Source organism: Salinivibrio sharmensis, assembly GCF_001995985.1.
GTDB classification, from domain to species: Bacteria; Pseudomonadota; Gammaproteobacteria; order Enterobacterales; family Vibrionaceae; genus Salinivibrio; species Salinivibrio sharmensis.
Genome location: NZ_MUFC01000003.1, coordinates 230,685 through 288,355 on the forward strand (window position 1 = coordinate 230,685; position 57,671 = coordinate 288,355).

The window sequence follows — 57,671 nt, forward strand, 5'->3', positions numbered from 1 at the left end:
CCGCGCGTTTAATTGGCTCTAAAGTCAAACGAACCGTGGGAATAGGTGAACCGATCAGCAGTAACGATGTCTGCGCCGTGTGTCGAAATGATGACGTTTTGATCACTGCGCAAGGAAACGGACTGAACATTGTTGCAAAAGGTACGGCATTAAGTGATGGCGCTCTAGGTGAGCAAATAAAAGTAAAGAACGATAAATCTAACCGGATTGTCGATGCTACAATCTCAGCGGTCGGCGAAGTAACGGTTAATTTCTAACTTTTTACGCCACAATGCTAAAGTAACAGCAAGGTGTGCCGATATGCTGAGCGACGGACTCAAAAAGCGACTGACAGTAAGGCGATGTTATGGCGAGTATTGACCAACTACGTGGTAATCAGCAAACCCTGACCACAACTCGTAATACGAGTAACCAGACCAAAACACAAGAAACGCAAAGCGGCTCAGTTCGTGAACAGCAAGGGGTAAAACCCCAAGACGACGCTGTTTCGCTCAGCCAACAAAGCCAAGTGATCGATAAAATGAATCAGAAAATGGCATCTGAGCCCTACTTTGATAGCGCCAAAGTTGATCAAATCAAGCAAGCGATATCAAACGGCTCATACAAAGTGGATCCTGATAAGCTCGCCGCAAACATGATGCGTTTCGAGAACGATCTCAACGATAGCTAAGCTGATTGGAGTGGTTATGACCCCTACTGCGCCTTTAACAACCTTGGTTGAACAGCAACTCGAGCGAGTCCAAGCGCTACAAAGCGTGCTCGAGCAAGAAGCCGGTGTCATTGCCAGCCGCTCCTCCGAAGATATCGAAGCAATAGCCAAGCAAAAACAGTCGCTTATCAACGAAATTCAACGTAATGATGCGCAAATTAGCCGTCACCCAGAGCGCGATTTACTCAACCATGATGAGACGTTAAGTGAGCACGTTAGTGCCATTCAATCCACCCTCTCTGCCTGCAAACAGCAAAATGAAACCAATGGCATCGCGCTACAGCGCGCCAGTTTGAGTATTCATCGCCTGCGCAACCTTTTCCAAGAAAGCGGTGGTAAGTCAGAACTGACCTACAACCAAGACGGTAATGCGTCGGGGAGAAAAACTCTAGGCACTAACGTTAAAGCATAACGTCCTCCTTCTTCCTCACGCCCAACGACCAGCACACAGCCAGCCACACTACACCGTCCACCTATTTGCCTCGCTTTCCTTGTTTGTCTCATCGCTGCACGACCGTCTACCTGTCTTTTGCCAACTCTGGTTTGTTCCCTACGAGAGCGTGATACGCTATCCCGCCACTCTGGTGCCAAGCACAAAAAAAGCGAGCATAACGCTCGCTCTCCGCCTAAAAGCATAGGCCGTTTTTATACTCTACCCACGCGTGCCAACATGTTGGCGTCATCCATCGCCTTTAACCAAAGAGACACGCTATCGTGGCTAGAAAATAATATTATTGTTATTCGGCACAGGCTGCGATTCGCCATAGCGTTTCATTTTCTGCATGGTATCAAGATCCAGCTCGAGCTCAGTGACGTAGCTGTCACCTACTTTATAACTGGCCACCACTTCTGCACCGCGGATAATACCATCCACCGCACCTTGAGTGGTGTCACGGCCTAAGCTTTGATCGTCCACACGCGAGCGACTACTTACCCGTAATCCATATACCTGCTCACTCAACTCTTTATACGCGTCGACCTTTGAGGCACGCATAGCACGGGTTTCTTTTTCTTCTTGGGTTGCGCCTTGTTGCGCACTGATCGATGCCATTCCCACCGCAGAAATGATATTTTCTTCTTTCATCTTGGTTAATGGCTGACAGGCTGACAGCATCAGCAAGATTGCGATGACAAATCCGTGTTTCGTAAACATTTATCTACCTTACTCTTTCCTATACTAAGGTTTTAGCACCACTGTCTCACGCTTCACGCGGTTTTGATCATCTCGAATAATCACGCCATCGCGTTTGCGAACCTTGTATAAACTATCAATATCACGCCCAATACGATCGGCCGGCAAGAAGCCTTGCGCCGAGGCAACCACCACGCGAGATTCCATACCGATTACCCGGGCATTGACCAATACCCCGCCGCCTTGACGCAACATAGTTCCCGTCAATACATAATCGATTTGTTGTTCAGGGTTCAGCTCTTTCCAGTCTCGGCTAATGGTAAAATCTCCGTCTTCCGTGACCCGAATCGCGCCCGTCGATTTAAAGTCAATCACCGTAAAGCCGCGGCGCTGCATTTGGTAAATCAGCCCCTCGGTCACGGTATTACCTAACCAGTTGGTCTCATCCATTTTTTGCAAATCAACAAACGAGGTAACCGCCAAGGGCGTTCGCGCTGTCAAATACGCATTGGTGGCTAACAGCTCATCGGCCATGCTATTTAGAAAATAATCAAGGGTGTGACGTGGCCGCTGCTTAAGGAAAAACTCACTGCCCGAATACGGCTCTTTGCCGTTATAAATTGGCGTGTAAGCACAGCCTGTTACCCATAGCGCTACTATCGCCACTATCCACTTTTTCATCGTATCATGCTCCGCGCTCAGTCATCGATGTGAGACAAGTGTGTCATTAAGGGTATCGGTTGATTTCATTAAACCTTTACCTTTGATTGCTGGCTCTATTTAGGTACACAACTTGCATCAGCGTCTTTGCGTCATCTTTTTGGTAGGACTTAACCCTACGCACTAATAGATTGAAAGCAATTTCCATACCCACTAAGTGAGATTTTGACTATGAAAACCCTTTTGGCGCGGTTAACGCTCATTGTCAGCCTGAGTGTCGCTCCTTGGACACACGCGGCGTGGTATGAAGTATCGGCCAGTTCCCCCATACTCGAAAGCCAGCAAGCCGCCCGTGTTCGGGCACTTGAAGCCGCGACCTTTGATGCCATGCGCTTCGCCGGTGCCGATGTAGGCAGCTTGCAGCAACTCAAGCGTTTTTACTCGCAAGTCAAACCTGGTTATCAGTTTAGCGGCAATGCGGTGCGCGAGGTACAAGTGTTAGAAGAAGGCACGCAAGGCGGCAATTATGTTGTCAATCTGCGCTTAGATATCTATCCATCGGCAAACGCTTGCCACAAAACCCAGTATAAAAAAGGCATGGTGTTAACACGTTTTCCCATCGTGTCACCACAGCAAGCCGCGTTGGGCGGGATTTATCAGTTTGGTGATGACTTTTCAGTGCTGTTAAACCGCGAAATAAAACAGCACGCACAGAGCTTTGTTGGGCGTGGAATTGCCAATGTTGACGTCTCACCCAATGCGCCCCGCTCGGTGGCCATGTTAGCGGAAGACAAAGACGCGCAATTTGTGATTACAGGCGCAATCACTGACTTGTCTGCCACAACCGACGCCAGTGGCTTTGGTGAGGCAAAAAATAACCGCCAATTGGCCGTCAATGTTCAGGCAATGGACAGTGAGAGTGGTGAAGTCATATTTCAACGCCGCTATCGCGATGTCGCCCAATGGCCGTTTGAACGCCACAGCCAAGTTGACACGCAAACAGCGCGTTTTTGGCAATCTCCTTATGGGCAAATGGCACGCCGCATGAGCCGAAATATTCTGTTGGACTTGGAGTCATCGCTGTCTTGTCGCGCCAGCAAGCCAGAAATCGTCGCCCTCAAAGACAATATTGCACAAATCAATGTCGGACGTATCAATGGGGTTAAACAAGGCGATCAATTAAACCTTTGGCACATTGCCTCGTTCACCGATGATTTAGGTATCGTCCGTACTCAACGTCGAAAAAGCGGGATAACACTGACCGTTGCACGCGTTTATGAAAGCAGCGCTGAAGCCGTGGTTCAACCCAATAACCTCAGCGGTAGCATACAAATCGGCGACATAGTGACCAAAGGGGTAAATTAAATGAAAACAGGCGCTTAAATCGCGCCTGTTTTTACGTATAATGGCGACACGCTCTCATAGCTCAACAGGATAGAGCAGTCGCCTCCTAAGCGATCGATCGGGGTTCGAGTCCCTGTGGGAGCGCCATTATCTTTCTATATGGCTATAACCAGGTTAAGGCCTGTGTATAGGTTGCCAGCAGCCACAAGCTCAGCATTGCCATCACGCCAGCTAAAATGTCGTCCAACATGATCCCTAAGCCACCATGGATATGCTTATCCAACCAGCTGATCGGCCAGGGTTTCGCCATATCAAAGATGCGGAATAACACAAAACCGGCTAAAACGATTTGCCAATCGGTGCTGGGTACCAAGGCCATGGTTAGCCAGAATCCTACGAACTCGTCCCAAACGATCGCGCCATGATCATGCACTTGCATATCTTTAGACGCCCGCCCGCAAATAGCAATGCCGGCAAGGCCACCGACAATAATGGCCACCCACAGCCCAAGGGGGCCGCCATAATTGATAAACGCAAGATAAAACGGCACCGCAAATAAGGTACCGACCGTCCCGGGTACAATCGGTGACAAACCACTACCAAAGCCAAGCGCAAGCAGATGGTAAGGGTTGGTTAAAGACAAACGATGTTTAGGATCCGTCACAACTTGGCTCCTTAAAGTGATCCCACCCGGACAGCGTCCAGTCTAGAGGCTGATTGTCTGCGACAAGTTCAAGGCGATGGCTGCCGGTTATTTGTCCGATACATTGCACACTCACGCCACTGTGCTTGAGTGCTGTATCTAATGTGCCACGGTGTAGCTCAGGGACAGTAAAACATAGTTCATACTCCTCACCACTGGTCAGGGCAAGTTTTTGTGCCTGTTCGACACTGGTTTGATCGGCTAACAAGGCTTCAGAAAGTGGTAATTGCGCCACATCGACTTTTGCACCAACACCGCTGGCGGTGAGGATGTGGGTTAAGTCTGCATGTAGACCATCAGAAATATCAATCGCCGCTGACGCGATACCACGCAACGCCTGTCCAGCGGTTACTCGGGGCTGAGCGCGATAATGACGATTGATTAATGTGGTTGCGCGCGCCTTATCAACCACTGTTTTTCCGAGAATATAATCAAGCCCGGCTTGGCTCTCACCCAATGTGCCGGTCACAAAAATCCAGTCGCCCGGTTTCGCCCCCGCACGAGTCAGCGCCTGCCCTTTAGGCACATGGCCATGTAAGGTAATAGTGATGCTTTTGGGCCCACGTGTGGTATCACCGCCAATCAGCTGGACTTGAAAGTGCTCGGCAAGGGCCGCAAAGCCTTGGCAAAACCCTGCCACCCAAGCTTCATCGGGGTCAGGCAAGGTAAGCGCCAGTGAACACCACGCTGGTATTGCGCCCATTGCAGCTAGATCGCTTAAGTTAGAGGCTAACGCTTTATGCGCCACATCAGAGGCACTCGCAGTCGGAAGAAAATGTGTCCCCTCCACCAGCGTATCTGTGGTCACCACTAACTGACAGCCTTCAGGGATCTCGACCAATGCACAGTCATCACCAATGCCAAGAGCGACATCACGACGCTTGACCGGCTGACGAGCGAAGTAGTCGCGAATCAAATCAAATTCGTTGCGTGTCATAACACTATTTTTGTTGGATAGAACAATAAAAAGGCCAGCAGTGCTGGCCTAGTCGGGAAGGGATTAACGTAACCGAGGGTACGCTTTATCCAAGACGCCATTAACAAACTTATGGCTGTCTTCTGCGCCAAAGCGTTTGGCCAGTTCAACGGCCTCATTGATAACCACTTTGTAGGGGACATCGTCGCACTTAATCAGCTCATACATCGCAAGACGCAGTAAGGCATGCTCCATATCATCTAAGTCCTGCAAAGGACGTGACAAGTATGGGCGCATCTTACTATCAAGCTCTTGATGGCTAAGCGCAACACCGCTAAACAGATTACGAAAGTAAGCAACATCTGTTTCTGGTTCACGTAGAAGCGGCTCGGTTTTCTGATGCTCGTCTTCTTCTTCGTATTTATCTGCGGCGAGGAATGCTGCTTCAATATCAGCGACATTGCCTTGCGCCAGTTGCCATGAATAGATGGCTTGCAATGCAAATTGGCGTGCATTACGTCGTGCGGCTGGTTTCACTTTAACCCCCATTTAGGATTCAATTTGGGACAGAACATTCACCATCTCAAGCGCGCTCAGTGCAGCCTCTGCCCCTTTGTTACCAGCCTTGGTACCTGCGCGTTCGATCGCTTGCTCAATGGTGTCTACCGTCAGCACACCAAATGCAACTGGGGTTTCAAACTCCAGTGCAACTTGTGCCAACCCTTTATTACATTCTCCGGCGACATAGTCAAAATGCGGCGTACCACCACGGATCACCGATCCAAGTGCCACGATCGCGTCATAGCGACCACTCTTAGCGAGCTTTTGGGTCACCACAGGCAGCTCGTAGGCACCTGGGCAACGCACCACGGTGATATTATCGTCGTTGACTTGGCCTTGGCGCTTCAGTGCGTCAACCGCACCATCCAGCAAACTCTCGTTGATAAAGCTATTAAAGCGAGAGATAACAATAGCAACCTGCGCGTTGGGCGCGGCAAATGCCCCTTCGATTACGTTCATGAGCCTTCCTGTGACTTGCTTTCCGGAATGAGAAACCGCGCGATTCTACCACACTTTTATCCAATGGCACCATGTTCCGTACCAGTGGATAATGGGGCCTATCGCGCGTCGTTGTTATACGTTATTCGGTGACGTACTCCACCACGTTCAGGCCAAAGCCAGACAAAGCATGATAGCGCTTGGTGGATGAAGACAGTAGGCGCATTTGTTTAACGCCAAGATCCGCCAGAATCTGCGAGCCAATCCCCACTCGGCGAGAGGTCCCTTGCCACTTGGCTCCTGCCGGTTTCTCACCTTTATCTTGCGCTTCAAACGCTTTTACCTTGTTAATGATAGAGGCCGGTGACTCTTCTTTACCCAGGATCACCAACACCCCCCCTTCATCGCTAATCCTCTGCATCGCACGGCTCAGACTCCAACTGCGCTCAGCGGTGCGGTCAGACTGGAGTACATCGGTAAAGGTATCTTGCAGATGAACACGAACCAGGGTTGGATCAGCAGTGACTTCGCCTTTGCACATCGCATAATGGATTTGATCATCGATAGTGTCACGGTAGGTCACCAAATCAAATTCGCCAAACTCCGTCGGCAGTTTACAAGACGCCACCCGCTCGATGGTGGTCTCGTTGAGGTTACGGTATTCAATCAAATCGGCAATGGTGCCCAGCTTGATGCCGTGCTTGTCACAGAACACTTCCAAGTCAGGGCGACGTGCCATGGTGCCGTCTTCATTCAAGATCTCAACAATTACAGATGCCGGACTAAAGCCGCCTAAACGGGCCAAGTCACATCCCGCTTCGGTGTGCCCTGCGCGGGTGAGCACCCCTCCTTCTTGCGCCATCAAGGGGAACACGTGACCTGGCTGAACCAAATCAGCGGCCTTGGCATCTGCAGCAACCGCCGCTTGAACAGTCCGAGCACGGTCAGCCGCTGATATGCCAGTGGTCACCCCTTCAGCCGCTTCAATCGATACGGTGAAGGCGGTAGAGAACTGAGCGTTATTGTCGGACACCATCAAGGGTAGTCCAAGCTGCTGGCAGCGCTGTTGAGTCAGCGTCAAACAAATCAACCCTCGACCATGGGTGGCCATAAAATTGATCGCTTCTGGGGTTACTGCCTCTGCCGCGATGATCAAATCACCTTCATTCTCGCGATCTTCGTCATCCATCAACACCACCATTTTGCCTTGGCGGATATCGTCAATGATTTCTTGAGCGCTACTAATTGCCATCTTGGAGTCCTTATTTCAAAAAGCCGGAACGGGCCAATGTGTCTAGACTGACACCCGTTGATTGTGTCGGTTCAGCGGCCTTGTCACCGAGCATCAATCGCTCAAGGTAACGGGCAATGACATCGACTTCGATGTTTACCTTGCGCCCAGGCGCAAAGTGCTGAATAGTGGTTTGCTGAGCGGTGTGCGGCACGATGGTGAGTTTGATGTTGCTGCCATTCACCTCGTTCACCGTCAAACTGATACCATCCACCGTGATAGAGCCTTTCAATGCCACATACTTGGCGAGTTCAGACGGCAACGCAATCCAATACTCCCAGGCGCGACCCGTTTGACTGACTGATGTCACTTCCCCCAGACCATCAACATGGCCGGAAACCATATGGCCGCCAAAACGGGTGGTCGGTAGCATGGCCTTCTCAAGATTAACACGGTCACCGACAGACAGAGCGCCAAGCGATGAGCGGGCTAATGTTTCTGATGACACATCGGCGCTGTAGCCCGTCGCACTTAACGCCACCACAGTTAAACACACCCCATTAGTGGCGATACTGTCACCCAGTTTGACGTCGGCGAGATCAAGCTCGCCACTGTCGATGGTCAGCGTCACATCTTGCCCGCGGCGGGTAAGTGTTTGCACGCGTCCTATGGATTCGATTATTCCAGTAAACATCGTCTTTAATACTCTTGCGTGGTCACAGCATGCTCAGAGAGCATGGCGGTTAAGCGAACATCGTCACCGATCACCTTCACCTGATTAAACTGGAAACGCGGTGCATCGTCCATCCGTTGCATCCCATCCAAAGCAACCAAGGGACGACTATCGCCCCCTAACAACATTGGCGCTTGGTAAACGATCAGCTCATCGACTAACGATTCGGTGAGTAACTGAGCTGCCAGCCTCGCGCCCGCTTCTACCCATATTTTGTCAATATCATGCTCGGTCAGTGCTCGCAGAATGGCAGACAATGACGCACCTGGCATCACCCACTCTTGAACGTTATCCGGCCACACCTTATCACTCGGTGTATCAACAATACGGATGACATCACCCTTTAGCTGATAGACAGTCGCATCAGGAGAGGTTTTATTGTCTTTATCCAAAATCACTCGTGTGGGCTGACGCAAGTATGGCTGCGGGTAGGTATCGAGGATGTCATCAGGAAGCTGGCCACTGCGAATATTCAGGCTAGGGTCATCGGCAAGCACCGTGGCACTGGTTGATAAAATGGCGCTGGCTTGCGCGCGATATACCTGCACGTCCGCGCGCGCGGGCTCTCCGGTGATCCACTTGCTGTGCCCATTCGCCAATGCCGTGCGCCCATCAAGGCTTCCCGCCAATTTGAGCTGCACATACGGCATTTTAGTTTGCATGCGTTTGATAAAACCAGGGTTCAGCGCTTTTGCCTGTTCAGCCATCACGCCCACAACCACCTCAATGCCGGCTTTTTGTAACCGTGCGATACCACGTCCAGCTACTTGCGGGTTTGGGTCTTGCATCGCGCACACGACGCGGTTGACGTTGGCAGCTATCAGGGCATCACAACATGGCGGCGTGCGACCATAATGAGAACAAGGCTCTAAGGTGACATAAGCCGTTGCGCCTTGTGCGCGTTCCCCCGCGGCTTTTAAGGCATGTACTTCGGCATGTGGACCGCCGGGGGCAATATGAAATCCTTCACCAACTACTTCATCGCCCTGTGCAATCACACAACCGACATTGGGGTTCGGGGTTGTAGTAAAGCGCCCTTGAGCCGCCAGCGCGAGTGCTCGCGCCATCATTTGTTTATCGCGTTCGCTTTGACTCATTTTTGCAACCGTGCGATCTCTTCGCCAAACTCTCGAATGTCCTCAAAGCTGTGATACACAGAGGCAAAGCGGATATATGCCACCTTATCGAGCTCTTTAAGCGCCTCCATCACCAAGTTCCCCACCATGGCAGAGCCAATCTCGCGCTCTCCGGTGGCACGCAAACGTGACTTTATACTGTTGATCGCTTTTTCAATGTCATCCGCGCTCACTGGGCGCTTTTCTAACGCGCGTTGAATGCCGCCACGCAGTTTTTCTTCGTCAAACGGTTCTCGGTTGCCGTTGGTCTTAATCACCCGTGGCATCACTAATTCCGCCGTTTCGAACGTGGTATAACGCTCTGCGCACGCCAGGCACTGGCGGCGACGGCGAACTTGGTGACCATCAGCCACAAGACGAGAATCGATCACTTTGGTGTCGGTAGCACCACAGAATGGACAGTGCATGAGTGTCGCCTCCTCAATATCGTCTTGCTAGTGTAACCGATTTGTAGCGATGAAAAAGCCTATTGAAGAGGACTTTATGGTGGTTTTGTGTGCTAAATAAAGCCAGTGAGGCACATCGTGTCGATAAAAACAAAAAAGACGCCCGAAGGCGCCTTATAGCCTATTCATTTTCGTGCCAATAATTAGGCATACACCGGCAGGCGACGGCAAATCGCTTGGACTTTTTCTTTGGTCTCGGCAATCACTTGCTCATTGTCGATATTATCCAAGACATCACACATCCAATGCGCAAGCTGCTCGGCGTCTTGCTCGGTAAAGCCACGACGCGTAATCGCAGGGGTGCCCACACGAATACCTGAGGTGACAAACGGGCTACGTGGGTCATTCGGCACACTGTTTTTGTTCACAGTGATGTTAGCCGCGCCCAGTGCTGCGTCTGCTTCTTTTCCGGTAATGTCTTTATCGATAAGGTCAACCAGTAACAAATGATTATCGGTTGAGCCTGATACTATTTTGTAGCCGCGAGCTTGGAAGCCTTTGACCATCGCGCGAGCATTATCAATCACGCGCGCTTGGTAGGCCTTAAACTCAGGCTCCATCGCTTCTTTAAACGCCACGGCTTTACCTGCAATCACATGCATCAATGGGCCACCTTGACCACCTGGGAACACCGCGGAGTTGAGCTTTTTATAAAGGTCTTCACCGGCATTCGACAAGATCAAACCACCGCGAGGGCCCGCCAGGGTTTTGTGGGTGGTGGTGGTCACCACATGCGCGTGTGGCAGTGGGTCTGGATATACGCCTGCCGCAATCAGACCTGCGACGTGCGCCATATCCACCAACAGCCATGCACCGACTTTATCAGCGATTTCACGCATGCGCTTCCAATCCACCAATTGCGAATAGGCAGAGAAACCACCAATGATCATTTTCGGCTTGTGTTCCAGCGCGAGCTGTTCCATTTGCTCGTAATCAATCTTACCCGCTTCATCAATGCCGTACGCAACTACTTCATAGTGTTTGCCTGAAAAGTTGACCGGAGAGCCATGGGTTAAATGACCACCATGCGCCAAGCTCATGCCCAAAACCTTATCGCCTGGGTTTAGCAGCGCCATATACACAGCACTGTTAGCTTGTGAGCCAGAGTGAGGTTGCACGTTGGCATATTCACAACCAAACAATTCACACGCACGCTCAATCGCGAGAGCTTCCGCTTTGTCTACGTACTCACAGCCACCGTAATAACGCTTACCTGGATAGCCTTCCGCATACTTGTTGGTCAGTTGAGAGCCTTGCGCTTCCATCACGCGTGGGCTGGTGTAGTTTTCTGATGCGATCAGCTCAATGTGTTCTTCCTGACGAGCCGTTTCTTCTTCAATGGCGGCGAACAGGGCGGGATCGTAATCCGCGATATTCATGTCACGCTTTAGCATTTGTCTCTCCTGACTTAACATTGGCGGGCAATAACCCCAAAAGCGAACGCTAGGGCGCTTTCAACTCCCCTAGCAAAAAACGAGTGCTGGTGTGATGGCTGAGCTCACCCCTTGGCTTAGTCGCCTTAACATGACAAATCAAAGCGATTAAGCCAAGGAAAATTATTCATTTCAGCCGCCTTGCGCAAACGTTTTCGTTACCACCCTGACTGCGTTTGCCATTCTACAAAAAATCCAACCTATCAGGTAGCCTGCGTCACAATTTTTTATTGCGCACGTCGATGATGGTAGAGCATCAACGAACATGGTCGGTGTAAAGGTTTTACAGCTAAGTATCATAATACTGACATTCTGCATTCAAGTGATTTACCTCATCGGCTTTCTCTTGGTCCTAATTGGCGATAAAATCCGCGCCCGATTATCCCATTAACTTTTTTACCGCCAGCCCGCTGGGTTTTGGCGGACTTTTTGTTGTTATCACGTTTTAGTTGTTGTCACGCTAACAAGTAGGGAGAAGCCGTGTGAGTCAGTATCAACACAGCTTTAAAGAAGACATTATTGCTATCGCCTCAGGCGCGTTTTTAGTCGCCCAAGGGGTGTTTTTTTTGCAACAAGCCGGACTTTTAACCGGGGGGACCACAGGTCTTGCCTTGTTGGTCAGCCAGTTTACAGACCTATCGTTCGGTACTTTGTATTTTCTGTGTAATTGCCCGTTTTATTTAATGGCTTGGTTTCGTATGAGCCCACGCTTTGCTGTGCGCAGCTTACTCGCCGGTGGCGCGGTGTCCGTGATGGCCGACCATATTGCCTATTTCTTCGAAATTACCTGGCTGGCACCTGCATACTGTGCCGTCATTGGGGGTTTGCTGATGGGCGTCGGCATGTTGATGATCTTCCGTCACAACGCCAGCTTGGGTGGCTTTAACGTGCTGGTGCTCTATTGCCAGGACAAGTTTGGGATCTCGGCAGGAAAGCTACAAATGGGCATCGACTGCACCATCCTGGCGTTATCTTTCTTCCTCATCGATTTAAACCTGCTGATGTGGTCGGTGGTTGGCGCGATCGTACTCAACTTAGTTTTGGCGATGAACCACAAACCAGGGCGCTATCAGGCGCATCCTGCTAACCCCGGCGCTTAAGCGACCTCTCAACGCCAATCAATCCGACAACACGGCGCAAAACAACAAAGCCAAGCATGATGCTTGGCTTTTTGCTACTGCTCGTATTCGCTTATCGCGCGTGATTAAATCGCTTCTTCGTCTTCCTCACCGGTACGGATGCGCACCACGCGCTCAACATCGAAGACAAAGATTTTGCCATCACCGATTTTACCGGTTTGTGCGGTATCAATAATGGTGTCTACACACTGCTCGGCCACATCGTTACTGACGATCACTTCAAGCTTCACCTTCGGCAGAAAGTCCACCATGTATTCGGCGCCACGATACAGCTCAGTATGGCCCTTTTGACGACCAAAGCCCTTTACTTCTGAGACGGTCATCCCCGTGATGCCCACATCAGCTAGCGCTTCGCGCACGTCATCGAGTTTAAATGGCTTGATGATGGCTTCAATTTTTTTCATTGTGTTATCCCTCTCGTTGGCCGCAGCCGGTCCTGATGGATCAAGTGTTTAGCTGAAATTGTATCGCAGCATGATAAAAAATCATCTATCGATTCACACAGAATACAAAAAAGCCGCCAATCGATGGCGGCTGATATCTTATTTCGCGGTTAACCTAGGGCCACTCGCGCGTTGCGGAACATGCGCATCCACGCACTGTCTTCGCCCCAATCATCGGGGTGCCAAGAGTTGGCAACGGTACGGAATACCCGCTCAGGGTGCGGCATCATAATGGTGACGCGGCCCGACTCTGTGGTCAGCGCGGTAATGCCATTTGGTGAGCCATTTGGATTGGCCGGATACGCTTGTGTTGGCTGGCCGTGATTATCGGTGTAACGCAGCGCCACTGTGCCTGACGCCTCAATGGCCGCCAGATGTTCTGCATCACGCACCTCAACACGTCCCTCACCATGCGATACCGCAATGGGCATCCGTGACCCCGCCATCCCAGCAAAGAAGGCGGATGGGCTTGATTGCACTTCCACCATGCTAAAGCGCGCTTCAAAGCGCTCCGACTCATTACGAACAAATCGTGGCCAGTGTGCGGCGCCTGGGATCAGTTCATGCAGGTTCGATAGCATCTGGCAGCCATTACACACGCCAAGTGCCAAGGTGTCTTCACGCGTAAAGAAGGCACTGAATTGATCGTGCGCGCGGCTGTTAAACAGAATTGATTTCGCCCAACCTTCACCGGCGCCCAACACGTCACCGTAAGAGAAACCGCCACAGGCCACCAGCCCTTGGAAACCGTCCAAACTGACGCGTCCTGAGAGAATGTCACTCATATGAACATCCACAGCGTTAAAGCCAGCGCGATCGAAGGCGGCAGCCATTTCGACATGCGAGTTCACGCCTTGCTCACGCAAAATAGCCATCGTCGGTTGTTGACCGGTAGCGATATATGGCGCAGCAATATCTTGGTGCACATCAAAGCTCAGACTGGCGTGCAACCCAGGATCGATCGCCTGTTTGGCGTCAAATTCTTGGCGAGCACAGTCCGGATTATCGCGACGCGCTTGCATCTGATAGGTGGTTTCAGCCCAAATCTGACGTAGATGCTGGCGACTGGCTTGATAGATAGGCGCCTCACCATGACGCAAGATAATCTCATCGCTATCGCTTAAGCCGCCAATCAAGTGACTACATGCGGTTAATTGATGTTCATCCAACACCGCATTAACACGCTCGAGATCTGACGCTGCCACTTGGATCACCGCGCCCAGTTCTTCGTTAAACAGTACCGACAAGGCATCGTCGCCTAAACGGGCGATATCCACGTCAATACCGGTGTGACCGGCAAACGCCATTTCCGCCAAGGTGACGAACAGTCCGCCATCGGCTCGGTCGTGATACGCCAGTAGCTTTTGCTCTGCTACCAAGGTTTGCATCGCATTGAAAAAGCCTTTTAGGCGGGCACTGCTGGTGACATCGGCAGGCTTATCGCCCAATTGGTGGTAAACCTGAGCCAACGCGGTTGCGCCCAGACGCTGCGCGCCTTCACCAAGATCAATCGCAATCAGCTGGCTATCACCTTTATCGGTACGCAGTTGTGGGGTCACGGTACGACGCACATCTTCCACGCGGCCAAAGGCGGTGATAATCAGCGACATCGGCGCGGTGACGGTTTTGTTTTCACCGTCTTGCTGCCACTGGGTTTTCATCGACATCGAGTCTTTACCCACCGGAATGGTCAGTGACAGCTCAGGACACAACTCCTCGCCAACGGCTTTAACCGCTTCGTACAAGCCGGCGTCTTCGCCCGGATGACCTGCCGCGGACATCCAGTTCGCAGACAGTTTAATGTTAGTCAGGCTACCAATATCGGCACAGGCAATATTGGTGAGTGCTTCTCCCACCGCCATACGGGCAGAAGCAGCAAAGTCGAGCAAGGCCGCAGGCGTTCGCTCACCCATTGCCATCGCTTCGCCGTGATAACTGTCATAACTGGCCGCCGTCACCGCACAGTTAGCGACCGGTACCTGCCAAGGGCCGACCATTTGGTCACGCGCAACCAGTCCGGTCACCGAACGGTCACCGATGGTGATCAAGAAGGTTTTCTCCGCCACCGCCGGCAAGCGTAAAACACGCTCACAGGCTTGTGCCAGCTCAATGCCTTGGGTGTTAAGCGCAGCACTTGTTACTTGCTGACGCGTGACATCCCGGTGCATTTTGGGCGCTTTACCCAGCAGAATGTCCATCGGCATGTCGATAGGGGTATTGTCGAAGTGGCTGTCTTCAAGCGACAGATGACGCGCATCGGTGGCCTCACCAAGCACCGCGTACGGCGCCCGTTCACGCTCGCACAAGGCTTCAAAAAGCGCCATATTTTCCGGTTTAACCGCCAAGACATAACGCTCTTGCGACTCGTTACACCAAATGGCGAGCGGGCTCATTCCCGGCTCATCATTAGGAATATCACGCAAGTTAAAGCGTCCACCACGGCCGCCATCATCGACCAGCTCTGGCATCGCATTGGACAGGCCACCCGCGCCCACATCATGGATAAAGGCAATCGGATTGTCGTCGCCAAGTTGCCAGCAACGATCAATCACTTCTTGGCAGCGACGCTCCATTTCTGGGTTCTCACGCTGTACCGAGGCAAAGTCTAAGTCTTCCGCCGACTGGCCGGATGCCATCGACGATGCTGCCCCGCCACCAAGGCCGATGTTCATCGCCGGGCCACCTAACACAATCAGTTTGGCCCCCACATCAATCTCATCTTTTTGCACATGGCCGTCGCGGATGTTACCCATACCACCGGCGATCATGATGGGTTTGTGATAGCCACGCACTTCCTCACCGGCATACGAGGTCACCCATTGCTCATAGGTACGGAAGTAGCCCAACAAGTTAGGGCGACCAAATTCGTTGTTAAACGCCGCGCCGCCTAACGGGCCTTCCAACATAATATCGAGCGCAGTGGCAATGCGCTCAGGCTTGCCATAATCGCGCTCCCACGGCTGAATAAAGCCGGGAATTTTGAGGTTAGAGACGGAAAAACCGACCAATCCTGCTTTGGGCTTGCCCCCGACACCGGTTGCCCCCTCGTCACGAATTTCACCGCCTGAGCCGGTCGCTGCGCCTGGCCACGGTGAAATCGCAGTGGGATGGTTATGAGTTTCCACCTTCATCAAAATATGGGCTGGCTCATGATGATATTGATAAGTGTGGCTCTCTGGGCTGGGGAAAAAGCGTCCAACGTTTGAGCCCGTCATCACGGCTGCGTTGTCTTTATACGCCGACAGCACGTTATCTGGGGTTTGCTCATAGGTGTTTTTGATCATTTTAAACAGCGATTTAGGCTGTTTTTCACCATCAATGGTCCAGTCGGCGTTGAAGATTTTGTGTCGGCAATGCTCTGAGTTGGCTTGCGCAAACATCATCAGTTCGATGTCGTTAGGATTACGCCCCAGCTGGGTGAAGTTCTCGACCAGATAGTCAATTTCATCTTCTGCCAGTGCCAACCCTAAGGCTTGGTTGGCCTCTACCAAAGCGGCTCGGCCACCCGAGAGAATGTCTACGCTATGCATCGGCGCAGGTTCCGCTTGCTCAAACAGCACCGCGGCCGCTTCAAGCTCATTGAACACCGCTTCCATCATCCGATCGTGCAACAATCCGACTAAGGTCGCGTGTTGCTCACGGGTCAAAGGCGCGGATAACTGAATATAGTACGCCGTCCCGCGCTCTAAACGTTTCACCGCGTCCAAGCCGCAATTATGGGCAATATCGGTTGCCTTCGAGGACCACGGCGACAAGGTGCCCGGACGTGGGGTCACAAGAAACAGCGTCCCTTCCGGGGCATGCGGTGGTAAGGTTGGTCCGTAAGTCAGTAGCTTTTCGAGCTTCTCGCGACGGGCGCCATCCAAAGGCTGATGCAAATCGGCAAAATGAATAAACTCAGCATACAGTGCCGTGACAGGTAACTGGTGCGCTTGGCAGCTAGCCAGCAATTTGTTGACACGAAACTCAGACAGTGCGGGGGAACCACGCAAAATATCCATGTGCGTACGTCTCTCGTTGGCGGTAAATGAAAGGGGTATACCCAAGTTATCGCACCCCGGCACCATAACTTGGGTATCACCACTGACCTTGCCGCAATGGCAGTTGTCACGGTTATAATTCACGGTAAGCACGGATACCGTTCACGCGTTACACATAAAGCACACTCGCTGAGAACCCCGAGTGTGTGCGGTTCAACGCGCGTTTTAATGCTGGCATTTTGCCCAAGCGGACGCCATTATAGGGGAAAATTGTCACCGACAACACACCTGACGCAACCGTTTGCGCAAAAAATTTTCCCCCTATCGGTCTGACGTCTATTCACGTAGAATGACGCGTCTATCGATCATCGCTAGCGGTTTGATGCTGGCATGCAACAGTGAGCGACAGCCTTTGACACAGCGTGACTTTTCTTTGCGATCATGGATGATTAGCCTAACGGTGCTTGTGCTTAGCCTCGCCGTCACAGGCTGTGATTGGACCTTCGACGATCGTACCGTTCTAGAAAAAATCCGAGACCGTGGCGTTTTAAGAGTCGGGACACTCAACAACGAACTCTCATACTATATTGGTCCTGACGGCCCCACCGGGCTGGATTACGAGCTTGCTTCTCGATTTGCCGACAAGCTCGGGGTCAAGCTAGAAATGGTGCCGACCTACACCTTATCCGGACTCTTCCCTGCTCTCGAGCGCGGCGATGTGGATCTGATTGCGGCAGGCCTTACCATTACCGACCAACGTTTAGCCCAGTTTCGCCCCGGCCCCGCCTATTACTTTGTCAGCCAGCAAGTGGTGTACAAAAAGGGACATTGGCGCCCGCGCGATGTCGATGACTTTGACCGTGAAGATGCCATCATGGCGGTGGTGGAAGACTCTAGCCACGATCTCACCTTGCAAGCGCTGAAACAAGACCACCCTGATCTCAGCTGGAAAGTGGTACAAGACGCCGACGATGATGAGCTGCTTAAACAAGTCGCAGACGGTGAGATTGACTTTACCATTGCCGACTCCGTTGATATTGCCTTGATGCAACGCACCCATCCAGATATTGCCGTCGCCATGGCTCTCAGTGAAGACGAGCCCGTAGCCTGGTTTATGAAAAAACAAGGCGACAGCAGCGCCTATGCCTTAATGGTTAACTTTTTTGGTGAGCTTAACCAAACTGGCGAATTGGCTATTTTAGAAGAGAAGTATTTTGGTCACGTTGATCAATTTGATTACGTCGATACCCGCGCCTTTTTGCGGGCACTAGAGAGCAAATTACCCAAGTGGGAGCCGCTTTTCAAAAAGCACGCCAACGATTTTGACTGGCGCTTACTGGCGGCCTTGTCGTATCAAGAATCGCATTGGAACCCTCGGGCAATCTCGCCTACCGGGGTGCGTGGTATGATGATGCTTACCCTGCCGACCGCCAAATCAGTGGGCGTGCGCAATCGCCTCGACCCCGAGCAAAGCATTAAAGGCGGCTCGCTCTACCTGCAACGTGTACTTGATCGTGTGCCTGATAGTGTCAATCCACACGAGCGCATTTGGTTTGCCCTCGCCTCTTACAATATTGGTTTTGGCCATATGATGGACGCACGCCGACTTACAGAAGCACAAGGGGCCGATCCAAACTCTTGGAGCGATGTAAAACAGCGCCTACCTTTATTAGCCAAGCGTCAGTATTACACCCAAACACGCTATGGTTACGCACGTGGTTACGAGGCGCTTAGCTATGTCGAGAATATTCGCCGCTATTACCAAAGTATTCTAGGCTATGAGAAGGCACACATAGAGTCTCTCGACAGCCAACAAGTTGAAGATCTCGGTGGTCTACAAACGATCGTCGCGCCTGATGAGCCATCGGAAAATGCCTCCGAGAATGCAACCGAGCAAGCGCCAGACTCGGCGTCATCACAGTCAGAGGATAACTCGACACCGCAATCAGACACGCAATCACAATGAGGGCAGCATGGTTCCAAGAAAACGGCTGGTGAAACAGAGCTTTCGCAAAAACAATATTTCATCCGCTAACCGGCGTAAGCGTATGCGCCAAAATATGCATAAAAAGGTGCTTTGGCGACAACGTGCCTTCGCAATTCGTGAATTTGCCGCCTTTGATGACGCGTTCTAGGACACCTTGCCTGAGTCAGGTAAGCAAGATTGAGATTGACAGGCTGCTTTTTTAGCGGCCTTTTTTTCGGCGCGACGACGGCGGAAAAACGCTTGTAGTTGCGCACGGCATTCCGCTTCTAACACTCCCCCCTCACTGTGCACATGGTGATTCACACCCTCATAGCTGAGTAAGTTCATCACCGAGCCGGCAGCTCCCGTTTTGGGATCGGGCGCGCCAAAATAAACCTTTCTGACACGGCCATGCACGATCGCCGCCGCACACATCGGGCAAGGCTCTAATGTCACATAAAGATCCGCGTCTAATAAACGGTAATTACCCAGCACTTGGCCGGCTTGGCGTAATGCCATCACTTCGGCATGGGCAGTGGCATCATGCTGGGTAATGGTTCGGTTCCACCCCGTGCCCACCACCTCACCTTGATAAACCACCACGGCGCCGACAGGCACTTCACCCTCTTGCTCCGCTTTGTCTGCTAGCTGGATCGCGTGGCGCATATAAACGTCGTGCTCGCTATCCAACGCATGTGGATCTTTCATTCCAACCTCTGTGACTCACAACCTAATACGCCCTCAGTATACGATACAAATAAGCCGGCTCGAAGGCCGGCTTATCTTGCTCAACGCGCAACAGCGTATTACTGCACCAAGTATTGGTAACTGGCTTGAATGCCCAAAGGCAATCCTAGTGCCCAGTAGGCGAGCAAGAACAAGGTCCAACCTACCAGCATGGTAAGCGAGTAAGGGATCATCATTGAGGCCACGGTACCAATCCCCGTGGTTTTCACGTAGCGCTGGCAATACACCACCACCAGTGGGAAGAACACCATTAATGGCGAGATAATGTTCGACACGGAATCACCCACACGATAAGCCGCTTGCGACAATTCAGGGGAAATGCCGACAACCATTAACATCGGCACGAGAATCGGCCCAATCAGCCCCCATTTCGCCGACGCGGAACCAATCAATAAGTTCACCATTGCCGTCAGCAAAATCATTCCCACAATCGTCATCTCACCTGGCAGGTTCATTGACTGCAACAGCTCCGCGCCGTTGAGCGCCAACAAAGTACCAATGTTTGATTGGGTAAATGCGGCTAAGAATTGCGCGCAGAAAAACGCCATCACCATGTACGCGCCCATGGTCGCCATGGTGTCAGACATGGATTTGATCACGTCCTGGCTGGTTTTAAAGGTGCCCGCGGTTTTGCCATAAACAATGCCTGGAATGATAAACAGCAAAAAAATCAGCGGCACGATCGATTGCATAATCGGTGCATCAAACGCGGTCAGCTCACCCGCCGGAGAGCGGAGCGGTGACGTTTCCGGCCACGAGGCGGCCACCAGCGCAGCGATCCCTAGTAGCATCGCCAGCCCAGCACGGTTAAAGGCTTTACCTTCTATCGCCGTAAAAGAGCCCAAATCCGGTGCCTCTTCAGCATCCTCATCAATCGGCGTACGATTTAGGCGAGGTTCGACAATTTTCTCGGTCACAAACCAGCCCAATGCCACAATCAAAATCGATGACAAGCCAGTGAAATACAGGTTCGCAAGCGGGTTTACCTGATAGCTATCGTCCAACACATGCGCGGCAGATTCAGTAAAACCGGCCAGTAATGGATCAATCCCTGACGGAATAAAATTGGCCGAAAACCCACCCGATACGCCAGCAAAGGCGGCAGCGATACCGGCCAGAGGATGACGCCCCGCCGCGTGGAAGATAATCCCGCCGAGTGGGATCACCAGCACATAGCCAGCATCTGCGGCGGTGTGGGATACAATCGCCACCAAAATCAGCATGGGTGTGAGCGCTTGCTTCGGCGTCACACTCAGCATTTTCTTGAGGCCGGTGGTAATAAAGCCTGACTGATCAGCCACACCCACACCAAGCATCGCCACCAAAACAATCCCCAGCGGCGCAAATCCAGTAAAGGTGTCAACCATATTGGCTAAAAAGTGGGCTAGCGCATCGCCGGTGAGCAGGTTTTTGACTTGAACAGCCTCGCCGGTCAAAGGGTGGACTGAATCAAAAGAGACCTGAGAAAGAATGGCTGACAATACCCAGACGGTGATCAGCCCCCAAAAAAACAATAGCGCGGGATCCGGAATGCGGTTCCCTGCCCGCTCTATCATGTTCAAAAACCGATCCATGCCGCGCGGCTGGCTAGCTTCGGCTGAGTCGCTTATGTGTTGGCTCACTGTTTACTCCATTTTTCGATGTTGTGTCTTTGCTTGCCTGCTGAAGCAGGTTTTAGTGACATTAAAATGACAAACCATCGCCAGTAAAGCAAAAAACAGCATAGTTAGCCATAAGTAAGCCAGTCAACCAAATTTTAAATTGATTTATAATTAGAAAAGTAGCATAAAAAACGGATGCTCACAGGGCTCGCTGAAACATTTAGAAACAAAAAAGCCCACGCTAGGCATGGGCTTTGTGTCGTTAATCTGGCGTTTTACTCTCTCAAACGCTTATTCCCACTCAATCGTCGCAGGCGGTTTGCCGGAGACGTCGTAAACCACGCGGGAGATGCCGTCGACTTCGTTGATGATGCGGTTTGATACCTTACCCAGGAAATCGTATGGCAGGTGTGCCCAGTGCGCAGTCATAAAGTCGATGGTTTCGACGGCACGTAGGGCAATGATCCAGTCATATTTACGGCCATCGCCCATCACACCCACCGAGCGAACTGGCAGGAATACGGCGAAGGCTTGCGAGACCTTCTCGTAAAGATCGGCATTGCGCAGCTCTTCGATAAAAATCGCATCGGCGCGACGAAGCAGATCGCAGTATTCCTTTTGAATCTCGCCCAGCACGCGCACGCCGAGGCCGGGCCCTGGGAAAGGGTGGCGATAAAGCATGTGGTACGGTAAGCCTAGCTCAAGGCCAATTTTGCGCACTTCGTCTTTGAACAACTCTTTAAGCGGCTCAACCAGACCCATTTCCATTTCTTCCGGCAGGCCACCGACATTGTGGTGTGATTTGATCACATGGGCTTTACCGGTTTTCGAGGCCGCTGACTCAATCACATCCGGGTAGATGGTGCCTTGTGCCAGCCACTTGGCATTTTTCATTTTGCTCGCTTGCTCATCGAATACCTCGACAAACACGCGGCCAATGATTTTACGCTTGGCTTCCGGATCCGCTTCGCCTTTAAGGGCATCGAGGAAACGGTCTTCGGCGTTAACATGAATAATATTCAAACCAAAGTGGTCACCGAACATTTCCAGTACTTGCTCACCTTCGTTAAGGCGTAGCAGGCCATTATCGACGAACACACACGTGAGCTTATCGCCAATTGCACGGTGAACCAGCATGGCGACCACGGAAGAGTCGACGCCGCCAGACAAGCCAAGGATCACTTCATCATCCCCGACTTGCTCACGAATACGCTCAATTGCATCGTCAATAATGGTGGCTGGTGTCCATAAGCGCTCGCATTGGCAGATTTGCATCACAAACTGCTCCAACATGCGTTGGCCTTGGCGCGTGTGGGTCACTTCTGGGTGGAATTGCACACCATAAAAACGCTTGTCTTCATTGGCCATGGCCGCGAAGGGGCAAGTGTCCGTCTCGGCCACTTTGACAAAATCTTCCGGAATGGCGACCACTTTATCACCATGGCTCATCCATACATCGAGGAGCGCGTGACCGTCATCGGCGATGGCATCTTCAATGCCATCAAACAGCGCGCTTTGTCCAACGCGTTTTACTTGCGCATAGCCAAATTCACGGTGCTCAGAGCCGGCCACCTTACCACCAAGCTGCTCGGCCATAGTCTGCATGCCATAACAAACCCCCAACACTGGCACGCCGGCGTTAAAGACATACTGCGGCGCTCGTGGAGAGTTCTCCTCTGCCACGCTCTCTGGACCACCGGATAGGATGATACCGTTAGGGGCAAAATCACGAATGTCTTGCTCGTCGACATCCCAGCTCCAAAGCTCACAATACACACCGATTTCACGGACACGGCGCGCAATCAATTGGGTGTACTGGGAGCCAAAATCAAGGATCAAAATACGTTGAGCATGAATGTTCTGGGTCATTATCTGGCTTTCTCAATTAAGTGGAACAAAGGGGAGCTGTGCTCCCCTCTCAAATGCATCGCGGTAGTGATGTCTTTAGCCGAGGCGATAGTTCGGCGCTTCTTTAGTAATAGTGACATCATGCGCGTGTGATTCTTTCATGCCCGCGCCTGTCACGCGAACAAACTGCGCTTGAGTGCGCATCTCTTCAATGGTGGCAGAGCCGGTGAGCCCCATGCTTGAGCGCAGGCCACCCATTTGCTGATGAATGATCTCTTTCATCATGCCTTTGTAATCGACACGCCCTTCAATGCCTTCAGGTACCAGCTTGTCTGCGGCGTTGTCGCTTTGGAAGTAACGATCAGACGAGCCTTTCGACATCGCGCCCACCGAGCCCATACCTCGATATGATTTATATGCACGGCCTTGGTAAAGCTCCACTTCACCCGGCGACTCTTCGGTACCGGCGAGCATTGAACCCACCATCACACAGGATGCACCGGCAGCAATCGCTTTACACAAATCCCCTGAGAAGCGGATACCGCCATCGGCAATCACGGGAATACCATACTCTTGCGCCACAGCGGCTGCATCACTGATCGCCGTGATCTGCGGGACACCGACGCCGGTAACGATACGCGTGGTACAAATTGAGCCCGGACCAATCCCAACTTTGACGGCATCCACTCCGGCTTCAATCAGGGCGCGTGCCCCTTCAGCAGTGGCGACGTTGCCGCCCACAATCTGCAGGTTCGGGTACGCGGCACGTGCATCACGAATACGTTGCAGAACCCCTTCAGAGTGGCCGTGTGATGAGTCAATCAGCAACACATCTACACCCGCTTCAACCAAGGCAGCAATACGTTCTTCGTTACCCGCACCGGCACCAACTGCACCACCGACACGCAAGCGACCCTGCTCGTCTTTACAAGCATTAGGCTTGCTTTCCGCTTTTTGGAAGTCTTTGGCGGTGATCATGCCGGTGAGGTGATGGCTTGAGTTGACCACCAAAATCTTCTCGACACGGTGCTGTTGCATGAGCTGTTGTACCTGCTCACGCTCTGCGCCTTCTTGCACGGTGGCGAGGCGAGATTTTGGTGTCATCACGTCTTCGACGCGCTTACTTAAGTCAGACACAAAACGCACATCACGGCCTGTGATGATACCCACCAGCTCTTTGTGTGCGTTGACAACAGGGTAACCGGCAAAGCCGTTACGCTCAGTCAGCGCCTTGACATCAGCAATGGTCATTTCAGGGGTCACAGTCACTGGGTTGGTGACCATGCCTGCTTCATAGATTTTGACCAAGCGTACTTGTTCAGCCTGTTGCTCGATGGTCATGTTTTTATGGATAAAGCCAAGACCACCTTCTTGCGCCAAGGCTATTGCCAAACGGGCTTCGGTCACTGTGTCCATCGCGGCGGATAACACAGGAATGTTTAAGCTGATCGAGCGTGTCAGTTTTGTACGCAGATCGGCATGGTTAGGAAGAACATTTGAGTGGGCAGGGACGAGGAGTACATCGTCAAAGGTTAGCGCTTCTTTCGCGATTCTCAGCATTGCAATATCTCACACCAAAATTTGTGAAGGGGAACAAAATATTGCCGCAGCATTATACGTGCAGCGCAAACGTTTGGCTATCGATTTTTACTAAGAATGTCCGTTTGTTGGGCTACTCAGATTTAGTCGGTTGATTTATCAACAGATATCCGCGGGACTTTTTCGCAACCGATTGCTTAAGGTCTATTTGGCATACCGCAGTGCGGCAGGTAGTATGCTGACAAGCTTATTGAAATGGACCGAGATCGTGACCGCTAACAACCGAAACATTCTTTCCGTCTCTCGCTTAAATGCCGAAGTGCGTCTTTGCTTGGAGAAAAACATCGGTATCGTCTGGCTCACGGGGGAAATCTCTAATTTTACCGCTGCGACATCTGGTCACTGGTATTTATCGTTGAAAGATAACCAAAGCCAGGTCAAATGTGCGATGTTCCGTGGTAACAACCGCCGCGTGATGTTCAAACCTAAAAACGGCGATCAGGTGTTGGTGCGTGCGCGCGTGTCTATGTACGAGCCTCGCGGCGACTATCAACTGATCTTAGAAAGCATGCAGCCTGAAGGCGATGGACGACTGCAACAGGCGTTTGAGCAACGCAAACAAGCGTTGGCAGCCGAGGGATTATTCGCGCAAAGCGCTAAACAGGCCTTGCCCGACCAACCCAAGCGCGTTGGCATAATCACCTCCAAAACGGGCGCTGCCTTGCATGATATTCTAAATGTGTTGAAACGGCGCGATCCGAGCCTGCCAGTGGTTATCTATCCCACGCTGGTACAAGGACAAGAAGCTGCGGTTTCTATTGCCCAAGCCCTAGGGCGCGCGAATACGCGCAACGAGTGTGATGTGCTGATTGTTGGCCGTGGCGGTGGTTCACTCGAGGACTTATGGTGCTTTAATGAAGAAATCGTCGCCCGTACTATCGCCGCCAGTCAGATCCCCATCGTCAGTGCCGTGGGCCATGAAGTGGATGTCACCATTGCCGACTTTGTTGCCGACGTGCGCGCGCCAACGCCATCAGCCGCTGCAGAATTAGTGAGCCGTGACCTCAGCTATCGTTTACAACAATATCAGCAGCGCGAGCAAGCGCTCAAAAACGCGATCGGCACCCTTCTTTATCGCCAACAACGGGCACTGACGCAGCACGAACACCGCTTGTCGCATCAGCACCCTCGCCGGCGTTTGCAACAGCAAAGTCAGCATATTGATGAGCTGCAACGACGTATGCACCAGGCGCTCACCAAACAAGTTTCACGGTATAGCAATCGGCTTACTGCGCTGGATAGTCGCTTGCAGCGCATGACGCCTGACCGCCGTATTCAGCAACATCAGGCTCAATTGGCGCAATACCATCAACGCCTTACCCACGCGATGGACTCACACCTGTCACATGCGCAACAGCGACTTGGCACCTTGGTTGCCACCTTAGATGCGGTCAGCCCACTTGCCACCCTTTCTCGCGGCTACTCAATTAGTCGTGATAGTGAAGGGAATATCGTTAATGATATCCATCAGCTAAAGAACGGGGATACTCTCCATACCCAGCTCAGTAACGGTGATGTCACTAGCGTGGTGCAACAACGTCATCCAAGTCAGGTAGCTGATTAAGCTCTGTACAACACACCTCTGACCGATCAGTAAGCGATCGAGCGATCTGGGGGTTTATTCCCCTTGATCAGCTTCCTACCCTGAAAAGAATATTTATCAATACACTTCCCGAAAGCATAAGTTACATATTCTGMATTTGGATTTTTAAAAGGATAGAATTCTAAATTTTATTTTATTAAAGCTTGGATCCAGAATAATCCAAAAGTGTGAGATAGCAAGGGGTGTCGATTTTACCACCGCTCAAAACCTGAGCGGCAGCGCAATAGGCTAGGATCTAAGACAACAGATAACCTTGCTCATTAATGTGATTTAGATCACTTTAATTTGGTTACGGATCCCAACAGAGATCGGACTCGCCTTGTCGCGATCAAAAAAGCCCAGCATCGCTGCTGGGCTTTGTATTACTTCTTATTGCGGTTTTTCACCATATCCATTAAGCGTTTACGCTGACGGGATTGAGATAATGTCAGCTTTTCTTTTTTCCCCTCGTAGGGGTTTTCACTGTTTTGGAATTGGATCTTTATCGGCGTGCCCATAATATCCAAGGTTCGCCGATAGTAATTCATCAAATAACGCTTATAAGAGTCTGGTAGCTCTTTGACCAAGTTACCATGAACCACCACAATCGGCGGGTTGTAGCCGCCTGCGTGCGCATATTTTAGCTTCACCCGACGCCCACGGATCATCGGTGGCTGATGGTCATCTTGCGCCATTTTCAAAATGCGGGTGAGCATCGCGGTTCCAACACGTTTTGTCGCTGACTGATACGCCTCTTGAATCGACTCAAACAAGTGACCTACCCCGGTGCCGTGCAACGCAGAAATGAAATGCACACGGGCAAAGTCGACAAACCCTAAGCGACGATCAAGCTCTGACTTCACACGTTCTTTCACTTCACTGTCCAAGCCATCCCACTTGTTCACCGCCAAAACAATCGAGCGCCCAGCGTTAAGTGCAAAACCAAGCAAGCTTAAGTCTTGATCCGAGATGTTCTCGCGTGCATCGATCACCAACAATACGACGTTGGTATCTTCAATCGCCTTGAGGGTTTGGATTACCGAGAATTTTTCCACTTTATCGGTTACCCGTTTACGACGTCGGACCCCAGCGGTATCAATCATCACGTATTCGCGACCATCTCGCTCCATGGGAATGTAAATCGAATCACGGGTAGTGCCTGGCATATCGTAAACCACCACGCGCTCTTCACCGAGCATGCGGTTCGTCAAGGTCGATTTGCCCACATTAGGGCGGCCAATGATCCCGATTTTAATCGGCAGCGATTGTAAGTATTCATACTCGCTTTCGGCCTGCTCTTCGGTTTTTACCGCCTCATCATCACTGTCGAGCGTATCCGCTTCATCAGTCAAATCGACCAAGCCTGCTTGCTCGTCGTCCTCGTCCGCTGACACTTGCTCAACCAAAGGCGTCAACGCACGATTGATCAGGCCACTAACACCTCGACCATGCGCGGCGGCAATTTGGAACATGTTATCCATACCTAACTGCCAAAAATCAGCCGTTGCGGTGTCTGGATCAATACCATCCACTTTGTTCACCACCAAAAAGGTGGTTTTTTCACGGGTACGAATATGTTGCGCAATATCTTTATCCGCGGGTGTCAGGCCTGCACGACCATCGACCATAAACAGTACGACATCGGCTTCTTCAATCGCCGCCAGCGATTGCTCCGCCATCTTGGTTTCCACACCTTCTTCGGTGCCGTCAATGCCGCCGGTGTCAATCACGATAAATTCGTGATCATCTAGCAATGCCTTGCCGTATTTTCGATCCCTGGTCAGTCCCGGAAAATCCGCTACTAATGCATCGCGTGTGCGGGTAAGACGGTTAAAGAGCGTCGATTTTCCCACATTCGGGCGCCCCACTAGGGCTATAACAGGAATCATGTAGACCTCTTCTTTTCATTCGCTTTATTAATAAACAAGGCTCCCGACTGTCTTGGCAGCCAGGAGCCTAAAAATAGAACTGGGTGGCTTCGCTTACTCGATACTCAACTTTCTCAGTTGACCATCACGGGTGATCACGATGTAACCATTATCGGTTTGCACCGGTGCTACCGCAATCCCGTTACCTTCCAGTGATTGCTGTGCGACAAAATCGCCCGTTTGCGGGTCAAGCCAGTGCAAGTAGCCTTGGCTATCCCCCACCACCAAGTATCCACCACTTGCCGCAGGGGCGGTTAGGATACGGTATGTTAGCTGGGTATTTCGCCACTTTTCTAGGCCATTACGTGCATCTAACGCAACGATGTTATCTTTATCGTCGATAAGATAGATGCTGTTGCCTGCCACAAGGAAATCGTTGGCTGAGGAAAAATCGCGCTTCCAAGCCGCTTTCCCTGAGCGTAAATCAATAGAGACTAATTGGCCATTATAGCCCACCGCATACAAACGGTCGCCATCGATCACTGGGGTTGCGTCGACATCGACTAGACGGTCGATCTCGGTCGCCCCTTTCGGTGTCGAGATAGGGATCTGCCAAATTGAACGGCCGGTTTCGATCATGGCCGCGCCCAGGCGTCCATTAGCCATGCCCCAGAACACGCCGCCGGAAATAGTCACCGGCGCACTTTCACCACGCAGGCTCAAGTTAGGCACATCATTGGTGTTATTCCACTGTGGCTCGCCCGTTTCCGCGTCTAAGGCCACTAACTCACCACGGCTGGTGTTAACGATCACCAACCCAGCTTCTACCAAAGGCTTGGCCAGCACTTCGCCATTAACGTTCTGTTGCCATACCGGCTCGCCGGTTTCCGCATCCAGTGCGTACACTTGACCTGTTTCGCCGCCTACATACACTTTGCCGTATGAGGCGCTCAACCCGCCAGAAAGCAACGCTGGCGTCTCGTCTTGTACCGACTGTTGCCAGACAGAGTCACCGCTTTCTAAATCAAACGCGGCGACTAAACCTTGGCGGTCCGCTGCAAATACTTTGTCATACGCCACCGTAGGCTGAAGCGCAGAATAGTATTGGCCGACGCCTTCACCTACTTGAGCCTGCCAATGCTGCGTTGACGAAATCTCATTAGTGACAGCAGGCAGCGGCGCCATTTGCACCACATCTTCTTCACCGGCACAGCCAGCCAGTACAGCCATGGTCGTGGCCATTGCGGCCATACGCCATAATCGTTTTTTCATACCACGACCTTATTGACCAAGATTATCAAGCTTCATATTCACGGTTGGGCTTTCTGCCGCCGCTAACGATGCCGCGTACGCATCTCGCGCAGCTTGTTTATCGCCCTGATCAAGCAAGACGTCACCGCGGATCTCTGCCACTTTCGCGGTCCAGCTTTCGGCCGTGACCGTATCGAGCTCACTCAATGCGGCTGAATAGTTCTCCAATTCTGCCTCAACACGAGCAAGTCGTGTGGTGACGAGCCCATATAAGGCGTCACCTTTCACCGCTTGTTGCGCGTTTTTGAGTTGCTCGCGGGCACTGTCCAGCTCGCCCTGCTCAACATGTTGTTGTGCCAGCTGTAACGCCGCCAAGGCATGATAACCTTCGTGGCCCTCTAACTCGCTCAATGACACGGTGTCACCGCTCTCAATATTGCTCAGTACTTGCTCGTATTGCTGAGAAGCTTGCGCTTGGTTAGCCAGTTGCTGTGACTGGAAATAACGCCAGCCGTAAAGGGCTCCCAAACCGACAACAGCGCCGATTACAACGGCTTTACCATTATCTCGCCACCACTTTTTAATGGCTTCAACCTGCTGCTCTTCTGTGGTGTAGACGTCCACGTTCTGTCCTCTTAAATCAATGCTTTTAGTGACGCGGCGATCTCATCCTGATTCAGTGTTTGTTGCTCGCCGCCTTTCAAATCTTTTAAGGCTACTGTGCCGTTGGCGACTTCATCTTCACCTAGCACCAGCGCCACAGACGCGCCGACTTTGTCCGCGCGCTTGAACTGCTTCTTAAAGCTACCACCGCCGAAGTGCGACATTACACGCAGCCCTGGCACCTGCTCACGTAAGCGCTCAGCCAGTTTCATTCCTGCGACCATGGCACCTTCACCAGCTGTGACCATGTACACATCCACCGCCGGACGGACATCATCTTGGTTAAGGTTTTCTAGCATTAGAACAAGACGCTCTAACCCCATCGCAAACCCAACCGCAGGCGTAGCCTTGCCACCGAGTTGCTCAACCAAGCCGTCATAACGGCCACCACCGCACACCGTGCCTTGCGCCCCTAAGCTGTCGGTGATCCACTCAAACACGGTGCGGTTGTAGTAATCGAGTCCACGCACCAAACGGTGGTTCACTTGGTATTCGATACCTGCTGCGTCCAAGAGTTCACACAACAGCGCAAAATGCTGTTTTGACTCGTCATCCAGGTAGTCACCGAGCTGAGGCGCATCCACTAAAATGGCTTGGATGTCTGCATTTTTAGTATCCAGCACACGCAATGGGTTGGTCTGCATGCGGCGCTTGCTGTCTTCATCCAGCACAGATTCGTGCTGCATCAAAAAGTCCACCAGCGCTTGACGATAATTCGCACGTGCTTGTGGAGAACCAATCGAGTTGAGCTCTAATCGCACATGCTCTGCAATCCCTAGCTCCCGCCACATACGTGCGGTCATCATGATAAGTTCCGCGTCCACATCTGGGCCATTTAGGCCAAACACTTCCACGCCAAACTGGTGGAACTGGCGATAACGGCCTTTTTGCGGACGTTCATGACGGAACATTGGCCCGGTGTACCAAAGACGATGCTCTTGGTTGTACAGCAGGCCATTTTCGATCCCCGCACGGACACAACCTGCTGTCCCTTCAGGACGCAAGGTGAGGCTATCGCCATTGCGGTCATCGAAGGTGTACATTTCTTTTTCGACAACGTCTGTCACTTCACCAATCGCACGGCTAAACAAATGCGTCGCTTCCACGATAGGCATGCGAACTTCACTATAGCCGTAAGCGCTCACTACGTTTTTGATGGTAGATTCGAGCTTTTGCCATAAAGGAGATTGAGACGGGAGGCAGTCATTCATGCCTCGTATTGCTTGAATTGTTTTAGCCACGTTAACTTCCGTTACCGAAATGATGTAAAAAAGGGGAGAAGGCCGCCTAACGGCTTAGCCTTCTTGATCGATTTGAGACACCTTGATGCGGTTGCGTTCATCCATCATCGCCGCTTTGGCGCGGATTTTCGCCTCCAACTCATCCACCAAGTTGTCGTTATTAAAGCGCTCTTTTTGGCGTTTCCCGTCCAAATAATAAGCGCTGCGCTTGTTACCACCCGCGAGGCCAAGATGCGAGGCCTCGGCTTCACCTGGGCCATTGACCACACAACCAATCACAGAGACATCCATGGGAGTCAGTATGTCTTCCACGCGCTGTTCGAGCGCATTGACCGTGCCAATCACGTCAAACTCTTGACGCGAACAGCTCGGACAGGCAATAAAGTTCACGCCTCGTGAACGGATACGCAGTGACTTAAGAATATCGAAGCCAACTTTGATTTCTTCGACCGGATCAGCGGCGAGCGATACACGCAAGGTATCACCAATGCCTTCCGCCAATAGCATCCCCAAGCCTACCGATGACTTAACCGCACCAGCACGCGCGCCACCCGCCTCGGTAATGCCAAGGTGTAAAGGTTGATCAATCTGCTGAGCGAGTTTGCGATAAGACTCAACCGCTAGAAAAACATCTGACGCTTTAACACTGACTTTAAATTGATCAAAGTTAAGGCGGTCAAGGATATCGACATGACGCATCGCCGACTCCACCAAGGCATCGGGGGTGGGTTCCCCGTACTTTTCTTGCAGATCGCGCTCCAGTGAGCCGCCATTTACACCAATCCGGATTGGAATGTTCTTGTCGCGCGCAGCATCCACCACCGCGCGAATGCGCTCTTCTTTCCCAATATTGCCTGGGTTGATCCGCAAGCAATCGACACCATACTCCGCCACTTTTAATGCAATACGGTAGTCAAAGTGGATATCTGCTACCAAAGGGATCGACGTTTGCGCTTTAATCTCTTTAAACGCTTCCGCTGCATCCATGGTGGGCACCGATACCCGAACAATATCGGCCCCCACCCCTTCTAGCGCTTTAATTTGCGCTACGGTGGTGGCGACATCCGTGGTTCGTGTGTTGGTCATAGATTGCACGGCAATCGGCGCGCCATCACCAATCGGCACATTGCCGACATTAATGCGCGTTGAGGGACGGCGTTTGATGGGAGTTTCGTTGTGCATATCGACGTTCTCTGATTACTGCGGAAGGCGCAACCGAGCCACTTGGCCGGTTGGGAAGCCATCAAGATCAATATTGTCGCCATTAAAGGTGATTTTCACCACACTGGGGGCACCCAATACCAATTGATAAGGGGTGTCGCCGGTTAGGGTCACTTGCTCACCCTCAGACTTTATCCCGGTTGCCAATCGTTCACCATTGGCATCTCGCACGTCTATCCAGCAATCACCACTAAATGTCATCACTAGACGGTTATTGACCGTGCTCGCGGGGGCTTCATCCTCTGCCATTGGCTGTGCCTCTGGATCCGTTTGTGTCGTCGCTTCGTCCATTTGCACCGGCTCGACAGCAGTCCCCGATTCTGACTCTGTCGATACTGACCCGTTCTCTTGATTAGGCTCGGCCTCGTTCACGGTATCTTGTGCGTCAGTTTCCTGTAACTCCGCCCCTTGTGAGGCCATAGAGTCTGTTACCGCAGGTTCGGCCATCGCCGGTGCATCGGTGGCAACCATCGCGCTATCTTGCTCTGACGGGGTCGTGACGAGCTCATCCGCTTGTTGGCTATCCAGCTGTGTCGGCACAGACGTCATGGCCTGCTGATTTTGCCAGTACCACACGCCAGTGATCCCGACCGCAATAGCGATGATCACCCAAGACAGCCACATTAGTCGACTTTCGCTCTTTTGCCGCCGCGTTTTGCGCGAGAAGCTTTGCATTTTTTGTACGGTGGCCGCACTGCTCGCTTCCATATTGCTATTACCCAAAAGCTGATCGGCGTCGATTTGCATCAGCTTGGCATAGGAGCGCAAATAGCCACGTGTAAACGTGGCCAATTGATCCATGTCTGGGTTGTTTTGTTCAAGATCCTCAATGACACTGACCCGCAATCGAAGTCGGTCAGCAACATCACGAACACTCCAGCCCATTTTCTCTCGCGCTTGCTTTAATACTTCCCCGGGCGCAGGTTGGGTATCAGATTGCGCTTGTTCTTCCGTCTGTTCAGTATTCATTCGCTAGGTACAATTGATATTCTTTGGATTCTGGAAACCGTTGCGCCAATCGCTGAGCGTCATGGGCAGCTCGCTCCGTGTAGCCTTGTTGCTGATAAGCTTTCACTAGCAATAACAGTCCTGCAGGCTGTACACCAACGCGTTGGTGGAGCCGCTTGATACGTGCGACGGCTGCTGCCTCTTGCCCAGTATCTATTTCTAATTTGGCAAGTTGTAAACCAGCACGGACATTCAGCGGGTCGTGATCAGCCGCTTTGCTAAACAAGGCTTTTGCGCGTTCTACGTGGCCAGCTTTTAGCTGACAAAACGCTGCGTTTTCATAACTGTCTGACACACGATGATAATACGGTTGTACGACTGCTTGCAAAAATGCGTCATTTGCCGCGGCGAACCGCTGTTGTTCGCACAAGAAAACACCGTAATTGTTATATACATCGCCTTTTTCAGACGCTTGCGCTAACGCTTTTTGATATAAGCGATCCGCTTTGTCGTTTTCACCGACACGTTGTTGATAATACGCCATCGACAGCGAGGTGCGATAGTAGTTAGGTGCATATTGGCGCGCTTGCTGCAAGTTTTGCTGCGCTTGTTGATAGCGATCACTGTTTAGATAGCCTAATCCCAGTGCAATGCGCGCCTCTGCGGCTTGAATTTTATCAAACTTGGGCTCGCTGTGCGGCGACCCTGACGATGAACATCCAGCCAACGCCATCAACACGCCCAATACCCAAACCGTTTTTGTCATGCTATCCCCTTGTCACCCTCTCATTTAGACGGGTCGAACAGGGATAACCTCCTGTGCGCCCAGTCGCTTTTCGGCACGCTTGGTTCGGTCGACAATATCACCGGCAAGTTGGCCACATGCGGCGTCAATGTCGTCGCCTCGTGTTTTACGTACCGTCACCGTAAAGTCGTATTCCATCAAGGTTTTCATAAACCTATCAATACGAGAATTACTCGGTTTGTTGAACGGTGATCCAGGATACGGGTTAAACGGGATCAGGTTAATCTTCGCTGGTGTGTCTTTTAATAGCTCTGCGAGTTGGCGCGCATGCTCCATGTAGTCATTGACATGATCGAGCAAGATATATTCTACCGTCACACGGCCGCGGTTGGCATTTGAGGTTTCAATATAACGGTGTACTGCATCCAGAAAGGCCTCAATATCCCAACGATCATTAATCGGCATGATTTGGCTACGTAGCTCATCGTTCGGCGCATGCAGTGAGATCGCCAACGCCACATCGATTTTACCAATCATTTGTTCTAAGCCAGAGACCACCCCGGATGTCGACACGGTGACTCGGCGCTTAGATAAGCCATAAGCATTGTCGTCGAGCATCAAATTCAGAGAAGGGAGAAGGTTTTTCATGTTGAGCAGCGGCTCTCCCATCCCCATCATCACCACGTTAGTGATCGGACGACGACCCGTCTCTTTCTCAATGCCGATCTCTTTTGACGCACGCCAGACCTGCCCGATGATTTCCGACACACGCAAGTTGCGGTTAAAACCTTGTGCGCCGGTTGAGCAGAACTTGCAATCAAGCGCACAGCCTACCTGAGAGGAGACACACAGTGTCGCGCGGTCATCTTCGGGGATATACACGGTTTCCACGTCTTGACCGCCCACACGCATTGCCCACTTGATGGTGCCATCTTGGGAGTAATGCGCTTCACTGACTTCTGGGGCTTTAATTTCTGCCACCCGCTTGAGCTTCTCACGCAACTTCTTGTTGATATTGTTCATTTCATCGAAGTCGTCGCAACCAAAGTGATACATCCACTTCATGACTTGGTCAGCACGGAAGGCTTTTTCGCCGAGCTCATCAGCGAAGTAGGCACGCAATCCTTGCCTGTCAAAATCAAGCAGATTAACTTTCTCTGTCGTCATTGGGGGTTGCCTCGTAAGAACTAGCTAGGTGGTAAGACTCAATCATCGCCTCACGCGTGCCGACGCTTTACCTTGATCATAGCCAAGATATCACCTCGGGACGCGCTTAAGGCGCGAAATTGTACAGGCTTTAGATCACAGTTTCCACTCTCTAACCGCGGGGTTATTCAATGTGGTCGTCTGATATCGTTAGGCATAAAAAAAGAGGCTGACGCCTCTTTTTGAAGATTAAAAAGCAGGTGCTTGATTTAGCAGCGAGGATGAATTTCATCCGCGGTAAAAAAGTACGCGATTTCGCGCTCTGCAGACGCTGGGCTATCAGAACCATGCACCGAGTTGTATTGCATGCTTTCCGCATAGTCAGCACGCAATGTGCCACAGGCCGCTTCTTCTGGGTTGGTTTTACCCATCAACTCACGGTAGCGGCTGATTGCGCTCTCGCCCTCTAGTACTTGCACCATGATAGGGCCTGATGTCATGAACCCAACCAAGGATTCAAAAAAAGGCTTCCCTTGGTGCTCGGCATAAAATCCTTCTGCCTGCTCTTTGCTTAGATGGAGCATTTTCGCCGCCACGATACGCAAACCAGCACTTTCGATACGCTGATAAAGCGTGCCAATTAAATTACGCTCTACGGCATCAGGTTTAACGATAGAAAAAGTGCGTTCAATGGTCATTCGCTTGTCCTTTCACTGTCTGAATCTGGCCCGCTAGGGCTACAACGCGCTTACCCTAGCAAACTTTATCGCCAGCCCCTATCACCAATCGGGTGAAGCGTTAACTCACACAAAAATTTGTTAACACTTCACTCGACGTATCACGGGTTACTTGGCTTGTTCGAGCAATACGCGCGCCAGGGTTTTCACACCCATGCCGGTCGCCCCCACGGCCCACTTGTCGTTGGCCGCTTTACGATAGGTGCCCGAGCAATCAATGTGCATCCAGCCTTTTTGGTAGTCTTCTACAAAATAGGAAAGGAATGCTGCTGCGGTGCTCGCACCCGGCATATACGCCCCCATCGACGCATTGGCAATATCCGCAAATGAGGAAGGCAGCAGCTGGCGATGGAACTCGGCCAATGGCAACGGCCACATGCCCTCACCTTCTTTTTGTGCCGCATCAAGCGTGCGATGGGCGAGCTCATCATCAAAACTAAACAGGGCGTGGTAATCGTTACCCAGTGCCGCTTTTGCCGATCCGGTGAGCGTGGCGCAATCAATCAGCAGCTCAGGTTTTTGCTCGCTGGCATACATCAAGCCATCGGCGAGCACCAAGCGCCCTTCCGCATCCGTATTGAGTACTTCAACGGTCACGCCATTTTTGTAGGTGATGATGTCACCCAGTTTGTAAGCGCTGCTTGAGATCATGTTCTCGGCACAGCAAAGCACCAATTTAACGCGCTTATTCAACCCTTTGGCAATCGCCATAGCTAGGGCACCGGTCGCTGTTGCTGAACCGCCCATGTCCGCTTTCATGGTGGTCATAAAGTCAGAGCCTTTAATGCTGTAGCCGCCAGAATCAAAGGTGATCCCTTTCCCCACCAAACACGCATACACAGGTGCATCCGGATCGCCTGTAGGGTTATAGTCGAGTTGTAACATGGTTGGCTTGCGCGCTGAGCCACGACCGACGGTATAGATGCCGTTCCAACCTTTCTCTAATAAATCCGTGCCCGAGATGATTTTATAAGTGACCTGATCGGGTGCCATGGATTTCACAAACTCCCCCGCACGTGCCACCAGCTGATGCGGGCCGACTTCTTCTGCGGTTTGGTTGATGATATCGCGCACCCAGTCACCTACGGTTTGTCGAAGCTCGAATTCTTGCGTATCGCCCTCGTTTAACACAGTCTGCGTAAAGGTGACCTTATTTTTGGGGCCACGAAGCCCTTGGTAAAATGCCCAGACTAATTCAAGATCCCAATGCTCACCGGTCAACGTCAGTGCTGGGACGCCTTGCCCTTCAAGCTTGCGCGCCGCTTGTTGCACCTTGTCTCGCTGATTGGCATCGTTAGGTGCATGGATCACCGCTTTGTCGGTGTCAAAAGAGACCAGCGCATTATCGCCCCACTGCGATGCAGCCGGTTGATGCGACAGAATAACCTTTAATGAATCTGACATGTTGCACTCCTTGTACTGTCCCGCTGTTTTTACTGTACAGCGTGTCTGACTAAGCAAGCCCTATAAATACCTGAACCTGCCAGTAGAATGAAAAAAGCGAGCCAATTGGCCCGCTTTTAGATGTTTGTTTTATTGGCCACGGGTACTGTGCCGAGCCGGTGACGATAACACAAGTATTATCAATCACTCACGAGAGCTAGCCCTCAGTCTCGTTCATCCATCCAGCACATGATGATCGCCTCTAAGATCCGTTCATTAGAACGCTCTGGGTCATCATCAAAATCATCCAGCTCGGTGATCCACTGATGTAAATCGGTAAAACGAACCGTTGTCGGATCCACATCTGGGTAAGCGTCGCAAAGCTCGATTGCAATATCGAGTGAGTCTGTCCATTTTAAGCTCATCTTGCATCTCCGTCCGTTACAGCCTTGGATTAATGGTTTTCGGCTGCGTGATTCAAGGTATAGCGCGGGATCTCCACCACTAGATCTTCATCGGTGATTTTCGCTTGGCAGCCGAGACGAGACTCTGGCTCAAGCCCCCATGCTTTGTCGAGCATGTCATCTTCTAGCTCATCACTTTCGTCTAACGAGTCGAACCCTTCACGGATCACCACATGGCAGGTGGTACACGCACACGACTTTTCACACGCGTGTTCAATGCCAATGCCATTTTTCAACGCCACGTCGAGGACAGTTTCCCCTTCTTTCGCTTCCAATTCCGCACCTTCTGGGCATAACTCGTGGTGCGGCAGAACAATAATCTTAGGCATGATTACACCTCATCAATGGATTGGCCGGCCAACGCATTGCGAATCGATTGATCCATGCGGCGTGCCGCAAAGGTCTGGCTGGCTTTGTCTAATGCTTTGATCCCAGCTTCAATGGCAGCACCGTCATTGCCGTTGCGCAAGGCAATCAAGGCTTCTATTTCTTTCACCAAAGCTTGCTGCTCATCAGCGTTGAGCAGGTTATCCCCGTCTTGTTGCATGGCAACCAGCAAGCCTTCGATCACACGATCGGCTTCCACACGCTGCTCTGCCAAGTAGCGGGCATCTTTGTCTTCTTCCGCATGGGTAAATGACGACTTGATCATGGTCGCAATCTCATCATCACTCAAGCCATAAGAGGGCTTCACTTGGATAGACGCTTCCACTTCGGTGGATTTTTCCATCGCCGTCACGGACAACAAGCCATCAGCATCTACTTGATAAGTGACACGAACATGGGCTGCCCCTGCGGTCATCGGTGGAATGCCTTTAAGCGTAAACTGTGCCAAGGAGCGGCAATCGTCCACCATTTCACGCTCGCCTTGCACCACATGGACTTTCATGCCGGTTTGGCCATCTTTAAACGTGGTGAATTCTTGAGCTTTTGCCACAGGAATGGTGGTGTTGCGTGGGATAATTTTCTCCACCAAACCGCCCATGGTTTCGATACCAAGAGAAAGCGGGATCACATCCAACAACAACATGTCAGAATCTGGTTTGTTGCCCACCAAAATATCGGCTTGCGTCGCGGCACCAACGGCCACCACTTTGTCTGGGTCGATGCTGGTCAGTGGCTCGCGACCGAAAAACGTACCAACCTGTTCACGCACGGCGGGCACCCGAGTCGAGCCGCCCACCATCACCACTTCCAGCACCTCATCGGCACTGACACCGGCATCTTTTAATGCGCGGCGGCATGACATCATAGTTTTCTTGATAAGTGGGGCAACCAGCTGATCGAATGTTTCACGGCTCAGCTCGCCTTGCCAGCCGAGCACATCGATGGACGCGCTGTCAGCAGAAGAAAGGGCAATTTTCGCCTGCGTGGCGGCGTGCAACACGGTGCGGCGCTCGTCGCCACTGAGTGTTTCAAATCCGGCTTGCTCACAAATCCATTGCTCGAGCAGGTGATCAAAATCATCGCCGCCCAATGCGGAATCGCCACCGGTTGCCATGACCTCAAACACGCCTTGAGACAAACGCAGAATCGAGATATCAAAGGTACCGCCTCCCAAGTCATAGACGGCAATAACGCCCTCTTGTCCGGAGTCAAGACCATAGGCAATCGCTGCGGCGGTAGGCTCGTTAAGCAAACGCAGCACGTTAAGACCCGCTAATTTGGCGGCATCTTTAGTCCCTGCTCGTTGCGCATCGTCGAAGTATGCGGGGACAGTGATCACTACCCCTTCCAACGCGTCGCCTAAACTTGTTTCCGCACGTTCGCGAACGGTGCGTAAGATGTCGGACGACCCTTGCACTGGATTTATCGCGCCACGGCGGGTTTCCACTTGTGGCAAGCCATTTTCGGTTTGTGAAAACTGATAAGGAAGTTGCGGATAACGCGCTTGCACATCGTCCAATGAACGTCCCATCATGCGTTTGACAGACACCAAGGTATTGGCACTATCCGTTTGCACGTGTGGGAGGGCGTCATAGCCCACGGAAATGGCATCATCACCATAATGGACCACAGAAGGGATCAGTGGCCGATCTTGCTCGTCGTTCAAGGTGGTAGCGGTACCGCTTCGTACCGTGGCTACCAAGGTGTTGGTGGTACCCAAATCGATGCCGACCGCGTGCTTGTGCTCATGCGGCGCGGCACTTTGACCGGGCTCTGAAATTTGTAACAGTGCCATGTCTAATCCTTAAACTTTACTGCGTTGACAGGCGAAAGGGCGATCAACTCATCAGCTGATCTTCGACACGCTCCACTTCATGGCGAAGCTTTTCTGCGAACTTGAGTTTGCGCACAATCACGGCAGCCTCTTGCCACTGTGAGGCAGCCAATGCCTGTTTAACCTCTAGAATCAATGCGTCGTAGAGCGACTGGGCTTTTTCACCAAAATCAAACAGCGCCGCGTCATCTTGGCTATCGGTAATCGACTCGAGTTCCTCACGCAACGTCATTTGCTGCATCAGGAACTCAGGATCCTGCATGGTTTGCTGTTCGTCTTTTAAGTCAATGCCTTGCAACGTCAGCATATACTCAGCGCGTCGAACCGGATCTTTTAACGTCTGAAACGCGTCATTCACTTGCGATGCTTTCTGTACCGCCTGCAGACGGGTTTTCTCGTCTTGGCTGGCAACATTATCGGGATGGTACTGGCGCTGCAATTCCCGAAATGTTGAAGAAAGCGAGCTACCGTCCAGCTCAAACTGATACGGTAGCTCGAAAAGTTCAAAATGATTCATGTGCTCTCACGGATTACACGTTGAAGCTTTCGCCACAACCACATTCACTACTCACGTTAGGGTTGTTGAATTGAAAACCTTCATTCAAGCCTTCTTTGACAAAATCCAGCTCTGTCCCTTCGAGATAGAGCAAGCTCTTACCATCGACGATTACCTTGACATCATCGTACTCAAAAACCTGATCGCCTTCTTGCAGCTCATCCGCAAATTCGAGTACATAGGCCATGCCTGAACACCCTGACGTTCTCACGCCCAGGCGCAAGCCAATGCCTTTGCCACGGTTATTGAGAAACGCTCTGACGCGATCTGCTGCCGCCTGAGTCATGGTAATAGCCATATATCAACAACCCCTTCGTTTTACTGCTGGTGTTTTTTCTTGTAATCACTGACCGCTGCTTTAATGGCGTCTTCCGCCAAGATAGAACAGTGCACCTTCACCGGTGGTAGCTCTAGTTCTTCAGCGATCTCAGAGTTTTTGATCGCAGCAGCGTCGTCAATTGAGCGGCCTTTCACCCACTCGGTGACCAACGAGCTCGAGGCAATCGCCGAGCCGCAGCCGTAGGTTTTAAACTTGGCGTCTTCGATGATGCCTTCGTCATTCACCTTGATTTGTAGCTTCATGACGTCGCCACACGCAGGGGCACCAACCATGCCGTTACCAACCGATGGGTCGCCTTTCTCAAACGAGCCAACGTTACGTGGGTTTTCGTAGTGGTCAATTACTTTATCGCTGTAAGCCATAATCGTTTCCTCAATATGATTGCTCACTGTTGCCAGCTGGCGCGTTATTCGAGTTAGTGGTGCGCCCATTCAACGGTACTTAGATCGATACCGTCTTTGTACATGTCCCAAAGTGGTGACATTTCACGCAGCTTGTTGACTGCTTCACGCACTTTCTCAATCGCATAATCCACTTCCTCTTCAGTCGTAAAGCGACCAAATGAGAAGCGCAGCGAGCTATGTGCAAGCTCATCGTCGCGTCCAAGCGCTCGAAGCACATAGGAAGGTTCAAGGCTTGCTGAGGTACACGCAGACCCTGACGATACCGCCAGATCTTTCAGTGCCATCAGCAAAGACTCGCCTTCAACAAATGCAAAGCTCACGTTTAGGTTATGTGGAACACGCTGTTCCAAGTCTCCATTGACGTAGACTTCTTCTAAATCTTTCACGCCTTCATAAAAGCGGTTGCGCAATGCCAGTGCATGCTCAAAGTCTTTTTCGCGCTCTTCTTTCGCGATACGGAACGCTTCGCCCATGCCCACGATTTGGTGGGTTGGCAATGTGCCTGAACGCATACCACGCTCGTGACCACCACCATGCATTTGCGCTTCAATACGGACGCGTGGCTTACGGCGAACGTACAAGGCACCAATGCCTTTCGGGCCGTACGCTTTGTGTGCGCTGAACGAGATCAAATCGATCTTCATCTCTTTGACATCCAGTGGCACTTTCCCGACTGACTGAGCTGCGTCAACATGGAACATAATTTTGCGCTCACGGCAAAGCTCACCGATGGCAGAAATGTCTTGAATCACACCGATTTCGTTGTTCACGTGCATGATTGACACCAAAATGGTGTCGTCACGCATCGCCGCTTCGAGTTTCTTCAGATCGACCAAGCCGTTTTCTTCCGGCTCAAGATAGGTTACCTCAAAGCCTTCACGCTCCAATTGACGGCAAGGGTCAAGCACGGCTTTATGCTCTGTTTTGCAGGTAATAATGTGCTTGCCTTTCTTGGAGTAGAAATTGGCAATACCTTTGATAGCCAAGTTGTCTGACTCAGTCGCCCCAGAGGTAAACACGATCTCACGTGGGTCGGCATTGCAGTAATTGGCAATATTCTCACGCGCTGTATCAACCGCTTCTTCTGCTTGCCATCCAAAGCGGTGTGAGCGAGAGGCCGGGTTACCAAAAAACCCGTCCATGGTCAGGTACTGACTCATTTTTTCAGCAACGCGCGGATCCACCGGACACGTGGCTGAATAATCAAAATAAATGGGCAATTTCATGTTTTTCTCCAATTACACCGACATTGGTCATCAGGAGCGAACGTTCACGCCTATGGTGGCGCTATCTTGTTTGACCTTCGAGCTAAATGTATTTCTGGGCGCCAATGAGGCATCCAGTTTAGCGTCCTGACGATCTGCTACTTGCTTCACTTCATTATCATGCATCAGCTCACCGAGCGTGATGTCGTTTAAAAAGCCGCTAATTCGGGCACTTAAGTCGTGCCACAGAGTATGTGTTAAACAACGGGTGCCGCCTTGGCAATCCGCTTTACCTTGGCACTTGGTCGCATCGACAGATTCGTCAACAGCTGCGATCACCGCACCCACGGCAATATCATTTGCCGCAATGCCGAGGCGATAGCCGCCACCGGGACCACGTACACTTGTCACCAACCCCGACTTGCGGAGCCGTGAAAAAAGTTGCTCAAGATAAGACAAGGAAATGCCTTGACGCTCAGAGATATCTGCCAGTGGCACTGGGCCCTGCTCGGCATGAAGCGCCACATCGAGCATGGCGGTAACCGCATAACGGCCTTTCGAAGTCAATCTCATAACACGCTACCTGTGGTGAATAGATGCTCAGATAGTTACATACCCGAGTAATTTGGTCAAGTATTTACCTGAGTATTTTTGTCAGGTTTTCACTCTAGGTCTACGCGTGCTCGCTTGAAAGGATCAGTGAGCGCGATGATTATCGGTTTTTTGCTCGCTTGATGCCGCTTGTTTGGTCACTTTTTCGATAGAGGACAATACGCCGCGCAAGATATTTAATTCTTGGCTCTCCAGTCGCGCTCGGTTAAACAGCCGACGCAGCTTGGTCATCACCATCCCAGGGTGCTGGGTGCGAATAAATCCCGTTTTGGTCAATACGGTTTCAAGGTGCTGATAAAATCGCGCGAGCTCCTCGTTTAAAGGATAGGTTTCCTCAAAACTAGGTCCTTGGTACGCTTGGCTGTCTAACCACGCCATACGCATTTCATAGCACAGAGTTTGCACTGCCATCGCGAGGTTTAGCGAGCTGTAGTCGGGGTTTGACGGGATCGAGACGTGATAATGGCAGGTTTGCAGCTCTTCATTGGTCAAGCCAGTGCGTTCGCGGCCAAAAACAATCGCCACTGGGTGAGCACTGGCCTCTTCAACCGCCTTTTTGCCGCATTCGCGCGCATCTAACATCGGCCACTCGAGCGTCCGGCTTCTCGCACTGGTACCGACGACAAGGCCACAGTCTGCCACTGCCTCTTCTAAGGTACCGACCACCCGCGCATTGTTGGCAATATCACTGGCACCGGCTGCCAATGCAATGGCTTGACCATCCACGTCACAGTCAGGCGCTACGAGGGTCATATTGCTAAGCCCCATGACTTTCATCGCTCTGGCTGCCGAGCCAATATTACCGGAGTGGGAGGTCCCCACCAATACAACGCGGATTTGATCTAGCATGATGTTGTTTTCGTCTCTTACGCTGTGCACCCTCGGTGGGGTGAGCAGGGGTCTGTCAGATCTGCGCAGTTTATCACAGTGCAATCGATAATACTTCTCAGCTAAGTGTGTCGCGCTAGTTCACGGACATCGCGACGGTCAAAAAATACCCACTTTCCTTTTGCTCTGGCTCTGTTATACTCCGCCCCGCTTTCGTTCTTTAACATCCGTTGGGAAAACCGTATGCATCCGATGCTAAACATCGCCGTCCGTGCTGCACGGAAGGCTGGCGACTTTATCGCTAAATCTGCAGAAAACAGAGACAACATCGAAACCGCACAAAAAGGCAGTAATGACTTTGTCACTAATGTCGACAAAGCGGCAGAACAAATCATCATCGACATCATCAAAAAGTCCTACCCGGACCACACCATTGTTGGCGAAGAGTCAGGCGTGGCTGAAGGGAAAGATAGCGACTATCAATGGATCATCGACCCACTGGATGGCACCACCAACTTCGTTAACGACTTTCCGCATTTCAGCGTGTCTATCGCGGTGCGCATTAAAGGCCGCACTGAGATCGGCTGCGTTTACGATCCTATCCGTAATGAGCTGTTCACCGCACAGCGTGGTGCAGGCGCGCAACTCAACAACAAGCGTATTCGTACCGGTAGTGCCAAAGAGCTGGACGGCACCATCCTAGCAACGGGCTTCCCATTCAAAGCTAAGCAACATGCTGAAGGCTTTATGGCAGTTGTGAGCGCGTTGTTTGTCGATTGTGCTGACTTCCGTCGCACTGGTTCGGCCGCACTCGATCTTTGCTATGTCGCTGCGGGCCGTGTCGATGGCTTTTTTGAGCTTGGCCTTAAGCCTTGGGATATCGCGGCAGGCGAATTGATTGCTCGCGAAGCTGGAGCAATTTGTACCGACTTTAACGGTGGTACCGACTACATGCGTAGCGGTAACGTGGTAAGCGGCGCGCCACGTGTGGTAAAAGGCATGCTGGCCAAAGTACGTGAAAACGCGCCTGAGTCGATGAAAAAATAATACTCCCCTCAGGGAATAAAAAAGCGACGCTCGATGAGCGTCGCTTTTTTGTGTCATTCAATCACCAATTGCCTCTTTGAGGTACGCACCATGCTAAGTGCTTCACTCCGATAATAGCAACGTCGCCCCACCATCATGCGGGCAGGGCGAGCGTATTAAGGCATAGCGTCGAATTCTTGCCCTTCTTTTTCCACTTCTGGCACCAACAGGTGCTCACGCGCAATCCCCAACTTCAATGCCAGTGCAGACGCCACGTAGATTGAAGAATAGGTACCGACGGTAATACCAATCAGCAAGGCCATCGCAAAGCCGTGGATCATCGACCCACCCAAGGTGAACAGTGCAATCACCACAAACAAAGTCGTGCCCGAGGTGATAGTCGTTCGGCTGAGGGTCTGAGAGACAGACGCATTAATGATTTCATCTGACTCACCTTTACGCAGTTTGCGGAAATTCTCACGAATACGGTCGAATACCACAATGGTATCGTTCAACGAGTACCCCACCACCGTCAGCAACGCAGCGACGATGGTCAAGTCCACTTCGACTTGGAACAAGGAGAAAATACCCAAGGTAATGATCACATCGTGCGCCAGTGCCATCACCGCGCCCGCGGCCAAACGCCACTCGAAACGGAACGACACGTAGATCAGGATACAAACCAGTGCGATGATGATCGCCAACCCACCCGCTTCGGTCAGCTCGTCACCCACATTCGGGCCAACAAACTCGATGCGGCGCATTTCTACCTGATCGCCCGTGCCTGCTTTGATGGCATTAAGCACTTCATTACCCAGGTTCTCGCCTTCCATGTCATCGCGCGGACGCAGGCGCACCATCACATCAGTGGCACTGCCGAAGTTTTGAACCACGGCATCACCGAAGCCGTCAGCCGCGAGCGATTCACGAATCTGCGGTAAATCAGCGGGCTGTTCAAAGCCCACTTCAATCAAGGTACCGCCAGTAAAGTCGAGCCCCCAGTTTAACCACTTGGTGGATAGGGTCACGACAGACGCGGCAATCATGGCGATGGACAACACGAAGGCCAATTTAGACCAACGCATAAAGTTGATCGACATGTCCGGTTTAAATATTTGAAACATGCTTGGACTCCCTTAAATCGACAGCTTCTTGACGCGCTTACCGCCGTACACCAGGTTAACCAGTGCCCGCGTACCAATAATGGCTGTAAACATCGAGGTCAAAATACCGATCGACAGTGTCACCGCGAAGCCTTTGATCGCCCCTGTGCCCACTGCAAACAAGATGATGGCAGTGATCAAGGTGGTGATATTGGCATCGGCGATGGTACTAAACGCATTAGAATAACCACGGTCGATTGCGTGTTGAGGGTTGCGGCCTTCGTGGATTTCTTCGCGGATACGCTCAAAAATAAGCACGTTGGCGTCGACCGCCATCCCCACCGTCAGGACAATACCGGCAATACCAGGCAGCGTCATGGTTGCCCCAGGAATCAAAGACATAATACCGATGATCAGGACGATATTGGCGAACAAGGCACAGTTGGCAAAAAGACCAAAGCGACGATAGTAAATCAAGGTGAAGAGCATCACCGCCACTAAGCCCCATATACAGGCTTGCACCCCCATGTTGATGTTTTGCTGACCCATTGATGGGCCAATAGTGCGCTCTTCAACAATCGAGATTGGCGCAATCAAAGCACCCGCTCGCAGCAGTAGTGCCAAGTTGTGTGCTTCGGCAGCAGAGTCGATGCCTGTGATGCGGAAATTACGCCCCAAAGCAGACTGGATCGTGGCTTGGTTAATCACTTCTTCGTGTTTTTCCAAGATCACTTTGCCGTCTTCATCACGCTCGCCACTGTCTTTGTATTCTGCAAACACGGTGGCCATCAGCTCACCAATATTGCGCTTACTGAAGTCCGCCATTTTGTCACCGCCCTCACTGTCGAGAGAGATGTTAACCTGTGGTCGGCTGTATTCATCGCGTGATGAGCTGGCGTCAGTGATATGTGAGCCTGTCAAAATGACGCGCTTTTTCAGCACGGCGGGACGGCCATCACGGGTACGCATCAGCTCGCTGCCTGGCGGTACACGGCCAGCCATGGCGGCAGATAAGTCGGCGTCTTGATCCACTTCGCGGAACTCTAAAGTCGCGGTGGCACCAAGAATTTCTTTCGCGCGCGCGGTATCCTGCACGCCAGGAAGCTCAACCACAATACGGCTTGCGCCTTGGCGTTGCACCAAAGGCTCGGCCACACCAAGTTCATTCACACGGTTGCGCAGAATAGTAATGTTTTGCGCTACCGCGTAATTACGAATTTCTTTGAGTCGCTCTTCTTTGTAAACGGCAGTCAGGCGACCTTCGTCTTCATCGACAGAAAAGTTCATATCGAGGTAGTTGTTTGAGAGCAGCTCTAGCGCTTTGTTGGCATCTTCCGCATTACGCAGGTTCACCACCACACGGGTATTATCTTCTACACGCAAGCCACGATAACGGATACGTGCTTCACGTAAGTCGGTGCGGAAGCTGTCTTCTTGCTGGGTGATCAGCTTTTCTAGTGCTGCATCCATGTCCACTTCCATCAGGAAGTGCACCCCACCACGTAGGTCTAGGCCAAGCTTCATCGGCGTTGCACCTAACGTATCCAGCCACGATGGCGTTGCAGGCGCCAAGTTTAAGGCGACCACATAGTCATCACTGTCGAAGCGAGACATCAAGGCATCACGGGCACTGATTTGTGCTTCCGTGTCTTTAAAGCGGGCTAAGACGGCACCATCTTCGAGCGCAATAGATTGGTAGGAAAGGTCGTTCGATTCGAGGGTCTGTTTGATGGAGTCCAACGCAGTCATATCTACCGAGGCGCCACGCGCCCCGGAAATTTGTACTGCTGGATCTTCACCGTATAAATTGGGAAGCGCATACACGATGCCAATAACCAAGGTTACTAGCACCATGATGTACTTCCACAAAGGATAACGGTTTAGCACAGCATGCATCCTTTATGGTTGCGAGAATTAGAGAGACTGGATAGTACCTTTAGGCAGTACTGCCGTCACGAAGTCTTTTTTGATGGTCACTTCGTTATTATCGTTGAGGGCAATCACAATAAAGTCATTGTCTTCAGCGATTTGAGTGATCTTACCCACTAAACCACCCCCAGTTAGCACTTCGTCCCCTTTGCTCATAGATGCCATCAGGTTTTTGTGCTCTTTGACACGCTTAGATTGCGGACGGTAGATCATAAAGTAAAAAATCACCGCAAAGAGACCAAGCATGATAAAAAGCTGCATTCCGCCACCTTGTGGTCCGGCTTCAGCGGCTGCGTGAGCTTGTGAGATAAACATTCAATCACGTCCTCGTTCTAGTTGTTGAATTCGAAATTAATCGAGCGGCGGCACTTCCTTGCCACGACGCGCGTAGAAATCCGCTACAAAGGCATCTAATCTACCTTCGTCAATCGCGTTACGCAAACCTTCCATTACGCGCTGATAGTAGCGTAAGTTGTGGATGGTGTTGAGTCGCGCGCCTAGGATCTCATTACAGCGGTCTAAATGGTAGAGGTAAGCACGGCTATAGTGGCGGCAAGTGTAACAGTCACACTCAGGATCCAAAGGCGAGGTATCACTTTTATGTTTCGCATTACGGATCTTGATCACACCGCCAGTAATAAACAGGTGGCCGTTGCGGGCATTTCGGGTCGGCATTACACAGTCGAACATATCTACGCCACGGCGCACACCTTCCACCAAATCTTCAGGCTTACCCACGCCCATTAGATAGCGGGGCTTATCTTCTGGAAGCTGCGGGCAAGTGTGCTCCAAGATCCGGTGCATGTCTTCTTTCGGTTCCCCGACCGCGAGGCCGCCCACGGCATACCCATCAAAACCAATCTCGGTAAGGCCTTCTACAGAGACATCACGCAAGTCTTCGTACACACCACCTTGTACAATACCAAACAAGGCATTTTTGTTACCTAATTTGTCGAAGTGATTGCGGCTACGTTTTGCCCAGCGCAATGACATTTCCATCGACTTTTTGGCTTCTTCGTGTGTGGCAGGATACGGCGTACACTCATCAAAAATCATCACGATGTCTGAACCCAAGTCATATTGGATTTCCATCGATTTTTCCGCGTCCATAAAGATGCGATCACCGTTCACTGGGTTGCGAAAGTGCACCCCTTCTTCGGTGATTTTGCGGATATCGCCCAAACTGAACACTTGGAAACCGCCTGAGTCGGTCAAAATAGGGCCATGCCACTGCATAAAGTCATGCAAATCCCCGTGCAGTCGCATAATTTCCTGACCAGGGCGTAGCCACAGGTGGAAAGTGTTCCCTAACAGGATCTCCGCCCCAGTCCCTTTCACTTCTTCAGGCGTCATCCCTTTGACGGTGCCATAAGTACCCACCGGCATAAAAGCCGGCGTTTCCACGGTGCCGCGTTCAAAAATTAAGCGGCCACGGCGGGCGCGTCCGTCGGTTTTTTTCAGTTCGTATTCCACGAATCCTCCTCAGTGCCAGAGAAACAGTCTGGCGTGTGTCTTATGCTAACAGATTGACTCTGTCGCAAGCATAGCGCACACAGGCATGAGAGCCCGTGTCCTCATCATGTCGTCAGTTGTGCTGACGGGTAATAAACATGGCATCGCCATAGCTGAAAAAGCGATAGCGCTCTTCAACCGCGGCACGATAAGCGGCCATGGTGTGTTGGTAACCGGCAAAGGCACTGACCAACATAATCAATGTGGATTCCGGCAGGTGGAAATTGGTCACCAATACATCCACTAACTGCCATTCATATCCTGGATAGATAAAAATCTGGGTGTCATTAAAAAACGGGGACAGTGGCTCACCTTTTTGCTTGGCCGCCTGTGCCGCACTTTCCAGTGAACGCACCGAGGTGGTTCCCACCGCAATCACCCGCTTACCTTGTGCTCGTGTTTGATTGACCGCGTCAACCACTTCTTGAGGCACTTCAGCATACTCAGCATGCATGGTGTGCTCTTCAATGTTGTCGACCCGAACCGGTTGGAACGTTCCGGCTCCCACGTGCAAGGTGACAAAGGCAATATTGACGCCTTTTTCTTTAAGCGCTGCCATAATGGCATCGTCAAAGTGTAGGCCCGCCGTGGGCGCAGCGACTGCCCCAGGTTTCTGGTTATACACGGTTTGATAGCGTTCTTTATCGCTCTCTTCATCAGGGCGGTCGATATAGGGCGGCAACGGCATATGGCCGATGTCGTTAAGCGTATCCACCACGCCTTTATCGCTGTTTAGCTGGATTTCGAACAGAGCATCGTGGCGCGCCACCATCTGAGCCGCGACTTGTCCCTCATCGCCGAGGAATAATTCGGCGCCGGGTTTAGGGGCTTTAGAGGCACGCACATGGGCGAGGAAGCGCTGCTCATCGAGCACACGCTCCACCAGCACCTCAATTTTTCCGCCTGAGGCTTTGCGTCCATACACACGCGCCGGGATTACACGTGTGTTGTTGAACACCATCAAATCCCCTGGCTCAACCAGATCGAGGATATCCTTAAACTGACGATGTACCACGTCACCGCTGGTGCCATCGAGCGAGAGCAAGCGGCTCGCGCTGCGGTCCGGTTGCGGATAGCGCGCAATTAACTCATCGGGGAGTTCAAAGTGAAAATCGGATAATTGCATGACCTTTGCCTAGATAAAAAGCAGGCCGCTAGTATAGGTAGCCCACCGTGAAGATCAAGCAAGCTGCATGCTTGATTCAGGCATCGTTTACACAGCCGCCCTTGGACACAGCATTTGCCCGATGCGCGTAGTTATCTTGATGCATATCACGCCTAACCCAGCATAACTGCACTACAGTAAAAGTATCCCTGTGTACTGACGACAAGGAGGTGCCATGTTTATTGTTGATGATATGATGACCCGGCATCCACACACGCTTAACCCTGATCACACACTTGACGATGCACACCGTTTAATGCGCGCCGAGCGCTTCCGTCATCTACCTATTGTGGATGATGATGAGCGTTTATTAGGACTGGTCACCCAAAGAGATGTGCTGTCAGCGCAAGCCTCGTCACTGGGCAAAACCACCAATGGCGATCACCAGATCCATACTCCCCTGTCACATTTTATTGATAAACAATTATTCACGGTCGACCCTGGCGCATCCTTACGAGCGGCGGCGCTAACCATGCTCGAGCGTAAAATAGGCTGTTTGCCGGTAGTGAAGCACCAGCGTTTAGTTGGGATCATCACCGACAGTGATTTTGTCGCCATCGCGTCGACATTGCTGGAGATCCAAGAAGAAAGTGAGCCGGTTGAAGAGGGAGAATAAATAAATAAAAAAAGGGAGTGTGAGACTCCCTTTTTATCAGTTTGATAACCGGTATCGTGCGACTAGAATTGATCTTCTTCTGTCGAGCCCGTTAATGCCGTCACCGAGGATTGGCCACCTTGGATAATATTGGTCATCTGGTCAAAATACCCTGTGCCCACTTCTTGCTGGTGCGCGACAAAGGTGTAGCCACGCTCAGCGGCAGCGAACTCTGGACGCTGAACCTTTTCAACATAGTGACGCATGCCTTCACCTTGCGCATACGCGTGGGCCAAGTCGAACATGTTGTACCACATGTTATGAATACCCGCTAAGGTAATGAACTGGTACTTGTAGCCCATGTCTGACAGCGCTTGCTGGAAGCGCGCGATGGTCTCGGCATCCAGGTTTTTCTCCCAGTTGAAAGACGGTGAACAGTTATACGCCAGAAGCTGGTCTGGGTATTGGGCATGAATGGCTTCAGCAAACTGACGTGCTTCTTCCAAGTCCGGCTTCGCGGTTTCACACCAAATCAGGTCGGCATACGGTGCATACGCTAAACCACGAGAAATGGCCTGCTCAATCCCTGGACGCACGCGATAGAAACCTTCGGCTGTCCGCTCGCCAACGATAAAGTCTTTGTCGTATGGGTCGCAATCTGAGGTTAATAGATCCGCCGCATTGGCATCAGTACGCGCAATCACCAAGGTATCAGTACCCGCCACATCTGCGGCGAGACGCGCCGCCACCAGCTTTTGTACCGCCTCTTGAGTTGGCACCAACACTTTTCCGCCCATGTGGCCGCATTTTTTCACTGACGCGAGCTGGTCTTCAAAGTGAACACCGGCAGCGCCAGCTTCAATCATGTTACGCATCAGCTCATAGGCATTAAGCACGCCACCAAAGCCTGCTTCGGCATCCGCTACAATCGGCAAAAAGTAATCCGTGCCCTCTTCCGGTGAGCTCCCTTTCGACCACTGAATTTGGTCCGCTCGGCGGAACGCATTGTTAATACGCTTGACGACGGCAGGCACCGAGTCAACCGGATACAGTGATTGGTCTGGATACATGCTTGAGGCTGTATTGTTGTCAGCCGCCACTTGCCAGCCTGATAGGTAAATCGCTTCGATACCCGCTTTCGCTTGCTGTACCGCTTGACCACCGGTGAGGGCGCCCAAGCAATTGACGTAGCCTTTTTTCGCACTGCCGTTGACTAAATCCCATAGCTTGGCAGCACCGCGCTTGGCGATCGTATTCTCAGGCACAAAAGAGCCACGCATGTTAACCACTTCTTCAGCCGTATAGGGGCGCTTAACCTGTTTCCAGCGCGGGTTTTCGGCCCAATCCTTTTCCAGTTCAGCGATTTGTTGTTGGCGAGTCAAAGTCATGTTCCATTCCTCTTTGTTAGCAGGGCTTTACCAGCCCCTTACTTTCATTCCATGTTTGTTATTGTGCTTCCATGCCCATTACGGCAGGTATTCATAACCTGGCAAGGTTAAGAAGTTAACCAGTTCATCACTGATCGTAATCTCAGCCATCAAGGTTGCGGCCTGCTGGTATTGGCCTTGCGCGAAGCGCTCTGCGCCCAGCTCTTTTTCCAGCACCGTCATTTCCTCGCCGAGGTATTGTGTGAATAGTTCTTTGGTCACCACTTTGCCATTGCTAAGCGGTTTTTGATGTTTAATCCATTGCCAAATTGACGCACGTGAGATTTCAGCCGTGGCCGCATCTTCCATCAGGCCATAGATAGGTACACAGCCGTTACCCGAAATCCACGCTTCAATGTACTGCACCGCGACACGAATATTATGTCGCATACCGGCCTCAGTGCGTTCACCCTCGCAAGGCGCTAGCAAGTCAGCCGCGGTGATCTCAGCATCTTGCTCGCGGGTGACCGCTAGCTGGTTTGGCTTATCGCCAAGGGCGCGGTCGAAAATCGCTTTAGCCGTGTCAGCCAGGCCTGGGTGCGCAATCCAGGTGCCATCATGGCCGTTGTTAGCTTCTAAGGTTTTATCCTTTTCAATTTTCTCCAGTACCTGCTGGTTTTCAGCTGGGTCTTTGTTGGGAATAAAGGCCGCCATGCCACCCATCGCCAACGCGCCACGCTTATGACACGTTTTGACCAGAAGGCGTGAGTAGGCGTTAAGGAAAGGCTTATCCATGGTCACCACTTGGCGGTCTGGCAATACACGATCGGGGTGATTGCGCAGCGTTTTGATATAACTGAAAATATAGTCCCAGCGGCCGCAGTTAAGGGCGACGATATGGTCGCGGAGGTGATACAGGATCTCATCCATCTCGAACACCGCGGGCAAGGTTTCAATCAGCACCGTCGCTTTGATGGTGCCTCGGCTCAAGCCAAATTCGTCCTCGGCAAATGAGAATACCTCGCTCCACCATGCCGCTTCTTGATAAGCCTGTAGCTTAGGAAGATAGAAATAAGGCCCCGACCCGGTTTCAAGCAAGCGCCGATAGTTATGGAAAAAATACAGCGCGAAGTCGAACAGCGCCCCTGGAATCGGCTTACCTTGCCACACCACGTGTTTTTCGGTCAGGTGTAGGCCGCGTACACGGCAGATAAGACGTGCTGGATTATCATTCAATTGATAGCGCTTGCCTGTTTCTGGGTGCTGATAACTGATAGTGCCATTGACGGCATCGCGCAAATTACGCTGGCCTTCAACCACTTGTGGCCATGCCGGCGCAAAGGAGTCTTCAAAGTCCGCCATGAAAACTTTGACGTTGGCGTTAAGTGCATTGATCACCATCTTCCGGTCGACTGGTCCGGTGATTTCTAACCGTCGATCTTGTAAATCCTCAGGAATGCCGCGGATAGTCCAGTCACTTTGGCGAATCGACTGGGTTTCCGGTAGAAAATCGGGCAGCTCCCCCGCATCGATACGTTGTTGACGCACTTCACGCGCTGCTAGCAGTGCGGGTACGCGCTCAGCAAAGCGCTCAGCGAGACTGGCAACAAAGCACAATGCATCCTCAGTTAGGATTTCTGCCTGCTCTGCGGTGACGCTCTCATTAATCACCAACGACTCGCGTAAGGTTGAGCACGCTTCTGTCATATTGCCTCCCTGGCTTATCATTTGTAATCCAATAACAACACTTTTTTCGCTGCACGTTCTTGGGCTTGTGTGCCGCGCTGTGCCTTAACGTTGGCCTACATTCGCGTAAAAATCAACCACAGAAAAATTACAATCGCATAACACAAACAAAATAAAATATTTAAAAACAAGCACATAGAACAATTAGAGCATAAGCTCGAATATTCTTTTTTTTCTCAATTGTCAGAATGATATAACACTGCTACTAGGATCATGTTTTTGTCATCATTTTGTAACCGGTTACGTAATTAAATTACAAATCACGTTCAACTCAAACGTCAGAAAAAACAACAAATCCCATTATTATCAATATCTTAAAAACAATAAAAAAARCAGCATCCAAAAATGCTGCTTTTTTTCGTGATAATAATCCAACGGCTCTTACCTGCCATCCGCCGCTGTCAAACAGAGTATTACACTAAGTTATCTGCCATTTTGCAGTTAAAGTAACTAATTTTTACGTGCTCACTCCGTTGCTATTGGGGAAAGTAGCCCTGCCACTAGGTCAGCAAGCTTATTAAAGGTGTTAACCCGGCTTGATGAAGGCCGCCAAACCACTCCAATATCTCGGTAGGCCGCTTCGCCTGGGGGTGTTTCTAAATGCACGTCAAGATTATCAATCAGGCCATGATCAATCGCCATTTGCGGTATAAAGGTCACACCATTGCCGTTGGCGACCATTTGCACCAAGGTGTGCAAGCTGGTCGCCATGAAAGGATTAATCTTCTGCGAGGCTGTCATTTGGCAGGCAGATACCGCATGGTCGGTGAGGCAGTGTTCTCGCTCAAGCAAGAAAACAGACTCATCGGGCAGCGCGTCATAATCGATGGGTAACTCAAGCTGCGCAGCTTGCTTTTGACTCATTACCATTTTAAATGGATCCCGGCCAACTACGCGGCGAGTCATGGTGCCAATATCCATTGGCAGCGCGAGGATAAGGATATCCATCTCACCGTGTTTTAGCGCGGTCAGTAAGTTCGCCGTGGTGTCCTCGCGCAATAGCAAATCTAGATTGGGATAATGTTGATTGACCTGCTGAACCACATCACACAATAAGAAAGGTGCGATAGTAGGAATACACCCTAACCGCACTTTACCGTGCATAGGATCTGATTTAACTTGGGTTAGCTCCATCAGATCCTGGCTGCGAGCCAAGATTTCTCGGCTGCGACGCACGACCTCTTCACCCATGCTTGTGAGTACCAGGGTTTTGTTATCACGCTCAATCAACTGAGCGCCAATCAACTCCTCCAGGTTTTGGATCCCAGCACTCAAGGTGGACTGACTCACAAAGCACAGTTTCGCGGCTTCGCCAAAATGGCGGGTTTCAGACAGGGTAACCAGATAGTGTAGCTGCTTTAAAGACGGATATTTGTTCATATAGTCATATTTTAAACAATCGTATTTTTCGATTATTACAATCTATTAATTCCACTTTTTTCAATCTAACAAGTTAGCTATAATTTGTCTCGCTTATATAGGAACCTGATTATCAGGAAAACATTTAAACTAGGAGCTGAGATATGGTACTCGTAGGTCGTCAAGCACCAGATTTTACTGCCGCTGCCGTACTAGGTAATGGCGAAATCGTTGATAACTTCAACCTGAAAGAGTTCACCAAAGGCAAAAAAGCTGTTGTCTTTTTCTACCCACTCGACTTCACTTTCGTGTGCCCATCAGAGCTGATCGCATTCGATAAGCGCCTGAGCGACTTCCAAGCTAAAGGCGTTGAGGTTATCGGTGTGTCTATCGACTCTCAGTTCTCACACAACGCATGGCGTAAGACTGCTATCGCAGACGGCGGTATCGGCGCAGTGAAATACCCACTGGTTGCTGACGTTAAGCACGAAATCTGCAAAGCATACGACGTTGAGCATCCAGAAGCGGGTGTTGCGTTCCGTGGTTCTTTCCTTATCGACGAGGAAGGCGTTGTTCGTCACCAAGTTGTTAACGACCTACCACTAGGCCGTAACATCGACGAAATGCTACGCATGGTTGACGCACTAAACTTCCACGAGAAGAACGGTGAAGTATGCCCTGCACAGTGGGAAGAAGGTAAAGCCGGCATGGCAGAATCTCCTGAAGGTGTTGCCGCCTACCTTTCTGAGCACACTGACGACCTGTAATTAGGTCAGGTGCCCAGCACTGGACAATGTGAGACAATAATGAGGCCCGGCTAAACCGGGCCCTTTTTGTATCTGTCCGCCTCGCCTTACACGACGCTTGCTCCCTTCAAGCTATTTCCATCTAACACTAGGTAATTTCCCCTCACCCTGTCACAATATCCGTGGCTATGCTGACACGGTACGTTTCGTTAAAGGGGTGATATGTCGGTCTTCGTTGAAGTGTGTATTGATAGTATTCGCTCATTATCGCTGGCCGAGCACGCTGGCGCAGATCGGATCGAGTTGTGCAGTGCGCTGCGCCTCGGTGGCTTAACGCCGAGTGATGGCTATATGCAACAAGCCGCTCAAAAAGCACGCATCCCCATTTATGCGATTATCCGGCCGCGAGAAGGCGATTTCGTCTATTCCAGTGACGAAATTGAAGTGATGCTGCAGGATATTGCCAACGCCCGCCAAGCCGGGTGTGCAGGCGTGGTGATCGGCGCACTCACGCCAAATGGTCAACTCGACGTGCCGGCTATTGATGCCATGCTTGCCCAAGCACACGGAATGGGCGTGACGTTTCACCGCGCATTTGATCACTGCCAAGACCCTCACGCGGCGCTTGAAGCAATCCTTGCCCGCCCAGCGATTGAACGCATTCTCACCTCCGGACAAGCAACGAATGCGTTACAAGGAAAAGAGGCACTCAAACAATGGGTGGACGCCACACGCCATTCATCGCTAACTATTATGCCAGGCGCGGGCGTGTCACCCGATAACGCACAAGAGCTGCTCGCTTACACCGGTGCACGTGAAATTCATTTGTCTGCCCGCTCCGAGCAAGTCAGCGCCATGCCATCAAATTCATACGCATCAATGGGCGATGGGGACGACGCCCGTTACCCGATCACCGACTCAGAACGCGTTCGTCTCGTCAAAG

General features: G+C 51.5%; 56 protein-coding genes and 1 tRNA gene (2 of these 57 cut by a window edge). 13 read left to right on the forward strand and 44 right to left on the reverse strand.

The features are described 5' to 3' along the window. From flgA to BZG74_RS04590, 3 genes are all read left to right on the forward strand, one after another. Positions 1-257, forward strand: partial view of a flagellar basal body P-ring formation chaperone FlgA gene (flgA, locus tag BZG74_RS04580; protein ID WP_077771537.1) — the 3' portion only. The gene continues 436 nt to the left of window position 1, outside the view; 257 of the gene's 693 nt are visible here — the last part of the coding sequence; its start codon lies beyond the left edge, outside the window; its stop codon occupies positions 255-257. Between the two features lie 89 nt (positions 258-346). After that, on the forward strand, positions 347-670 hold the full coding sequence (flgM, locus tag BZG74_RS04585; protein ID WP_077771538.1) for a flagellar biosynthesis anti-sigma factor FlgM: 324 nt from the start codon (positions 347-349) through the stop codon (positions 668-670). Between the two features lie 16 nt (positions 671-686). Continuing rightward, the gene (locus tag BZG74_RS04590) at positions 687-1,121 is read left to right on the forward strand and encodes a flagella synthesis protein FlgN (protein WP_077771539.1); all 435 of its coding nucleotides are present in this window, start codon (positions 687-689) and stop codon (positions 1,119-1,121) included. A gap of 306 nt (positions 1,122-1,427) precedes the next feature. Here BZG74_RS04590 and BZG74_RS04595 read toward each other — a convergent pair whose 3' ends face one another. Together BZG74_RS04595 and BZG74_RS04600 are read right to left on the reverse strand one after the other, a co-directional pair. Then, positions 1,428-1,862 (reverse strand): LPP20 family lipoprotein, encoded by a 435-nt coding sequence (locus BZG74_RS04595; protein ID WP_077771540.1) that lies wholly within the window; start codon positions 1,860-1,862, stop codon positions 1,428-1,430. Positions 1,863-1,886: 24 nt separating this feature from the next. After that, a complete protein-coding gene (locus tag BZG74_RS04600; protein ID WP_069363221.1) occupies positions 1,887-2,522 on the reverse strand; it encodes a FlgO family outer membrane protein in 636 nt (211 codons plus the stop codon). A 210-nt stretch (positions 2,523-2,732) separates the two neighbouring features. On the opposite strand from BZG74_RS04600, the gene BZG74_RS04605 reads away from it, so the two are divergent. Together BZG74_RS04605 and BZG74_RS04610 are read left to right on the forward strand one after the other, a co-directional pair. Beyond that, positions 2,733-3,866, forward strand: coding sequence for a flagella assembly protein FlgT (locus tag BZG74_RS04605; protein WP_077771541.1), 1,134 nt, complete (start codon positions 2,733-2,735; stop codon positions 3,864-3,866). A 50-nt stretch (positions 3,867-3,916) separates the two neighbouring features. Further along, positions 3,917-3,992: transfer RNA gene (locus BZG74_RS04610), tRNA-Arg, on the forward strand. A gap of 16 nt (positions 3,993-4,008) precedes the next feature. On the opposite strand, the gene pgpA is transcribed toward BZG74_RS04610, so the two are convergent. The 9 genes from pgpA to glyA form a co-directional block, all read right to left on the reverse strand. After that, positions 4,009-4,509, reverse strand: a complete 501-nt coding sequence (gene pgpA / locus BZG74_RS04615; RefSeq protein WP_077771542.1) for a phosphatidylglycerophosphatase A — start codon at positions 4,507-4,509, stop codon at positions 4,009-4,011. Continuing rightward, the gene (thiL, locus tag BZG74_RS04620) at positions 4,496-5,485 is read right to left on the reverse strand and encodes a thiamine-phosphate kinase (protein WP_077771543.1); all 990 of its coding nucleotides are present in this window, start codon (positions 5,483-5,485) and stop codon (positions 4,496-4,498) included. The genes pgpA and thiL overlap by 14 nt, the downstream gene beginning before the upstream one ends. A gap of 63 nt (positions 5,486-5,548) precedes the next feature. Continuing rightward, positions 5,549-6,013, reverse strand: coding sequence for a transcription antitermination factor NusB (gene nusB, locus BZG74_RS04625; RefSeq protein WP_069363225.1), 465 nt, complete (start codon positions 6,011-6,013; stop codon positions 5,549-5,551). After that, complete coding sequence (gene ribH / locus BZG74_RS04630; protein WP_046074980.1) at positions 6,014-6,484, reverse strand: 6,7-dimethyl-8-ribityllumazine synthase; 471 nt, start codon at positions 6,482-6,484, stop codon at positions 6,014-6,016. A 121-nt stretch (positions 6,485-6,605) separates the two neighbouring features. Beyond that, the gene (gene ribBA, locus BZG74_RS04635) at positions 6,606-7,715 is read right to left on the reverse strand and encodes a bifunctional 3,4-dihydroxy-2-butanone-4-phosphate synthase/GTP cyclohydrolase II (RefSeq protein ID WP_077771544.1); all 1,110 of its coding nucleotides are present in this window, start codon (positions 7,713-7,715) and stop codon (positions 6,606-6,608) included. A 10-nt stretch (positions 7,716-7,725) separates the two neighbouring features. Continuing rightward, on the reverse strand, positions 7,726-8,388 hold the full coding sequence (locus tag BZG74_RS04640; RefSeq protein ID WP_077771545.1) for a riboflavin synthase: 663 nt from the start codon (positions 8,386-8,388) through the stop codon (positions 7,726-7,728). Between the two features lie 5 nt (positions 8,389-8,393). After that, on the reverse strand, positions 8,394-9,524 hold the full coding sequence (gene ribD, locus BZG74_RS04645; protein WP_077771546.1) for a bifunctional diaminohydroxyphosphoribosylaminopyrimidine deaminase/5-amino-6-(5-phosphoribosylamino)uracil reductase RibD: 1,131 nt from the start codon (positions 9,522-9,524) through the stop codon (positions 8,394-8,396). Next, a complete protein-coding gene (gene nrdR, locus BZG74_RS04650) occupies positions 9,521-9,970 on the reverse strand; it encodes a transcriptional regulator NrdR (RefSeq protein ID WP_046074984.1) in 450 nt (149 codons plus the stop codon). Before nrdR ends, ribD begins: the two co-directional genes overlap by 4 nt. A gap of 182 nt (positions 9,971-10,152) precedes the next feature. Further along, positions 10,153-11,403: a serine hydroxymethyltransferase gene (gene glyA / locus BZG74_RS04655; protein ID WP_077771547.1), complete on the reverse strand. Its 1,251-nt coding sequence runs from the start codon at positions 11,401-11,403 to the stop codon at positions 10,153-10,155. A 521-nt stretch (positions 11,404-11,924) separates the two neighbouring features. Here glyA and BZG74_RS04660 point away from each other — a divergent pair. After that, entirely contained in the window at positions 11,925-12,542 is a 618-nt protein-coding gene (locus BZG74_RS04660; RefSeq protein ID WP_069363232.1) for a YitT family protein, read from the forward strand. Between the two features lie 104 nt (positions 12,543-12,646). Here the strand turns inward: BZG74_RS04660 and glnB are convergent, their stop codons facing one another. Further along, the gene (gene glnB, locus BZG74_RS04665; RefSeq protein ID WP_046074987.1) at positions 12,647-12,985 is read right to left on the reverse strand and encodes a nitrogen regulatory protein P-II; all 339 of its coding nucleotides are present in this window, start codon (positions 12,983-12,985) and stop codon (positions 12,647-12,649) included. Positions 12,986-13,134: 149 nt separating this feature from the next. Further along, the gene (gene purL / locus BZG74_RS04670; protein ID WP_077771548.1) at positions 13,135-17,025 is read right to left on the reverse strand and encodes a phosphoribosylformylglycinamidine synthase; all 3,891 of its coding nucleotides are present in this window, start codon (positions 17,023-17,025) and stop codon (positions 13,135-13,137) included. Positions 17,026-17,449: 424 nt separating this feature from the next. On the opposite strand from purL, the gene mltF reads away from it, so the two are divergent. Further along, a complete protein-coding gene (mltF, locus tag BZG74_RS04675) occupies positions 17,450-18,970 on the forward strand; it encodes a membrane-bound lytic murein transglycosylase MltF (protein ID WP_077771599.1) in 1,521 nt (506 codons plus the stop codon). 7 nt (positions 18,971-18,977) lie between these two features. Continuing rightward, on the forward strand, positions 18,978-19,139 hold the full coding sequence (locus BZG74_RS15680; RefSeq protein WP_167369481.1) for a hypothetical protein: 162 nt from the start codon (positions 18,978-18,980) through the stop codon (positions 19,137-19,139). On the opposite strand, the gene tadA is transcribed toward BZG74_RS15680, so the two are convergent. From tadA to guaB, 4 genes are all read right to left on the reverse strand, one after another. Continuing rightward, positions 19,136-19,678 carry a tRNA adenosine(34) deaminase TadA gene (gene tadA, locus BZG74_RS04680; RefSeq protein ID WP_077771549.1) on the reverse strand — a complete coding sequence of 181 codons (543 nt, stop codon included), beginning with the start codon at positions 19,676-19,678 and terminating at the stop codon, positions 19,136-19,138. The genes BZG74_RS15680 and tadA overlap by 4 nt on opposite strands. Before the next feature lie 98 nt (positions 19,679-19,776). Beyond that, complete coding sequence (locus BZG74_RS04685) at positions 19,777-21,291, reverse strand: AbgT family transporter (protein WP_077771600.1); 1,515 nt, start codon at positions 21,289-21,291, stop codon at positions 19,777-19,779. Between the two features lie 318 nt (positions 21,292-21,609). After that, the gene (gene guaA, locus BZG74_RS04690; RefSeq protein ID WP_077771550.1) at positions 21,610-23,187 is read right to left on the reverse strand and encodes a glutamine-hydrolyzing GMP synthase; all 1,578 of its coding nucleotides are present in this window, start codon (positions 23,185-23,187) and stop codon (positions 21,610-21,612) included. Positions 23,188-23,262: 75 nt separating this feature from the next. Next, positions 23,263-24,726 (reverse strand): IMP dehydrogenase, encoded by a 1,464-nt coding sequence (guaB, locus tag BZG74_RS04695; protein ID WP_077771551.1) that lies wholly within the window; start codon positions 24,724-24,726, stop codon positions 23,263-23,265. A 214-nt stretch (positions 24,727-24,940) separates the two neighbouring features. Between guaB and xseA the strand changes: the two genes are divergently transcribed. Next, entirely contained in the window at positions 24,941-26,329 is a 1,389-nt protein-coding gene (xseA, locus tag BZG74_RS04700) for an exodeoxyribonuclease VII large subunit (protein ID WP_101494656.1), read from the forward strand. 401 nt (positions 26,330-26,730) lie between these two features. On the opposite strand, the gene der is transcribed toward xseA, so the two are convergent. The 19 genes from der to trmJ form a co-directional block, all read right to left on the reverse strand. Next, positions 26,731-28,236 carry a ribosome biogenesis GTPase Der gene (gene der / locus BZG74_RS04705; protein WP_077771552.1) on the reverse strand — a complete coding sequence of 502 codons (1,506 nt, stop codon included), beginning with the start codon at positions 28,234-28,236 and terminating at the stop codon, positions 26,731-26,733. A gap of 93 nt (positions 28,237-28,329) precedes the next feature. Next, positions 28,330-29,487 (reverse strand): outer membrane protein assembly factor BamB, encoded by a 1,158-nt coding sequence (gene bamB, locus BZG74_RS04710; RefSeq protein ID WP_077771553.1) that lies wholly within the window; start codon positions 29,485-29,487, stop codon positions 28,330-28,332. Between the two features lie 9 nt (positions 29,488-29,496). After that, positions 29,497-30,090 carry a YfgM family protein gene (locus BZG74_RS04715; protein ID WP_077771554.1) on the reverse strand — a complete coding sequence of 198 codons (594 nt, stop codon included), beginning with the start codon at positions 30,088-30,090 and terminating at the stop codon, positions 29,497-29,499. 11 nt (positions 30,091-30,101) lie between these two features. Further along, the gene (hisS, locus tag BZG74_RS04720) at positions 30,102-31,370 is read right to left on the reverse strand and encodes a histidine--tRNA ligase (protein ID WP_077771555.1); all 1,269 of its coding nucleotides are present in this window, start codon (positions 31,368-31,370) and stop codon (positions 30,102-30,104) included. Positions 31,371-31,424: 54 nt separating this feature from the next. Beyond that, the gene (gene ispG / locus BZG74_RS04725; RefSeq protein ID WP_077771556.1) at positions 31,425-32,552 is read right to left on the reverse strand and encodes a flavodoxin-dependent (E)-4-hydroxy-3-methylbut-2-enyl-diphosphate synthase; all 1,128 of its coding nucleotides are present in this window, start codon (positions 32,550-32,552) and stop codon (positions 31,425-31,427) included. 15 nt (positions 32,553-32,567) lie between these two features. Beyond that, positions 32,568-33,560 (reverse strand): cytoskeleton protein RodZ, encoded by a 993-nt coding sequence (gene rodZ, locus BZG74_RS04730; protein ID WP_077771557.1) that lies wholly within the window; start codon positions 33,558-33,560, stop codon positions 32,568-32,570. Further along, positions 33,550-34,305, reverse strand: a complete 756-nt coding sequence (pilW, locus tag BZG74_RS04735) for a type IV pilus biogenesis/stability protein PilW (protein WP_077771558.1) — start codon at positions 34,303-34,305, stop codon at positions 33,550-33,552. Before pilW ends, rodZ begins: the two co-directional genes overlap by 11 nt. A gap of 24 nt (positions 34,306-34,329) precedes the next feature. Next, complete coding sequence (locus BZG74_RS04740) at positions 34,330-35,451, reverse strand: bifunctional tRNA (adenosine(37)-C2)-methyltransferase TrmG/ribosomal RNA large subunit methyltransferase RlmN (protein WP_077771559.1); 1,122 nt, start codon at positions 35,449-35,451, stop codon at positions 34,330-34,332. A 248-nt stretch (positions 35,452-35,699) separates the two neighbouring features. Beyond that, complete coding sequence (gene ndk / locus BZG74_RS04745; protein WP_077579555.1) at positions 35,700-36,128, reverse strand: nucleoside-diphosphate kinase; 429 nt, start codon at positions 36,126-36,128, stop codon at positions 35,700-35,702. A gap of 147 nt (positions 36,129-36,275) precedes the next feature. Next, positions 36,276-37,571 carry an aminopeptidase PepB gene (pepB, locus tag BZG74_RS04750; RefSeq protein WP_077771560.1) on the reverse strand — a complete coding sequence of 432 codons (1,296 nt, stop codon included), beginning with the start codon at positions 37,569-37,571 and terminating at the stop codon, positions 36,276-36,278. Between the two features lie 203 nt (positions 37,572-37,774). Beyond that, the gene (gene iscX, locus BZG74_RS04755; protein ID WP_046075004.1) at positions 37,775-37,975 is read right to left on the reverse strand and encodes a Fe-S cluster assembly protein IscX; all 201 of its coding nucleotides are present in this window, start codon (positions 37,973-37,975) and stop codon (positions 37,775-37,777) included. Between the two features lie 29 nt (positions 37,976-38,004). After that, positions 38,005-38,343: an ISC system 2Fe-2S type ferredoxin gene (fdx, locus tag BZG74_RS04760; RefSeq protein ID WP_046075005.1), complete on the reverse strand. Its 339-nt coding sequence runs from the start codon at positions 38,341-38,343 to the stop codon at positions 38,005-38,007. Positions 38,344-38,345: 2 nt separating this feature from the next. After that, complete coding sequence (hscA, locus tag BZG74_RS04765; protein WP_077771561.1) at positions 38,346-40,196, reverse strand: Fe-S protein assembly chaperone HscA; 1,851 nt, start codon at positions 40,194-40,196, stop codon at positions 38,346-38,348. Positions 40,197-40,239: 43 nt separating this feature from the next. Then, positions 40,240-40,752: a co-chaperone HscB gene (hscB, locus tag BZG74_RS04770; protein WP_077771562.1), complete on the reverse strand. Its 513-nt coding sequence runs from the start codon at positions 40,750-40,752 to the stop codon at positions 40,240-40,242. A gap of 13 nt (positions 40,753-40,765) precedes the next feature. Further along, positions 40,766-41,089, reverse strand: coding sequence for an iron-sulfur cluster assembly protein IscA (iscA, locus tag BZG74_RS04775; RefSeq protein WP_046075008.1), 324 nt, complete (start codon positions 41,087-41,089; stop codon positions 40,766-40,768). Positions 41,090-41,109: 20 nt separating this feature from the next. Next, the gene (gene iscU / locus BZG74_RS04780; RefSeq protein WP_046075009.1) at positions 41,110-41,493 is read right to left on the reverse strand and encodes a Fe-S cluster assembly scaffold IscU; all 384 of its coding nucleotides are present in this window, start codon (positions 41,491-41,493) and stop codon (positions 41,110-41,112) included. A 53-nt stretch (positions 41,494-41,546) separates the two neighbouring features. Beyond that, positions 41,547-42,761 carry an IscS subfamily cysteine desulfurase gene (locus BZG74_RS04785; protein ID WP_077771563.1) on the reverse strand — a complete coding sequence of 405 codons (1,215 nt, stop codon included), beginning with the start codon at positions 42,759-42,761 and terminating at the stop codon, positions 41,547-41,549. 30 nt (positions 42,762-42,791) lie between these two features. After that, entirely contained in the window at positions 42,792-43,313 is a 522-nt protein-coding gene (gene iscR, locus BZG74_RS04790) for a Fe-S cluster assembly transcriptional regulator IscR (RefSeq protein ID WP_069363256.1), read from the reverse strand. 123 nt (positions 43,314-43,436) lie between these two features. Then, entirely contained in the window at positions 43,437-44,201 is a 765-nt protein-coding gene (gene trmJ / locus BZG74_RS04795) for a tRNA (cytosine(32)/uridine(32)-2'-O)-methyltransferase TrmJ (protein ID WP_077771564.1), read from the reverse strand. A gap of 222 nt (positions 44,202-44,423) precedes the next feature. On the opposite strand from trmJ, the gene suhB reads away from it, so the two are divergent. Then, on the forward strand, positions 44,424-45,227 hold the full coding sequence (gene suhB, locus BZG74_RS04800; RefSeq protein ID WP_046075013.1) for an inositol-1-monophosphatase: 804 nt from the start codon (positions 44,424-44,426) through the stop codon (positions 45,225-45,227). Positions 45,228-45,382: 155 nt separating this feature from the next. On the opposite strand, the gene secF is transcribed toward suhB, so the two are convergent. The 5 genes from secF to queA form a co-directional block, all read right to left on the reverse strand. Then, positions 45,383-46,330: a protein translocase subunit SecF gene (secF, locus tag BZG74_RS04805; RefSeq protein WP_077771565.1), complete on the reverse strand. Its 948-nt coding sequence runs from the start codon at positions 46,328-46,330 to the stop codon at positions 45,383-45,385. Between the two features lie 12 nt (positions 46,331-46,342). Continuing rightward, positions 46,343-48,196: a protein translocase subunit SecD gene (gene secD / locus BZG74_RS04810; protein ID WP_077771566.1), complete on the reverse strand. Its 1,854-nt coding sequence runs from the start codon at positions 48,194-48,196 to the stop codon at positions 46,343-46,345. Positions 48,197-48,223: 27 nt separating this feature from the next. Then, positions 48,224-48,553 carry a preprotein translocase subunit YajC gene (yajC, locus tag BZG74_RS04815; RefSeq protein ID WP_021022912.1) on the reverse strand — a complete coding sequence of 110 codons (330 nt, stop codon included), beginning with the start codon at positions 48,551-48,553 and terminating at the stop codon, positions 48,224-48,226. Positions 48,554-48,589: 36 nt separating this feature from the next. Then, positions 48,590-49,711: a tRNA guanosine(34) transglycosylase Tgt gene (tgt, locus tag BZG74_RS04820; protein WP_077771567.1), complete on the reverse strand. Its 1,122-nt coding sequence runs from the start codon at positions 49,709-49,711 to the stop codon at positions 48,590-48,592. Between the two features lie 112 nt (positions 49,712-49,823). Further along, on the reverse strand, positions 49,824-50,876 hold the full coding sequence (queA, locus tag BZG74_RS04825) for a tRNA preQ1(34) S-adenosylmethionine ribosyltransferase-isomerase QueA (RefSeq protein WP_077771568.1): 1,053 nt from the start codon (positions 50,874-50,876) through the stop codon (positions 49,824-49,826). Positions 50,877-51,090: 214 nt separating this feature from the next. Here queA and BZG74_RS04830 point away from each other — a divergent pair, with 214 nt between their 5' ends. Beyond that, the gene (locus BZG74_RS04830) at positions 51,091-51,531 is read left to right on the forward strand and encodes a CBS domain-containing protein (RefSeq protein WP_077771569.1); all 441 of its coding nucleotides are present in this window, start codon (positions 51,091-51,093) and stop codon (positions 51,529-51,531) included. Between the two features lie 62 nt (positions 51,532-51,593). Here the strand turns inward: BZG74_RS04830 and aceA are convergent, their stop codons facing one another. From aceA to BZG74_RS04845, 3 genes are all read right to left on the reverse strand, one after another. Further along, on the reverse strand, positions 51,594-52,898 hold the full coding sequence (gene aceA / locus BZG74_RS04835) for an isocitrate lyase (protein ID WP_077771570.1): 1,305 nt from the start codon (positions 52,896-52,898) through the stop codon (positions 51,594-51,596). Between the two features lie 78 nt (positions 52,899-52,976). Then, entirely contained in the window at positions 52,977-54,584 is a 1,608-nt protein-coding gene (aceB, locus tag BZG74_RS04840; protein WP_077771571.1) for a malate synthase A, read from the reverse strand. Positions 54,585-55,088: 504 nt separating this feature from the next. Continuing rightward, positions 55,089-56,003, reverse strand: a complete 915-nt coding sequence (locus BZG74_RS04845; RefSeq protein ID WP_077771572.1) for a hydrogen peroxide-inducible genes activator — start codon at positions 56,001-56,003, stop codon at positions 55,089-55,091. Positions 56,004-56,146: 143 nt separating this feature from the next. Here BZG74_RS04845 and BZG74_RS04850 point away from each other — a divergent pair, with 143 nt between their 5' ends. Both BZG74_RS04850 and BZG74_RS04855 read left to right on the forward strand, forming a co-directional pair. After that, the gene (locus BZG74_RS04850) at positions 56,147-56,749 is read left to right on the forward strand and encodes a peroxiredoxin C (RefSeq protein ID WP_077771573.1); all 603 of its coding nucleotides are present in this window, start codon (positions 56,147-56,149) and stop codon (positions 56,747-56,749) included. Positions 56,750-56,950: 201 nt separating this feature from the next. Beyond that, positions 56,951-57,671, forward strand: partial view of a copper homeostasis protein CutC gene (locus tag BZG74_RS04855; RefSeq protein ID WP_077771574.1) — the 5' portion only. 20 nt of this gene lie beyond the right edge of the window; the window shows 721 of its 741 coding nt (coding positions 1-721); it begins with the start codon at positions 56,951-56,953; its stop codon lies off the right edge, out of view.

Excerpts from the sequence above, each read along its gene's own strand:
- flgM (WP_077771538.1), top strand. The coding sequence starts at position 347 with ATGGCGAGTATTGACCAACTACGTGGTAATCAGCAAACCCTGACCACA.
- BZG74_RS04590 (WP_077771539.1), top strand. The coding sequence starts at position 687 with ATGACCCCTACTGCGCCTTTAACAACCTTGGTTGAACAGCAACTCGAG.
- BZG74_RS04595 (WP_077771540.1), bottom strand. The coding sequence starts at position 1,862 with ATGTTTACGAAACACGGATTTGTCATCGCAATCTTGCTGATGCTGTCA.
- BZG74_RS04600 (WP_069363221.1), bottom strand. The coding sequence starts at position 2,522 with ATGAAAAAGTGGATAGTGGCGATAGTAGCGCTATGGGTAACAGGCTGT.
- BZG74_RS04605 (WP_077771541.1), top strand. The coding sequence starts at position 2,733 with ATGAAAACCCTTTTGGCGCGGTTAACGCTCATTGTCAGCCTGAGTGTC.
- thiL (WP_077771543.1), bottom strand. The coding sequence starts at position 5,485 with ATGACACGCAACGAATTTGATTTGATTCGCGACTACTTCGCTCGTCAG.
- nusB (WP_069363225.1), bottom strand. The coding sequence starts at position 6,013 with ATGGGGGTTAAAGTGAAACCAGCCGCACGACGTAATGCACGCCAATTT.
- ribH (WP_046074980.1), bottom strand. The coding sequence starts at position 6,484 with ATGAACGTAATCGAAGGGGCATTTGCCGCGCCCAACGCGCAGGTTGCT.
- ribBA (WP_077771544.1), bottom strand. The coding sequence starts at position 7,715 with ATGGCAATTAGTAGCGCTCAAGAAATCATTGACGATATCCGCCAAGGC.
- BZG74_RS04640 (WP_077771545.1), bottom strand. The coding sequence starts at position 8,388 with ATGTTTACTGGAATAATCGAATCCATAGGACGCGTGCAAACACTTACC.
- ribD (WP_077771546.1), bottom strand. The coding sequence starts at position 9,524 with ATGAGTCAAAGCGAACGCGATAAACAAATGATGGCGCGAGCACTCGCG.
- nrdR (WP_046074984.1), bottom strand. The coding sequence starts at position 9,970 with ATGCACTGTCCATTCTGTGGTGCTACCGACACCAAAGTGATCGATTCT.
- glyA (WP_077771547.1), bottom strand. The coding sequence starts at position 11,403 with ATGCTAAAGCGTGACATGAATATCGCGGATTACGATCCCGCCCTGTTC.
- glnB (WP_046074987.1), bottom strand. The coding sequence starts at position 12,985 with ATGAAAAAAATTGAAGCCATCATCAAGCCATTTAAACTCGATGACGTG.
- purL (WP_077771548.1), bottom strand. The coding sequence starts at position 17,025 with ATGGATATTTTGCGTGGTTCCCCCGCACTGTCTGAGTTTCGTGTCAAC.
- mltF (WP_077771599.1), top strand. The coding sequence starts at position 17,450 with ATGATTAGCCTAACGGTGCTTGTGCTTAGCCTCGCCGTCACAGGCTGT.
- BZG74_RS15680 (WP_167369481.1), top strand. The coding sequence starts at position 18,978 with ATGGTTCCAAGAAAACGGCTGGTGAAACAGAGCTTTCGCAAAAACAAT.
- tadA (WP_077771549.1), bottom strand. The coding sequence starts at position 19,678 with ATGAAAGATCCACATGCGTTGGATAGCGAGCACGACGTTTATATGCGC.
- BZG74_RS04685 (WP_077771600.1), bottom strand. The coding sequence starts at position 21,291 with ATGGATCGGTTTTTGAACATGATAGAGCGGGCAGGGAACCGCATTCCG.
- guaA (WP_077771550.1), bottom strand. The coding sequence starts at position 23,187 with ATGACCCAGAACATTCATGCTCAACGTATTTTGATCCTTGATTTTGGC.
- guaB (WP_077771551.1), bottom strand. The coding sequence starts at position 24,726 with ATGCTGAGAATCGCGAAAGAAGCGCTAACCTTTGACGATGTACTCCTC.
- xseA (WP_101494656.1), top strand. The coding sequence starts at position 24,941 with ATGCTGACAAGCTTATTGAAATGGACCGAGATCGTGACCGCTAACAAC.
- der (WP_077771552.1), bottom strand. The coding sequence starts at position 28,236 with ATGATTCCTGTTATAGCCCTAGTGGGGCGCCCGAATGTGGGAAAATCG.
- bamB (WP_077771553.1), bottom strand. The coding sequence starts at position 29,487 with ATGAAAAAACGATTATGGCGTATGGCCGCAATGGCCACGACCATGGCT.
- ispG (WP_077771556.1), bottom strand. The coding sequence starts at position 32,552 with ATGCACAACGAAACTCCCATCAAACGCCGTCCCTCAACGCGCATTAAT.
- rodZ (WP_077771557.1), bottom strand. The coding sequence starts at position 33,560 with ATGAATACTGAACAGACGGAAGAACAAGCGCAATCTGATACCCAACCT.
- pilW (WP_077771558.1), bottom strand. The coding sequence starts at position 34,305 with ATGACAAAAACGGTTTGGGTATTGGGCGTGTTGATGGCGTTGGCTGGA.
- BZG74_RS04740 (WP_077771559.1), bottom strand. The coding sequence starts at position 35,451 with ATGACGACAGAGAAAGTTAATCTGCTTGATTTTGACAGGCAAGGATTG.
- ndk (WP_077579555.1), bottom strand. The coding sequence starts at position 36,128 with ATGACCATTGAACGCACTTTTTCTATCGTTAAACCTGATGCCGTAGAG.
- pepB (WP_077771560.1), bottom strand. The coding sequence starts at position 37,571 with ATGTCAGATTCATTAAAGGTTATTCTGTCGCATCAACCGGCTGCATCG.
- iscX (WP_046075004.1), bottom strand. The coding sequence starts at position 37,975 with ATGAGCTTAAAATGGACAGACTCACTCGATATTGCAATCGAGCTTTGC.
- fdx (WP_046075005.1), bottom strand. The coding sequence starts at position 38,343 with ATGCCTAAGATTATTGTTCTGCCGCACCACGAGTTATGCCCAGAAGGT.
- hscA (WP_077771561.1), bottom strand. The coding sequence starts at position 40,196 with ATGGCACTGTTACAAATTTCAGAGCCCGGTCAAAGTGCCGCGCCGCAT.
- hscB (WP_077771562.1), bottom strand. The coding sequence starts at position 40,752 with ATGAATCATTTTGAACTTTTCGAGCTACCGTATCAGTTTGAGCTGGAC.
- iscA (WP_046075008.1), bottom strand. The coding sequence starts at position 41,089 with ATGGCTATTACCATGACTCAGGCGGCAGCAGATCGCGTCAGAGCGTTT.
- iscU (WP_046075009.1), bottom strand. The coding sequence starts at position 41,493 with ATGGCTTACAGCGATAAAGTAATTGACCACTACGAAAACCCACGTAAC.
- BZG74_RS04785 (WP_077771563.1), bottom strand. The coding sequence starts at position 42,761 with ATGAAATTGCCCATTTATTTTGATTATTCAGCCACGTGTCCGGTGGAT.
- iscR (WP_069363256.1), bottom strand. The coding sequence starts at position 43,313 with ATGAGATTGACTTCGAAAGGCCGTTATGCGGTTACCGCCATGCTCGAT.
- trmJ (WP_077771564.1), bottom strand. The coding sequence starts at position 44,201 with ATGCTAGATCAAATCCGCGTTGTATTGGTGGGGACCTCCCACTCCGGT.
- suhB (WP_046075013.1), top strand. The coding sequence starts at position 44,424 with ATGCATCCGATGCTAAACATCGCCGTCCGTGCTGCACGGAAGGCTGGC.
- secF (WP_077771565.1), bottom strand. The coding sequence starts at position 46,330 with ATGTTTCAAATATTTAAACCGGACATGTCGATCAACTTTATGCGTTGG.
- yajC (WP_021022912.1), bottom strand. The coding sequence starts at position 48,553 with ATGTTTATCTCACAAGCTCACGCAGCCGCTGAAGCCGGACCACAAGGT.
- queA (WP_077771568.1), bottom strand. The coding sequence starts at position 50,876 with ATGCAATTATCCGATTTTCACTTTGAACTCCCCGATGAGTTAATTGCG.
- BZG74_RS04830 (WP_077771569.1), top strand. The coding sequence starts at position 51,091 with ATGTTTATTGTTGATGATATGATGACCCGGCATCCACACACGCTTAAC.
- aceA (WP_077771570.1), bottom strand. The coding sequence starts at position 52,898 with ATGACTTTGACTCGCCAACAACAAATCGCTGAACTGGAAAAGGATTGG.
- aceB (WP_077771571.1), bottom strand. The coding sequence starts at position 54,584 with ATGACAGAAGCGTGCTCAACCTTACGCGAGTCGTTGGTGATTAATGAG.
- BZG74_RS04845 (WP_077771572.1), bottom strand. The coding sequence starts at position 56,003 with ATGAACAAATATCCGTCTTTAAAGCAGCTACACTATCTGGTTACCCTG.
- BZG74_RS04850 (WP_077771573.1), top strand. The coding sequence starts at position 56,147 with ATGGTACTCGTAGGTCGTCAAGCACCAGATTTTACTGCCGCTGCCGTA.